Source organism: Acidovorax sp. 35-64-16 (assembly GCF_002281195.1).
In the GTDB taxonomy this organism is placed as follows: domain Bacteria; phylum Pseudomonadota; class Gammaproteobacteria; order Burkholderiales; family Burkholderiaceae_C; genus Acidovorax; species Acidovorax defluvii.
Map to the genome: position 1 here is coordinate 1 of NZ_NCFM01000018.1, position 52,659 is coordinate 52,659.

Annotated in this window: 51 protein-coding genes and 1 tRNA gene; 36 read left to right on the forward strand and 16 right to left on the reverse strand. The window is 63.0% G+C overall.

The window, feature by feature from the left end; all coding sequences use genetic code 11:
- Positions 1–86: 86 nt before the first annotated feature.
- A complete protein-coding gene (locus tag B7Y64_RS12420; protein ID WP_291329035.1) occupies positions 87–818 on the reverse strand; it encodes a methyltransferase domain-containing protein in 732 nt (243 codons plus the stop codon).
- A 233-nt stretch (positions 819–1,051) separates the two neighbouring features.
- On the opposite strand from B7Y64_RS12420, the gene B7Y64_RS12425 reads away from it, so the two are divergent.
- The 4 genes from B7Y64_RS12425 (at position 1,052) to egtB (ending at position 5,334) form a co-directional block, all read left to right on the forward strand.
- The gene (locus B7Y64_RS12425; RefSeq protein ID WP_291325402.1) at positions 1,052–2,041 is read left to right on the forward strand and encodes a DUF808 domain-containing protein; all 990 of its coding nucleotides are present in this window, start codon (positions 1,052–1,054) and stop codon (positions 2,039–2,041) included.
- A 143-nt stretch (positions 2,042–2,184) separates the two neighbouring features.
- Positions 2,185–2,781, forward strand: coding sequence for an OmpW family outer membrane protein (locus tag B7Y64_RS12430; protein ID WP_291325403.1), 597 nt, complete (start codon positions 2,185–2,187; stop codon positions 2,779–2,781).
- 367 nt (positions 2,782–3,148) lie between these two features.
- Entirely contained in the window at positions 3,149–4,066 is a 918-nt protein-coding gene (egtD, locus tag B7Y64_RS12435; protein ID WP_291325404.1) for an L-histidine N(alpha)-methyltransferase, read from the forward strand.
- Between the two features lie 26 nt (positions 4,067–4,092).
- Positions 4,093–5,334, forward strand: a complete 1,242-nt coding sequence (egtB, locus tag B7Y64_RS12440) for an ergothioneine biosynthesis protein EgtB (protein ID WP_291325464.1) — start codon at positions 4,093–4,095, stop codon at positions 5,332–5,334.
- Positions 5,335–5,408: 74 nt separating this feature from the next.
- On the opposite strand, the gene B7Y64_RS12445 is transcribed toward egtB, so the two are convergent.
- Positions 5,409–6,965 (reverse strand): NYN domain-containing protein, encoded by a 1,557-nt coding sequence (locus B7Y64_RS12445; protein WP_291325462.1) that lies wholly within the window; start codon positions 6,963–6,965, stop codon positions 5,409–5,411.
- Positions 6,966–7,150: 185 nt separating this feature from the next.
- Here B7Y64_RS12445 and B7Y64_RS12450 point away from each other — a divergent pair, with 185 nt between their 5' ends.
- Positions 7,151–7,684: an anti-sigma factor gene (locus tag B7Y64_RS12450; RefSeq protein ID WP_291329037.1), complete on the forward strand. Its 534-nt coding sequence runs from the start codon at positions 7,151–7,153 to the stop codon at positions 7,682–7,684.
- Positions 7,685–7,946: 262 nt separating this feature from the next.
- Here the strand turns inward: B7Y64_RS12450 and B7Y64_RS12455 are convergent, their stop codons facing one another.
- Positions 7,947–8,861, reverse strand: coding sequence for a folate-binding protein (locus tag B7Y64_RS12455; RefSeq protein ID WP_291329039.1), 915 nt, complete (start codon positions 8,859–8,861; stop codon positions 7,947–7,949).
- A 9-nt stretch (positions 8,862–8,870) separates the two neighbouring features.
- Between B7Y64_RS12455 and mltG the strand changes: the two genes are divergently transcribed.
- The 6 genes from mltG (at position 8,871) to B7Y64_RS12485 (ending at position 13,559) form a co-directional block, all read left to right on the forward strand.
- Positions 8,871–9,899 carry an endolytic transglycosylase MltG gene (mltG, locus tag B7Y64_RS12460; protein ID WP_291327270.1) on the forward strand — a complete coding sequence of 343 codons (1,029 nt, stop codon included), beginning with the start codon at positions 8,871–8,873 and terminating at the stop codon, positions 9,897–9,899.
- A gap of 65 nt (positions 9,900–9,964) precedes the next feature.
- The gene (gene tmk / locus B7Y64_RS12465) at positions 9,965–10,642 is read left to right on the forward strand and encodes a dTMP kinase (protein ID WP_291327268.1); all 678 of its coding nucleotides are present in this window, start codon (positions 9,965–9,967) and stop codon (positions 10,640–10,642) included.
- Entirely contained in the window at positions 10,639–11,646 is a 1,008-nt protein-coding gene (locus tag B7Y64_RS12470; RefSeq protein ID WP_291327266.1) for a DNA polymerase III subunit delta', read from the forward strand. Before tmk ends, B7Y64_RS12470 begins: the two co-directional genes overlap by 4 nt.
- Positions 11,647–11,662: 16 nt before the next feature.
- Entirely contained in the window at positions 11,663–12,022 is a 360-nt protein-coding gene (locus B7Y64_RS12475) for a PilZ domain-containing protein (RefSeq protein ID WP_024814905.1), read from the forward strand.
- Positions 12,023–12,084: 62 nt separating this feature from the next.
- Positions 12,085–12,891, forward strand: coding sequence for a TatD family hydrolase (locus tag B7Y64_RS12480; RefSeq protein WP_114654845.1), 807 nt, complete (start codon positions 12,085–12,087; stop codon positions 12,889–12,891).
- A complete protein-coding gene (locus B7Y64_RS12485; RefSeq protein ID WP_291327264.1) occupies positions 12,888–13,559 on the forward strand; it encodes an ankyrin repeat domain-containing protein in 672 nt (223 codons plus the stop codon). Before B7Y64_RS12480 ends, B7Y64_RS12485 begins: the two co-directional genes overlap by 4 nt.
- Positions 13,560–13,602: 43 nt before the next feature.
- Here the strand turns inward: B7Y64_RS12485 and msbA are convergent, their stop codons facing one another.
- Entirely contained in the window at positions 13,603–15,390 is a 1,788-nt protein-coding gene (gene msbA / locus B7Y64_RS12490) for a lipid A export permease/ATP-binding protein MsbA (protein WP_291329041.1), read from the reverse strand.
- 119 nt (positions 15,391–15,509) lie between these two features.
- Here msbA and tolB point away from each other — a divergent pair, with 119 nt between their 5' ends.
- The 5 genes from tolB to B7Y64_RS12515 all read left to right on the forward strand — a co-directional run bounded on the left by tolB (position 15,510) and on the right by B7Y64_RS12515 (position 19,135).
- Positions 15,510–16,829, forward strand: coding sequence for a Tol-Pal system beta propeller repeat protein TolB (gene tolB / locus B7Y64_RS12495; RefSeq protein ID WP_024814909.1), 1,320 nt, complete (start codon positions 15,510–15,512; stop codon positions 16,827–16,829).
- Between the two features lie 47 nt (positions 16,830–16,876).
- Positions 16,877–17,416: a peptidoglycan-associated lipoprotein Pal gene (gene pal / locus B7Y64_RS12500; RefSeq protein ID WP_024814910.1), complete on the forward strand. Its 540-nt coding sequence runs from the start codon at positions 16,877–16,879 to the stop codon at positions 17,414–17,416.
- 20 nt (positions 17,417–17,436) lie between these two features.
- Positions 17,437–18,186: a tol-pal system protein YbgF gene (ybgF, locus tag B7Y64_RS12505; RefSeq protein ID WP_291326660.1), complete on the forward strand. Its 750-nt coding sequence runs from the start codon at positions 17,437–17,439 to the stop codon at positions 18,184–18,186.
- Entirely contained in the window at positions 18,183–19,016 is an 834-nt protein-coding gene (locus B7Y64_RS12510; RefSeq protein ID WP_024814912.1) for a ThiF family adenylyltransferase, read from the forward strand. The genes ybgF and B7Y64_RS12510 overlap by 4 nt, the downstream gene beginning before the upstream one ends.
- Positions 19,017–19,059: 43 nt before the next feature.
- A tRNA-Lys gene (locus B7Y64_RS12515) sits at positions 19,060–19,135 on the forward strand.
- Positions 19,136–19,266: 131 nt separating this feature from the next.
- Here B7Y64_RS12515 and B7Y64_RS12520 read toward each other — a convergent pair.
- Positions 19,267–19,524 (reverse strand): helix-turn-helix transcriptional regulator, encoded by a 258-nt coding sequence (locus tag B7Y64_RS12520; RefSeq protein WP_291326662.1) that lies wholly within the window; start codon positions 19,522–19,524, stop codon positions 19,267–19,269.
- Between the two features lie 101 nt (positions 19,525–19,625).
- Here B7Y64_RS12520 and B7Y64_RS12525 point away from each other — a divergent pair, with 101 nt between their 5' ends.
- Positions 19,626–20,096: a DUF4124 domain-containing protein gene (locus B7Y64_RS12525; RefSeq protein WP_291326664.1), complete on the forward strand. Its 471-nt coding sequence runs from the start codon at positions 19,626–19,628 to the stop codon at positions 20,094–20,096.
- 21 nt (positions 20,097–20,117) lie between these two features.
- Here B7Y64_RS12525 and B7Y64_RS12530 read toward each other — a convergent pair whose 3' ends face one another.
- The 6 genes from B7Y64_RS12530 to B7Y64_RS12555 all read right to left on the reverse strand — a co-directional run bounded on the left by B7Y64_RS12530 (position 20,118) and on the right by B7Y64_RS12555 (position 25,351).
- On the reverse strand, positions 20,118–20,705 hold the full coding sequence (locus tag B7Y64_RS12530) for a hypothetical protein (RefSeq protein WP_291326666.1): 588 nt from the start codon (positions 20,703–20,705) through the stop codon (positions 20,118–20,120).
- Positions 20,683–21,099 (reverse strand): hypothetical protein, encoded by a 417-nt coding sequence (locus B7Y64_RS12535; protein WP_291326668.1) that lies wholly within the window; start codon positions 21,097–21,099, stop codon positions 20,683–20,685. Before B7Y64_RS12535 ends, B7Y64_RS12530 begins: the two co-directional genes overlap by 23 nt.
- 76 nt (positions 21,100–21,175) lie before the next feature.
- Positions 21,176–21,844 carry a hypothetical protein gene (locus B7Y64_RS12540; RefSeq protein WP_291329044.1) on the reverse strand — a complete coding sequence of 223 codons (669 nt, stop codon included), beginning with the start codon at positions 21,842–21,844 and terminating at the stop codon, positions 21,176–21,178.
- A gap of 148 nt (positions 21,845–21,992) precedes the next feature.
- A complete protein-coding gene (locus tag B7Y64_RS12545; RefSeq protein ID WP_291326442.1) occupies positions 21,993–22,871 on the reverse strand; it encodes a hypothetical protein in 879 nt (292 codons plus the stop codon).
- Between the two features lie 235 nt (positions 22,872–23,106).
- The gene (locus tag B7Y64_RS12550) at positions 23,107–23,358 is read right to left on the reverse strand and encodes a hypothetical protein (protein ID WP_291326440.1); all 252 of its coding nucleotides are present in this window, start codon (positions 23,356–23,358) and stop codon (positions 23,107–23,109) included.
- A 553-nt stretch (positions 23,359–23,911) separates the two neighbouring features.
- A complete protein-coding gene (locus tag B7Y64_RS12555) occupies positions 23,912–25,351 on the reverse strand; it encodes an integrase (RefSeq protein ID WP_291326438.1) in 1,440 nt (479 codons plus the stop codon).
- 225 nt (positions 25,352–25,576) lie between these two features.
- Here B7Y64_RS12555 and B7Y64_RS12560 point away from each other — a divergent pair, with 225 nt between their 5' ends.
- The 9 genes from B7Y64_RS12560 (at position 25,577) to B7Y64_RS12600 (ending at position 32,941) form a co-directional block, all read left to right on the forward strand.
- A complete protein-coding gene (locus tag B7Y64_RS12560; RefSeq protein WP_291326436.1) occupies positions 25,577–25,792 on the forward strand; it encodes a hypothetical protein in 216 nt (71 codons plus the stop codon).
- Between the two features lie 111 nt (positions 25,793–25,903).
- Positions 25,904–26,233, forward strand: a complete 330-nt coding sequence (locus B7Y64_RS12565) for a hypothetical protein (RefSeq protein ID WP_291326434.1) — start codon at positions 25,904–25,906, stop codon at positions 26,231–26,233.
- 130 nt (positions 26,234–26,363) lie between these two features.
- A complete protein-coding gene (locus B7Y64_RS12570) occupies positions 26,364–27,410 on the forward strand; it encodes a methionine ABC transporter ATP-binding protein (protein ID WP_291326432.1) in 1,047 nt (348 codons plus the stop codon).
- 3 nt (positions 27,411–27,413) lie between these two features.
- Positions 27,414–28,079 carry a methionine ABC transporter permease gene (locus B7Y64_RS12575; protein ID WP_291329046.1) on the forward strand — a complete coding sequence of 222 codons (666 nt, stop codon included), beginning with the start codon at positions 27,414–27,416 and terminating at the stop codon, positions 28,077–28,079.
- A 155-nt stretch (positions 28,080–28,234) separates the two neighbouring features.
- Positions 28,235–29,005, forward strand: a complete 771-nt coding sequence (gene modA, locus B7Y64_RS12580) for a molybdate ABC transporter substrate-binding protein (RefSeq protein WP_291329048.1) — start codon at positions 28,235–28,237, stop codon at positions 29,003–29,005.
- Between the two features lie 101 nt (positions 29,006–29,106).
- A complete protein-coding gene (gene modB, locus B7Y64_RS12585; protein WP_024814916.1) occupies positions 29,107–29,784 on the forward strand; it encodes a molybdate ABC transporter permease subunit in 678 nt (225 codons plus the stop codon).
- Between the two features lies 1 nt (position 29,785).
- Positions 29,786–30,853: a molybdenum ABC transporter ATP-binding protein gene (gene modC / locus B7Y64_RS12590; protein ID WP_291329051.1), complete on the forward strand. Its 1,068-nt coding sequence runs from the start codon at positions 29,786–29,788 to the stop codon at positions 30,851–30,853.
- Positions 30,854–30,949: 96 nt separating this feature from the next.
- The gene (locus B7Y64_RS12595) at positions 30,950–32,035 is read left to right on the forward strand and encodes a DUF6817 domain-containing protein (protein WP_291329053.1); all 1,086 of its coding nucleotides are present in this window, start codon (positions 30,950–30,952) and stop codon (positions 32,033–32,035) included.
- A gap of 108 nt (positions 32,036–32,143) precedes the next feature.
- Positions 32,144–32,941, forward strand: a complete 798-nt coding sequence (locus B7Y64_RS12600) for a MetQ/NlpA family ABC transporter substrate-binding protein (protein WP_291327281.1) — start codon at positions 32,144–32,146, stop codon at positions 32,939–32,941.
- Between the two features lie 140 nt (positions 32,942–33,081).
- On the opposite strand, the gene B7Y64_RS12605 is transcribed toward B7Y64_RS12600, so the two are convergent.
- Positions 33,082–33,723, reverse strand: a complete 642-nt coding sequence (locus tag B7Y64_RS12605) for an FMN-dependent NADH-azoreductase (protein WP_291327279.1) — start codon at positions 33,721–33,723, stop codon at positions 33,082–33,084.
- Between the two features lie 128 nt (positions 33,724–33,851).
- On the opposite strand from B7Y64_RS12605, the gene B7Y64_RS12610 reads away from it, so the two are divergent.
- Positions 33,852–34,799, forward strand: a complete 948-nt coding sequence (locus B7Y64_RS12610) for a LysR family transcriptional regulator (protein ID WP_291327287.1) — start codon at positions 33,852–33,854, stop codon at positions 34,797–34,799.
- Positions 34,800–34,891: 92 nt separating this feature from the next.
- On the opposite strand, the gene B7Y64_RS12615 is transcribed toward B7Y64_RS12610, so the two are convergent.
- A complete protein-coding gene (locus B7Y64_RS12615; RefSeq protein ID WP_291327277.1) occupies positions 34,892–36,547 on the reverse strand; it encodes a methyl-accepting chemotaxis protein in 1,656 nt (551 codons plus the stop codon).
- A 273-nt stretch (positions 36,548–36,820) separates the two neighbouring features.
- Between B7Y64_RS12615 and B7Y64_RS12620 the strand changes: the two genes are divergently transcribed.
- From B7Y64_RS12620 to B7Y64_RS12645, 6 genes are all read left to right on the forward strand, one after another.
- Positions 36,821–37,432 (forward strand): alpha/beta hydrolase, encoded by a 612-nt coding sequence (locus tag B7Y64_RS12620; protein WP_291327275.1) that lies wholly within the window; start codon positions 36,821–36,823, stop codon positions 37,430–37,432.
- Between the two features lie 212 nt (positions 37,433–37,644).
- Positions 37,645–38,643, forward strand: coding sequence for a sulfate ABC transporter substrate-binding protein (locus B7Y64_RS12625; RefSeq protein WP_111864194.1), 999 nt, complete (start codon positions 37,645–37,647; stop codon positions 38,641–38,643).
- Between the two features lie 3 nt (positions 38,644–38,646).
- Complete coding sequence (gene cysT / locus B7Y64_RS12630; protein WP_291329055.1) at positions 38,647–39,537, forward strand: sulfate ABC transporter permease subunit CysT; 891 nt, start codon at positions 38,647–38,649, stop codon at positions 39,535–39,537.
- Complete coding sequence (cysW, locus tag B7Y64_RS12635; protein ID WP_291329057.1) at positions 39,534–40,448, forward strand: sulfate ABC transporter permease subunit CysW; 915 nt, start codon at positions 39,534–39,536, stop codon at positions 40,446–40,448. The genes cysT and cysW overlap by 4 nt, the downstream gene beginning before the upstream one ends.
- Positions 40,449–40,463: 15 nt before the next feature.
- Positions 40,464–41,588, forward strand: a complete 1,125-nt coding sequence (locus B7Y64_RS12640; RefSeq protein ID WP_291326797.1) for a sulfate ABC transporter ATP-binding protein — start codon at positions 40,464–40,466, stop codon at positions 41,586–41,588.
- A gap of 112 nt (positions 41,589–41,700) precedes the next feature.
- Complete coding sequence (locus tag B7Y64_RS12645) at positions 41,701–42,231, forward strand: disulfide bond formation protein B (protein ID WP_291326795.1); 531 nt, start codon at positions 41,701–41,703, stop codon at positions 42,229–42,231.
- A 205-nt stretch (positions 42,232–42,436) separates the two neighbouring features.
- On the opposite strand, the gene B7Y64_RS12650 is transcribed toward B7Y64_RS12645, so the two are convergent.
- Both B7Y64_RS12650 and B7Y64_RS12655 read right to left on the reverse strand, forming a co-directional pair.
- A complete protein-coding gene (locus B7Y64_RS12650; protein ID WP_024814927.1) occupies positions 42,437–43,132 on the reverse strand; it encodes a glutathione S-transferase in 696 nt (231 codons plus the stop codon).
- Positions 43,129–44,127, reverse strand: a complete 999-nt coding sequence (locus tag B7Y64_RS12655; protein WP_024814928.1) for a rhodanese-related sulfurtransferase — start codon at positions 44,125–44,127, stop codon at positions 43,129–43,131. The genes B7Y64_RS12650 and B7Y64_RS12655 overlap by 4 nt, the downstream gene beginning before the upstream one ends.
- Positions 44,128–44,310: 183 nt before the next feature.
- Between B7Y64_RS12655 and bla the strand changes: the two genes are divergently transcribed.
- Entirely contained in the window at positions 44,311–45,240 is a 930-nt protein-coding gene (gene bla, locus B7Y64_RS12660; protein ID WP_291326793.1) for a class A beta-lactamase, read from the forward strand.
- Here bla and argA read toward each other — a convergent pair.
- Positions 45,227–46,573 (reverse strand): amino-acid N-acetyltransferase, encoded by a 1,347-nt coding sequence (gene argA, locus B7Y64_RS12665; protein WP_114654861.1) that lies wholly within the window; start codon positions 46,571–46,573, stop codon positions 45,227–45,229. The two genes, bla and argA, sit on opposite strands and share 14 nt — an antisense overlap.
- 77 nt (positions 46,574–46,650) lie before the next feature.
- Between argA and hrpA the strand changes: the two genes are divergently transcribed.
- Positions 46,651–50,823 (forward strand): ATP-dependent RNA helicase HrpA, encoded by a 4,173-nt coding sequence (hrpA, locus tag B7Y64_RS12670; RefSeq protein WP_291329059.1) that lies wholly within the window; start codon positions 46,651–46,653, stop codon positions 50,821–50,823.
- A 106-nt stretch (positions 50,824–50,929) separates the two neighbouring features.
- Positions 50,930–52,636, forward strand: a complete 1,707-nt coding sequence (locus B7Y64_RS12675; protein ID WP_291326791.1) for a long-chain fatty acid--CoA ligase — start codon at positions 50,930–50,932, stop codon at positions 52,634–52,636.
- The last annotated feature ends 23 nt before the right edge of the window (positions 52,637–52,659 follow it).

Sequence of the window (52,659 nt, forward strand, 5' to 3'; positions counted from 1 at the left end):
GCAAGCTGCTGACCATGCTCAACGCCATGGTCAGAACCGGCAAACCTTGGGACGCATCGCTTCATAGTGCTTGACTTTGAAGACGGTTACTCAGGGGGTGCATCACAACCATTTCGCTGGTACACCAGCAAGCGCCCCTTGTAGGCGGGCAGATCGCCGCGCACCGGGTGGTCCAGCCGTTCCTCGGTCACTTCAAAGCCGTGGGCCGCCATCTGCTTGTTGAATGCCGAGCGGTTGCCGCGGTTGGGGTCCACGATCCAGATCTGTGCACCCGCGCCCGCATGGCGGTCGATGAAACTGGCCAGCGTGGCGCGCACATCGCGCTCATACAGCACATCGCTGCCCATGATCAGATCAAACTGCCCCTGCACCGCGCTTGCCAGTAAGGGGGCGTTGTGCGGGTGTTCCCGTTGTGCGACCAAAGGCGTGCTTCCCCATTGTCCGGTGCGGTATTTCATCGGGGGCAGGGCGTTGAGCCGCAGGTTCTCCAGCAAAAACGGGTTGGCCAGCGGGTGGCAATCACTGGCCGTGACATCCACGCCGCGCCGGTGGCACACCAGGCTGGCCAGCCCCAGGCCGCAGCCAATTTCCAGCACCCGCTCGTCTTTGCGCAAGGGGCGCAGGGCCATCCGTGCCGCCAGTTGGGCGCCCGAGGGCCACAGCAGGCCGAACAATGGCCAGGTTGCAGACGAGATGCCCAGGCGCTCTGCAACGCCCAGAGGGTCAGAAAACTGCTGGCGATCGAGAAGCGAGCGGATGAGCAGGTTGTCCACGCCCGCAATCGGGACGCTTTCCTGTTTGGTGAGATAGCCTGGCATGGCGGGGGCGCGAAGCCATGTCAGGGACCCCGAAGTGGTGGGTGAGCCTGCGAGTATGCGCCCCTTGTCGATGGCCTTTGCGTCCACGGCATTCCGTGGCGCTGCAGGGGGCAGGGGCGGCGTGACGCCTTGGCTGCCACGGTGCGTTGCTATAGTGCACGCCACGCAGCGCGCAGGACGCATGCTTTTCTCCCGACCCTTCCTGTTTTCACCTGCTTCTTCAAGGAATTTACATGGCCGCTGGCAGCCTTCTCGCATTGTTGGACGACATTGCAACCATCCTCGACGACGTGGCCCTCATGACCAAGGTCGCTGCCAAGAAGAGCGTTGCCATGGCCGATGACGTGTCGGTCATGACCAAGGTGGCAGCGCAAAAGACCGCGGGTGTGCTTGGTGACGATCTGGCGCTCAATGCCCAGCAGGTCACGGGCGTGCGCGCAGAGCGCGAGATTCCGGTGGTCTGGGCCGTGGCCAAGGGTTCGCTGGTGAATAAGGCGATTCTGGTGCCGGCCGCGCTGCTTATCAGCACCTTTGCGCCCTGGGCGGTGACGCCGCTGCTCATGGTGGGTGGCGCATTTTTGTGCTTTGAGGGGTTTGAGAAGCTGGCCCACAAGTATTTGCACAGCCCGCACCAAAAAGAGGCCGAGCACGAAAGCCATGTGAAGGCCAACGCCAACCCGGCTGTGGACCTGGTGGCTTTCGAAAAAGACAAGATCAAGGGCGCCGTTCGCACCGATTTCATCCTGTCGGCGGAAATCATCGCCATTACCCTGGGCACGGTGGCGGGTGCGCCGTTTGTGCAGCAGGTGACGGTGCTCGTGGGCATTGCGCTGGCCATGACGGTGGGTGTTTACGGCCTGGTGGCGGGCATCGTCAAGCTTGACGACCTGGGGCTGTGGCTCAACCAGAAGCCGGGCGCAGCAGCCCGCGCTGTGGGCGCAGGCATTGTGCGCGCGGCGCCCTGGCTGATGAAGACGCTGTCGGTGGCGGGCACGGCGGCCATGTTTCTGGTGGGCGGCGGGATTCTGGTGCATGGGGTTCCAGCGCTGCACCATGCCGTGGAGGGCGTGGGTGCAGCGGCTGCCCTTTGGCCGGTGGGTGGTCTGTGGGCGGTGGTGGTTCCCAACCTGCTGAACGCGGTTGTCGGCATCGTGGCCGGTGGCCTGGTGGTGGCGGTAGTGACCGTGGTGGCCCGGCTGCGCAAGGGCGCCAAGGCGCACTGAGGACCCTGAAGTGACCCGGAAGGCCCGGGTGCTCCGTCTTCGGGTAACTACCAAGAGTTTGATCTGAGGCAAGGTTGACCATTTTGCTAACAGGCTCAATTGCGGTACGGGGGCCGTCCCCGTTTAACCGCATTGGGTTCTGTATGAAAAAAAATCTGCTGGCTGTAGCCGTTTTGTGCGCATTGACCTCCGGCGCTGCTTTTGCGCAGCAAGCCGAGAGCCCTTGGCTTGTGCGCGTGCGCGCCGTCCATCTGGACAGCGCCAACAAGGACAGCACGGGCCTGGGCCTGTCGGTCAACAACAAGACGATTCCTGAAGTTGACATCTCGTATTTCTTCAACAAGAACGTGGCTGCCGAGTTGATCCTCACGGTGCCGCAAAAGCACGACCTGAGCTCCAGCGTTCTGGGTGGCCGCATCGGCTCGCTCAAGCACCTGCCGCCTTCGCTGCTGTTGCAATACCACTTTGACGCCCCTGGCTTCAAGCCCTATGTGGGCGCCGGTGTCAACTACACGCGCTTTTCCAACGTGAACCTGCCCGCCGGTGTGGACATCGACCGCAACAGCTGGGGCGGTGCCCTGCAGGTCGGCGTGGACGTTCCACTGTCCAAAAACCTGTATCTGAACTTCGACGTGAAGAAGGTTTACATCAAGACCGACGTGTTCGCTGGCGGTGCCAAGCAGGGCACGTTCAAGGTGGACCCCGTGCTGGTGGGCGTGGGCCTCGGCTGGCGCTTCTGATGCAACGGCGCTGCGCGAGCAGCGCCTTGCCATCAGACTCCAAGGTCAAAAGGGCTGGCGCGTGCGCCGGCCTTTTTTTTGGTGGTTTCCACCGGTGGGCCGTGACGCGGCGGTCTGTCGGCGCTGGGTATTGATTGAAAAAACGCTATATAAATAATAGCTATTAGCGCTTGATAGTATTGGTCTAGAGCCTGAAAATGCTTGAGATCGTATCGAACTCTCCCGGATGAAAAGTGGGCCAGCGCGATTCCGTGTCGGCGCAATCCTGCGCGCCCCGTGGTTGCAGGCTGTCACCCGGGGTGAACGCAGTGGGGGTAGCCTGTGGCATCGTTCACCACCCCATGCCCAACACCCGACGCACACCGCCATGCCCCTGAACCGCCCCAGCGACATCACCGACGGCCTGAGCCAGCGTCCCGCGCGCATCTCACCCAAATACTTCTACGACCAGCGGGGCTCGCAATTGTTCGAAGCCATCACCCGCCTGCCCGAGTACTACCCCACGCGCACCGAGACGGCCCTGATGCAGCGGCATGCGGCCGACATGGCCCGGCATCTGGGCGCCGTGCGCACCGTGATCGAGCTGGGCGCCGGCAGCTGCGAGAAGGCCCGCGCGTTGTGCGCCTGGGTGCGGCCCGCCTGTTTTGTGGGGGTGGATATCTCGGTCGATTTTTTGCAAGAGGCCGTGCTGCGCCTGCGTGCTGACATGCCAGGGCTGGATGCGCGAGCGGTGGGTGGCGACATGACCCAGGGCGTCGTGCTGCCCTCCGACATTCCACGGGCCGCGCGCCTGGTGTTTTATCCGGGCTCCTCCATCGGCAACTTTGACCCGACCCAGGCGCTGGAGTTGTTGCGGCACATGCGCGCCCTGGTGGATGGCGATGGTGGCCTGCTGATCGGCATCGATCTGCCCAAGGATGTGGCGGTGCTGGAGGCCGCCTACGACGATGCAGCGGGCGTGACGGCGGCTTTCAATCGCAACGTGCTCACGCACCTCAACCGCCTGATCGGCAGTGATTTTGTGGAAGACCAGTGGGGCCACCGGGCGTTCTTCAACCAGCAAGCATCGCGCATCGAGATGCATCTGGAGGCGCTCGCACCAATTTGCGTGCGCTGGCCGGGTGGCGAGCGCCGGTTTGCCATGGGCGAGCGCATCCACACCGAAAACAGCTACAAATACCCCCTTGCCGTGTTCACCGACATGCTGGCCCAGGCGGGTTTCTCCCATGCGCAGGCATGGACCGACGAGCGGGGCTGGTTTGCCGTGGTGCACGCCCGCCCCTGAACCCTCTGCTGAAGCGCTGCCTGGCCATGAATTCGTTGATTTCCCGCTACACCGAAGTGCGCCGCCACACCACCGGGCTGGTGCAGCCCCTGTCGCCCGAAGACTGCACCGCCCAGTCCATGCCCGACGCCAGCCCGGCCAAATGGCATCTGGCCCACGCCACCTGGTTTTTTGAAACCTTTGTGCTGGAGGCGCACGAGCCTGGTTTTGCACCGTTCGAGCCCTCCTTCAGGGTCTTGTTCAACTCGTATTACAACGGTGTCGGCGCCCGCTACCCGCGGGCGCAGCGCGGTCTGATCACGCGCCCCTCGCTGGCCGAGGTGCTGGTGTACCGGGCCGATGTGGATGCGCGCATGCTGCACCTTTTGTCCACGCCGGGGCAGGATGCGGCACTGTGCGCACTGGTAGAGCTGGGCTTGCAGCACGAGCAGCAGCACCAGGAGTTGCTGGTGACCGACATCCAGCATTTGCTGTCGAGCAACCCGATGCATCCGGCCTACCGTTCGCCGCAGTCAGTGGCCGCCGATGCAGAAGCCGCACCGCCGCTGGTCTGGCATGCGTTTGCCGGCGGGCTTACCGAAATAGGCCATGTGGGCGACAGCTTTGCGTTTGACAACGAGAGTCCCCGCCACACGGTGTATCTGCATCCGTATGCACTGGCATCACGCCTTGTCACCAATGCCGAGTTTGCTGCCTTTGTGGACGATGGCGGTTACCGCAATCCTGCCCATTGGCTGGCCGAAGGCTGGGACTGGCGCGTTGCCCACGGGCTGGAGGCGCCTTTGTATTGGCAGCGTGTCGGTGCCGGATGGCACCAGTTCTCCCTGGCAGGGCTGGGCCCGTTGCGCCATGGGCAGCCCGTGGTGCACCTTTCGTATTTCGAGGCGGACGCCTACGCGCGCTGGGCAGGTGCGCGCCTGCCCACCGAGGCCGAGTGGGAGCACGCCGCGGCACCGCTGGCTTCAGGCACCACCCGTGCTCCCCACACAGACGCGCTGCACCCCAGTGCGGCACGGGGCCTCGGCCTGGAGCAGCTGTTTGGTGAGGCGTGGCAGTGGACGCAATCGAGCTACGCGCCATACCCCGGTTTCAGAGCCGCAGAAGGCGCCGTGGGCGAATACAACGGCAAGTTCATGGTGAACCAGTATGTGCTGCGGGGCAGCTCGTGCGCCACGCCGGCCGGCCATGCACGCGCCAGCTACCGCAATTTTTTCCCGGCCACGGCGCGCTGGCAGTTTTCGGGGGTGCGGCTGGCCAGAGACGCCTGACGCTTCTGAAACGTCCCCACGTCGCCCCACGGTCCGAGACCGTGGCGCCCGCTGGGGGTTGCGTTGGCTGTGGGTCAGTCGGCCCCGGTGTCCTGCGCAGGCTTGCGCGGCCGGCGTGGCCGGGCAGGGGCTTTTTTGGGTGACTCGGATTCGCTTTCTGCTGAAGCCTTCGGCGCTGCACTGGAGGCACGGGCCGAGCTGGAGGGCGCATCGTGCGGACCCTGTGCCGCCGTGGCCGCCACAGGCGCAACCGCCTCGACCGGTTGCGTCACCGGCTTGCGGCTGCGCGCACGGCCGCGCGCGGGTTCGGCGGACGTGGCGGATGTGGCGGGCGCCAGGGGTTTGGGCGCTTCGGTGGGCTGCTCATGGGCTGGGCGCTCCAGTGTGCGCGGTTCCATGGCGGGCGGTTCCGTCGTGCGCGGCTGCTGCCGAAAATAACCGCCCACTGGCCTTTCTTGCGGCACATCCAGCTGCGCACGGACCGGTGCACTGACCGGCGCATTCATTGGTGAACCCATCGGTGCATCGCCTAGCGCATGAAGCGCCGCAGTGCCGTCGTTGTCGCGCGGCATCGCGCTGAACGATGGGTCTTCACCTGCCAATCCGTCGTCGCTGGCGTGAAGCATGGGGGGCAATTCGCGCGGGTCGGATGATGCTGCGTGCCCGGATCGGCCGCCACGTCCGCGCTGGCGTGGCCCGTGGCTGTCAGCGCCGGGCTCTCTCGGGGGCTGGGGGGCGTTCTGGCGGAAATAGCCCGTCATCGGGTTTTCACCTGCCGTGTCGGGCCGGGCGCGGGGGGCGCCGCTGCTGCCATGGCTGCGAAACACGTAGGCGCCCGATTTTTCGTCCCGGCCAAACTCCAGCAAGCCGCGCTCCTGGGCTTCTTCCAGCAGGTTGCCAAAGGCCCGAAAACCGTAATAGGTTTCGCTGAAGTCGGGTTTGCGGCGTTTGATGGCTTCCTTGAGCACCGAAGCCCAGATCTTGCCGCTGTCGCCGCGCTCGGAGACCAGTGCATCAAACGTCTCCACGGCCAGTTCGATGCCCTGGGTACGGCGCGACTCTTGTGCTTCCTTGCGGTTGCGCTCTTCCTCGGGCGAGCGCCGGGCCTGGGGTGCCGCATCGGAAGGCTGGCGCCGGGCTTGCGCGCGCTGGCTTTCACGCACCAGATCGTCGTAGAAAATGAACTCGTCGCAATTGGCAATCAGCAGGTCCGAGGTGGACTGCTTGACGCCCACACCGATCACCTGCTTGGCGTTTTCGCGCAGCTTGGAGACGAGCGGGGAGAAGTCGGAATCGCCGCTGATGATCACAAAGGTGTTGACGTGCGACTTGGTGTAGCACAGGTCCAGCGCGTCCACCACCAGGCGGATGTCGGCCGAGTTTTTGCCCGACTGTCGGACATGGGGAATCTCGATCAGCTCGAAGTTGGCTTCATGCATCGTGGCCTTGAAGCCCTTGTAGCGATCCCAGTCGCAATAGGCCTTTTTGACGACGATGGAGCCCTTGAGCAGCAGGCGTTCGAGCACCGGCTTGATGTCGAACTTGTCGTATTTGGCGTCACGCACTCCAAGGGCGACGTTTTCAAAGTCGCAGAACAGTGCCATGCTGATGCTGTCGGTGGGGGAGGCCATGTTGTATCCATTCACGTTGCTGGCGGGATCATCACACGGAAACGCGGCGGCATGGAAACGCATTGCCGGTTTCAGGGCTGGCTGGCGGGTGGGCTGGTGGCCGCTCTGGGGCTGTCCGGCGATGTCCGAGCCACCGGTGGGCGCGGGCATACTCACGGTTCCTTGCTGCTCCAACGGATTTCGACATGCCCGACACCCCGTCCATCGCCCCAACGCCACCTGCATCGGCCCGCCGTGGGGTCAGCGCCTGGTGGCGTGCCCTGGCGATTTTTCTGCTGGTGACTTTGTTCATTGCCTGGGCAACCAGCGCGAGCATGGCCGAACAACTCAAGGCGCAAATCGCGCACCTGCAGACCAAGGTGGCGGCGGTGGCCCAGGTGCAATACCTTTCGGTGCTGCTGGACGACCGGCACCTGCCGGCTTTGCTGGTAACTGCCGACACGCAGGGCAGTGTGTTGCAGCTGCAGCGCCTGAACGACGTGCGCGAGGGGCGGGAAGACAGCATGCAGCTGTGGGCGCTCGATGGTGACAAACCCCCACGCTCGCTGGGCGTGATTGCCAGCCCCTACAAGACCCTGCAGTTGCCTGCCGCCGCCACTGCGTTGGCGGGCGTGCAAGAGCTGGCCATCAGCGTGGAAGACAAGGGTGGCTCCGCCGAGGGGCGCGGGCCACGGCTTCCTTACCTGTTCAAGGGCGGGCTGGTCAAAAAGGCCCTCTGAGCGCCAGCACTGGGCAGGTTTGCGGGCGGCAAGAGTACGCAGCCTGTTGGTCGCAAACGTGTCTGTTGGATCCTGTGGGACTGGTCCCGAGATGGCGTGCGTGGTCAGCTGCTGCACCATGGGTGAAAACGCTCGGATTGTTGCTATATAAAAAATAGCTGCCAGCGCTTGTCTGGTTTGATTTTCAATCGGTTTATCACTTAAAAGCAATGAAGAGCAAGCGCAATAAGCTATTTAATTCATAGCAAATTGCCCAAGATCGTCAAATATCGTCGAGCAGCGGGTAGGGCAATGCGGCCAGCGTGAGGGGCACGCCACCCACTGCCCCCACTTGCAGCGCTTCTTGCGCGGCGGCAATTTGCAGCGACACAATGGCATCCACACCGCCATCGGGCGCCGGTGCCACCTGCACCACGGTGCCGCAAGGCTGCTCCAGGTCGCTGGCCGCAAAAACCTCGGCACCTGCCACCACATCGGCCGGGGCGTGCGCAATGAAGGCGCGGCGCTTGAGCGTGCCGCGGAACTGGCTGCGCGCCACGACTTCCTGGCCCGGGTAGCAGCCCTTCTTGAAGTTCACGCCCCCCACCGATTCGTAATTGAGCATCTGCGGCACAAAGGCTTCGACCAACGGCGCCGCGAGCGTGGCAACGCCGCTTTGCACTTCGCTCCACATCCACAGGGCCACATCCAGCGCCGGGCCAGCGGGGGCTGGCTCGGCAGCGGGGACCACCCACAAGGCACGGGGCTGGCCGAGGGCAGGATACAGGTGCACTACCGTTGACAAGCCAAAATCGGCTTTTGTCCATGCGGGTTGTGCGCCACCAGCTACTGAATTGATAGCTTCTCCGGCCACTCCGTACAGCGCGTAGTCGGCTGTGGCATCGCTCAGCCGGGCCTTGGCGCGCATCACAAACATCGACAGGCGCTTGAGCGTGGGCGCCAGCAGGTCGCGGCTGCAAACCAGCAGCACCTCGGTCTCGCTGCGCTTGAAGCCGATGAAACTGGCCTGCATGCGGCCTTTGGCTGACAAAAAAGCGGCCAGGCGGGCGTGCTGCAGGTCGAGCAAGGCGAAATCCTGGGTGAGCTGGCCGTGCAGAAACTTGGCGGCGTCTTCGCCTTCCACGCGAATCACGCCGAGATGGGACAGGGGGGCAATGCCATTCAGTGGGTAAGTCATCGCTGAATTATGATGCGCTGCTTCATACATACAGACGGCAGGGTTGTGCGACGTTTACTGGCTTTCATCGTGGTGGTTGGGATCGCACTGGGTGGCGTTGCCTACTGGTGGCTGCACCAGCCGCTGCCCATGGCGGGTGCAGGCACGCAGGCGCTGGAGCTTGCCATCGAGCCCGGCACCACGGCGCGCGGTGTGGCCCGCGATGTGGTGGCTGCGGGCGTCAACACCGATGCGCGCCTGCTGTATGCCTGGTTCCGCCTTTCGGGGCAAGACCGTGCCATCAAGGCTGGCAATTACGAAATCCCGCCGGGCACCACCCCCGTCACCCTGCTGCAAAAGCTGGCTCGCGGCGAAGAGGCGCTGCGCGCCTTCACGCTGGTGGAAGGCTTGAACTGGCGCCAGGTGCGGCAGGCCCTGGCCAGGGAGGACCAGCTCCAGCCCGACTCCGCCCGGCTTACCGATGCAGAACTGATGGCGCAGCTTGGGCGCCCGGGTATGCATCCCGAGGGGCGGTTTTTCCCCGACACCTATGCCTATGCCAAGGGGTCGAGCGACATTGCCCTGTTGCGCCGCGCCCTGCACGCCATGGACCGCCGCCTTGAAGCCGCCTGGGCGCAGCGCGCTGCCGACACGCCCCTGAAATCGGCGGAGCAAGCGCTTATTTTGGCCAGCATTGTCGAAAAGGAAACCGGCCGGGCCAGTGACCGTGGGCAGATTGCCGGCGTGTTCACCAACCGCCTGCGGGTGGGCATGCTGCTGCAGACCGACCCGACGGTAATCTACGGGCTGGGCGAGAAGTTTGACGGCAACCTGCGCCGCCGCGATCTTCAGACCGACACGCCCTGGAACACCTACACCCGCGCGGGCCTGCCGCCCACGCCGATTGCCATGCCCGGCAAGGCATCGCTGCTGGCGGCGGTGCAGCCCGAGCCCACGCGCGCACTGTACTTTGTGGCCAAGGGCGATGGCACCAGCCATTTCAGCGCCTCGCTGGACGAGCACAACCGCGCGGTCAACCGCTATCAGCGGGGGCAGTGAGCGGCACGCGGGATTTTCCGCGCGCCTCACACCAGCCGGCCCGCAACGATTCAACCAAGGTTTTCATGTCACGACCCGGTCTGTTCATCACCTTTGAAGGCATCGACGGCGCAGGCAAGTCCTCGCACATCGGGGGGCTGGCCGAAGCCTTTCGCGCACAGGGCCGCACCGTGACCGTCAGCCGCGAGCCCGGTGGCACGCCGCTGGCCGAGAAGCTGCGCGACATGGTGCTGAACGACCCCATGGATGCGCTGACCGAATCGCTGCTGATTTTTGCCGCCCGCCGCGATCACCTGCGCAACGTCATCGAGCCCGCGCTCGCGCGTGGCGATGTGGTGTTATGCGACCGTTTCACCGACGCGACCTTTGCCTACCAGGGGGCAGGGCGGGGCTTCGATCTTGGGGTGCTATCAATCTTGGAGCGCTTTGCGCAGACGGGGCTTGGGCCAGAGGTCGATTTGATGCGTGAACCCGATCTGACGGTGTGGTTTGATCTGGCCCCCGAGGTGGCCGCCGAGCGCCTTGCCGGTGCCCGTGTTCCCGACCGTTTTGAAGCCCAGCCCGTGGAGTTCTTCCGCCGCGTGGCCCAGGGCTACGCAGACCGGGCTGCCGCCGCGCCCCAGCGCTTCGTGCGCCTGGATGCTGCACAGGAGCGCCATCGCGTGTGGCAGCAGCTCACCAGCGTATTTGTGCGCAAGGGGTGGCTGGCGATCATGGTGGCCAGCCAGGGAGGCCCGCAATGACCGAGAGTGCCGTGGCCCTCGAACCCTGGATTGCCGCACAGCGCGCCAGCCTGCTGGCGCAGCGTGGCCATGCCTGGCTGCTGCAAGGCCCTTCGGGGCTGGGCCAGTACGCCCTGGGCATGGAGTTGGTGCGTGCTTGGCTGTGCGATGCCCCCACGGCCCAGGGCGCTTGCGGCCGGTGCGGCAGTTGCCATGCCATCGATGTACGCACCCATGCCGACCTGTGCGTGCTGATGCCCGAGGTGCACATGCTGGCGCTGGGCTGGCCCCTGTCGGAGAAAGCCCAGGCCGACATTGACGATAAAAAGCGCAAGCCCAGCCGCGAAATCCGCGTGGAGGCCATGCGCGATGCGGTGGAGTTTTCGCAGCGCACGTCGGCCCGCGGGCGGGGCAAGGCGGTACTGGTGTATCCGGCCGAGCAGATGAACCACATCACGGCCAATGCGCTCCTCAAGACCCTGGAGGAGCCGCCGGGCGACGTGCGTTTTGTTCTGGCCAGTGAGGCCGCGCACCAGCTGCTTCCCACCATCCGCAGCCGCTGCCTGGGCCACGCCATGGTCTGGCCCGCCGAGGCCGAGATGCTGCAGTGGCTGGCGGCGCAGGGGGTCGAGCCTGCGGCCGCAGCGGCGCATCTGCGCGCTGCGGGCGGCCGGCCGGACGACGCCCTGGCACTGGCCCGTTCGGGGCGCAGTCCGCAGTCGTGGGCCGCTTTGCCCCAGGCCATTGCGCGCGGCGACGTGGCGGCGCTGGGCGATTGGGCACCGGCCCAGGTGATTGATGCCCTTCAAAAGCTGTGCCACGACCTGCTGGCTGCCAGTGTGGGCGCTGCTCCGCGCTATTTCGCGTCCGGCGACCTGCCCAAGCCGCCGCCGTTGGGGGCTCTCACGCGCTGGTCGCGCGCCCTGGCCAAGGCCGCACGCACGGCCGACCATCCGTTCAATGCCGGCCTGATGCTGGAGGCGCTTGTAGCCCAGGCGCGAAACACCCTACACTCAAGGCACTGAAGCCGACCCCATCACCATGAGCAGTCCATCCACAGCGCCCCGTCCCAGTGTCATGCAGCTGGCCATCAAGGAAAAGGCGGCCTTGTACGCGGCCTACATTCCTTTTTTTGTGGAAGGGGGCATTTTTGTTCCCACGCCGCGCGACTACAAGCTGGGTGACGATGTGTATGTGCTGCTGACCCTGCCCGACGACACCCAGCGCTATCCCGTGGCTGGCCGCGTGGCGTGGGTCACTCCCCCTCGCGCAGCGGGCAACCGCACACAGGGAGTTGGCATCCAGTTCCCCAAAGATGAAAAATCGCGGCAGCTCAAGGCCAAGATCGAGGAGCTGCTGGGCACGGCCCTGGGGTCGGAACGTCCCACGCAAACCATTTGATTGCATGGTCTGATCTTGTGCCGACCCGCGCTGGCGGGTCGGCTTTTTTGTTTTGAAACCGCATGTTTACCGATTCGCACTGCCACCTCACCTTTACAGAACTGCTCAGCCAGCTGCCCGCCATTCGCCAGGCCATGCAGGAGGCGCAGGTCGAGCGCGCCCTGTGCATCTGCACCACCATGGAAGAATTCGACGATGTGCATGCACTCGCGCTGGCCCATGACAACTTCTGGAGCACGGTGGGTGTGCACCCCGACAACGAGGGCGTGACCGAGCCATCGGTGCAAGACCTGCTGGACCGCGCCGCGCTGCCCCGCGTGGTGGCGATTGGCGAAACGGGCCTGGACTACTACGGCATGGAAGACCGCAAGGGCGGGCGCAGCATTGCCGATATGGAATGGCAGCGTGAGCGCTTTCGCACCCATATCCGTGCAGCACGGGCCTGCGGCAAACCGCTGGTGATCCACACCCGCAGCGCCTCGGATGACACCCTGGCCATCCTGCGCGAAGAGGGCGAAGATGGCGCGGGCAATCGTGCCGGTGGCGTGTTCCACTGCTTTACCGAGTCGATGCAGGTGGCGCGGGCCGCGCTGGACCTGGGGTACTACATTTCGTTCTCGGGCATCGTCACCTTCAAGAGTGCGCAGGATCTGCGCGACGTGGCCGCCTTTGTGCCCATGGATCGCATGTTGATCGAAACCGACAGCCCTTACCTCGCGCCCGTGCCCTACCGGGGCAAGACCAACAACCCGTCCTATGTGCCCCTGGTGGCCCGCCAGATTGCACAAACCCGTGGTATCCCGCTGGAGGCGGTGGCGCAGGCCACCAGCCGCAATTTCGAGACATTGTTCAAAGGAGTGGTGGCATGAGTCTGCAACGCCGTTCCGTTTTGGCCCTGGTGCTGGTGGCGGTCACTGCCACGGCGCAAGCGGGCTCTTACGAAGACTTTTTCACGGCCATCCGGCGCGATGACGGGGCCGCCATTTCCGCGTTGCTGCGGCGGGGCTTTGACCCCAACACGCGCGACCCCAAGGGGCAGGTAGGTTTGTCGATGGCGTTGCAGCTGGAATCCCACAATGCCTTCATGGCGCTGATGGGCGCGCGGCAGCTAAATGTGGAAGCCCGCAATGCGCAGGACGAAAGCCCGCTGATGCTGGCCGCCATCAAGGGCAACATCGAGGCCGTCAAGGCGCTGATTGCGCGCGACGCCGATATCAACAAACCGGGCTGGACGGCGCTGCACTATGCCGCGTCGGGCACCACGCCCGAGCACACGCGCATCTTGGCCTTGTTGCTGGAGAACCATGCCTACATCGATGCGGCATCGCCCAATGGCTCTACGCCTTTGATGATGGCGGCGCAATACGGCACAAGGGAAGCCTTGCAGTTGTTGCTGGACGAGGGGGCCGATCCGGCGCTGAAAAACCAGCTGGGGCTGACTGCCACCGATTTTGCGCTGCGCGTCAGTCGCAGCGAGGCGGCACAGGCCATCGCCACAGCGATTCGCCGCCGCCAGCCCAACCGCGGCAAATGGTAAGTGGCAACCCGGGCAACCGGGTGCGCAGGCCCTCGGGTCTTTTTTAGCCGGCTGCGGGGCGGTTTTGCAGGCGGGCATAGATCCCGCCGCTGGCCAGCAAAGCGCTGTGTGTGCCTTGCTCTGCAATGCGGCCTCGCTCCATCACCACCACGCGGTCGGCGTGTTCGATGGTGGACAGGCGGTGGGCGATGACCAGTGTGGTGCGGCCGCGCATGAGCCGCTGCAGGGCGTCCTGCACCAGGCGTTCAGACTCGGTGTCCAGCGCGGAGGTTGCCTCATCGAGGATGAGGATGGGCGCATCCTTGTAAAGCGCCCGTGCAATCGCCAGACGCTGGCGTTGTCCGCCCGAAAGCTGGGCGGCGTTGTGGCCCACCACGGTGTGGACGCCCTGGGGCAGGGCTGCAATATGTTCTGCAAGGTTCGCGGCGGCAAGGCAGTCGTGCACCCGTTGTTCGATGATGGGGCTGCCCAGGGCCACGTTGGCGGCAATGCTGTCGTTGAACATCACCACATCCTGGCTGACCATCGCAAATTGCGAGCGCAGGGCATCAAGGCGCCAGTCGCTCAAGGGGTGGCCGTCCAGCAGGATCTGGCCCGACGAGGGACTCACGAAACGCGGCAGCAGGTTCACCAGGGTGGTCTTGCCTGCGCCTGACGGGCCCACCAGCGCCACGATCTCGCCCGGTTGCACCGTCAGGCTCACACGGTCCAGGGCGGGCGCATGCTCTGGGCCAAAGCTCACCGTCACATCCTGCAGGGTGAGTGCGCCTTTGGCCCGCTCTACGGTGTAAAGGCCGCCCGTTTCCGCCTCGGCATCGCTCAGCAGCGCCAGGCCCCGCTCCAGTGCCGCCAGGCCGCGTGTGATCGGGTTGGCCACGTCGGCCAGCCGGCGGATGGGTGCAATCAGCATGAGCATTGCCGTGATGAACGCGACAAAGCCGCCCACCGTCACCTCCCGTGTGTCCACCGCTCCCCGGTTTTGCCACAGGGCGATGCAGATCACCGTCGAGAGTGCGGCGGCGGCCAGCAACTGGGTGAGCGGCGTCATGGACGACGATGCAATGGTCGATTTGATGGCCAGCCGACGCAGGCTTCGGCTCAGGCGGCCAAAGCGTTCGGCCTGACCCGCTTGCGCCCCGTGCAGGCGCACCATGCGATGCGCCAGAACGTTTTCTTCCACCACATAGGCCAGTTCGTCGGTCGCCTGCTGGCTGCTTTTGGTCAGGCTATACAGGCGACGGGACAGCGTCTTCATGATCCAGGCGACGCCGGGCACCACCACGGCCACAATCAGCGTGAGCTGCCAGTTCAGGTAAAGCAGATAGCCCAGCAATGCGATGAGCGTGAAGCCGTCGCGCGACAGGCCCAGCAACGCCTGCACCAGCAGGGTGGAGCCCGTCTGTACCTCGTACACCACCGTGTTCGAGAGCGCACTGGCCGACTGGCGGCTGAAAAGGGCCATTTCTGCTGCCAGCACGCGGTCAAACAACGCTTGCCGCAGCGCGAGCATGCCTTCGTTGGCAATGCGCGCCAGTGCGTATTGGGCAACGAACTGTGCAATTCCCCGCACCAGAAAAACGCCCAGAATGGCAACTGGCACCATCCACAACTGCAGCGTGCCCTGGGTGAAACCGCGGTCGAGCAGCGGTTGCAGCAAGGCAGGAATGAGCGGCTCGGTCGCTGCGCCCACCAGGGTTGCCACAACGGCAACCACCCAGGCGAGGCGCTGGTGCCCAAAATAGGTCGAGAGCCGCGCCAGCCGGGCGCGCAGGTTGGGGGGCGAAGCAGGCTGGGTGGCAGCGGCCTGGGCGTTCGTATCGGTGGCGTGCATGTGGCCCGGATTCTACGATTCGCTGCGGGCCCATCGCACAGTTTGTCACAGGGGTGCCCCGATGGTGTGTAACATTGGCGGCTGTCCACCGGCTTTCGCTCGGTTTCCGCTGGCTGCCAATGACCACTGATCGAACTCCTCACCCCACACTCTCCGCGGCATTGCCGCAACCCTTGCGCCGCCGTCTGATGGCCGCGTTGATTTCCACCCCCGCCTTGCCCGCCCTGGCGCAATTTCGCGTCGAGGTCACAGGCGTCGGGCTGACCCAGCTGCCGGTGGCCATCGCCCCGTTTCGCGGCGAGGCCCAGTCCCCCCAGAAAATCGCCGCCATTGTGCAGGCCGACCTGGAGCGCAGCGGGCAATTTCGCGCGGTGGATGCGTCGGGCTCCGCGCTTGACGAAACCTCGCGTCCCGATGTGGCGCTGTGGCGGCAAAAAAGCGCTGATTCACTTGCCACCGGAAGCGTGACACGCCTGGCGGACGGCCGTTTTGACGTGCGCTTTCGCCTGTGGGATGTGGTGCGCGGGCAGGACCTGGGTGGGCAGAGCTTTGTGGTCACCCAAGGGGACCTGCGTTTGGTGGCGCACCGCATTTCCGACTTCATCTACGAAAAGCTGACCGGCGAGCGTGGTGTTTTTTCGACCCGCATCGTTTATGTCACCAAGGCGGGTACGCGTTACAGCCTGTGGGTGGCAGATGCCGATGGCGAGAACGCGCAGTCTGCCTTGTCCAGCCCCGAGCCCATTATTTCGCCCGCCTGGTCGCCCAATGGCGGGCAAATTGCCTACGTTTCGTTTGAGTCGCGCAAGCCCGTGGTGTATGTGCACGACGTGGCAACGGGTCGGCGTCGGCTCATCGCTAATTTCCGCGGCTCCAACAGCGCACCCGCCTGGGCGCCGGATGGCCGCACGCTGGCGGTCACCCTGAGCCGGGACGGCTCTTCGCAGCTCTACACCATTGATGCCAATGGCGGCGAGCCGCGTCGATTGATGCAAAGCGCTGGCATTGACACGGAACCCTCGTTCTCCAGCGATGGCAAAAGCATTTACTTTGTCAGTGACCGCGGCGGCGCCCCCCAGATTTACAAGGTGCCTGCCTCTGGCGGCAATGCGGAGCGAGTGACCTTTACCGGCACTTACAACATCTCGCCCAGCATCAGTCCCGACGGCCGCTGGCTGGCCTACATATCAAGGGTCGGCGGTGCATTCAAGCTGCATGTGATGGATCTGACGTCGGGCGCTGTTTCGGCCATTACCGACACCAGCGCCGATGAAAACCCCAGTTTCGCCCCGAATAGCCGCCTGATCGTTTATGCAACGCAGCAGCAGGGCCGGGAATCGCTCATGACCAGCACCCTGGACGGAAAAATCAAGGCACGGCTTGCCGGGCAGGGCGGTGACATTCGCGAACCCGATTGGGGTCCGTTTCAGAAACAGTGAACCTTTCGACTTTTTTGTATATCAAGCTCTCAGGAGAATTTTGGATGATGATCAAACGCATTTCCCTCGCCATTGCCGTCGCAGCCCTCATGGCCGGTTGCAGTTCCGGTGTGAAGCTGGACGATGTTCCAGTCGAAGACAGGTCCGCAATCCCCACCACGGGTGCCAATGGTGGTGCCAATTCCGGCGCCGCCGGGCAAAGCGGCGTGGCGGGCCTCAATATGGGGCAATCTGCACAAGATGCGGCCGGTCCGGTGGGCGTCAGCCGTCTGGTCTATTTTGATTACGACAGCTACGTTATCAAGCCCGAGTTCCAGTCATTGATCGAAGCGCACGCGCGGTTCATCAAATCCAGTGCCAACCGCAAGGTCATGGTGGAAGGTCACACCGACGAGCGCGGTGGCCGTGAATACAACCTGGCCCTGGGCCAAAAGCGCGCAGAAGCCGTGCGCCGTTCGCTGGGCTTGCTGGGCGTTTCCGATAGCCAGGTGGAGGCCGTGAGTTTTGGCAAGGAAAAGCCGGCAGCTCAGGGCGGCAGCGAAGATGTGCACGCGCAAAATCGTCGCGCTGAATTGTCTTACCGTTGATGCGCGCAGCAACGTTTCCAATGACGGCCAAGGCGCTGCTTGCGCTCACGCTCTCATGCGCCTTTGTTTCCACCGGCCATGCCGCGCTGTTTGAGGACGACGAGGCACGGCGTGCCATTCTTGAATTGCGGCAGCGGGTGGACGTGCTGCAACAGGTCAACCAGCGATCGGGGGATGACAATTCGCAGGTAAGACGTTCATTGCTGGATCTGCAGACCCAGATTGAAACGTTGCGCATGGAGCATGCCAAGTTGCGTGGCCAGAACGAACAGCTGCTGCGTGACGTGGCAGACCTGCAGCGACGCCAGAAAGATATCGCTCAAGGTGTGGACGAGCGTTTGCGCCAGTTCGAGCCGGTCAAGGTGACGGTGGATGGGCTGGAGTTTCAGGCAGATGCTGATGAAAAACGCGATTTTGAGGCCGCTCTGGCGGTTTTCCGCGCGGGCAAATTTGCAGACGCCAAAACGGCTTTTGCCGGTTTTGTCCGCCAGTACCCTCGCAGTGGCTATGTGCCATCGGCCCGTTTTTGGCTCGGAAACGCACAGTACGCTGCGCGCGAGTACAAGGAGGCCATTGGCAACTTCAAGATGTTGTTGTCTGAGGCACCGGGTCACGCGCGCGCGCCCGAGGCTGCGTTGTCGATTGCAAACTGTCAGATTGAACTGAAAGAAACCCGCACGGCCAGAAAAACCCTGGAAGATCTGTTGCGCGACTATCCCCAGTCTGAGGCTGCAGTGGCGGCGAAAGAGCGGTTGTCGCGACTTAAATGACGACAGTGATCGGGCCCGCAGTTATCGCGGTGGAGCAGCGCGAGGCGGAGTCAGTCGCAGATCAGCGACGCCGTTTTGGCGGTCTGGAGCGGTTGTATGGGGTTGCAGGGGCGCAGCGTATCCAGCAGTCCCATGTGGTGGTGGTCGGCATTGGCGGGGTAGGGTCCTGGGCGGCTGAGGCCCTTGCCCGCAGCGGCGTTGGGCACATCACCCTGATCGACCTCGACCATGTGGCCGAATCCAACATCAACCGACAGATTCATGCGCTGACCACCACTGTAGGCCAAGCCAAGGTGTTGGCCATGCAGGACCGCATTGGGCTCATCAATCCCTCTTGCAAGGTGGTGTGCGTTGACGATTTCGTCACACCGGAGAATTGGCCCGGTCTGATTACCGATCCGGTGGATGCGGTGGTGGACGCCTGTGACCAGATCAAGGCCAAGACCGCCATGGCAGCCTGGGCCCGCGAAACGGGGACACTCTTTGTGAGCGTGGGCGCAGCGGGGGGCAAGCGCCATGCGCACAAGGTCGATATCGATGATCTCAGCGCAACCACGCATGATCCCTTGCTGGCGCAGTTGCGCTATCGGCTGCGCAAGCACTACCAAGCCCCCCGTGAAGGACGCAAGATCGGCGTCACCTGCGTATTCAGCCGCGAGGCCGTGGCGGCGCCTGATGCGTCCTGTGCGGTGGAAGGTGATGGAAGTTTGAATTGCCATGGCTATGGCTCGGTGGTGGCCGTTACGGCGACCTTTGGCCAGTGTGCCGCCGGATGGGTGCTCGACAAACTGGCCACCAGCTCCCGACAAGTCAAAAAAATCACGCTATAATTCAAGGCTTTGCAGCAGTAGATAAAACTTCTTTTGCAAACTGGGGACGTTAGCTCAGTTGGTAGAGCAGCGGACTTTTAATCCGTTTGTCGTGGGTTCGACCCCCGCACGTCCCACCAAAATATTGAATTGAATCAAGCACTTACAGCGGAAACGCGGTAGGTGCTTTTTTCTTTCCCGACATCGGTAGATTTTTTGCCAGAAATTTGCCAGAAATTAAGCGGAACCCCCTTCTCGGATCGGCGCGGGTTCAATCGGCAGATGACGGGCGCACCTTTGCCTGTACGCGCATCCGGCGCTCCACGTCCTTGAGCATGTCCGATGGTGTGATGTCGAGGGCGTCACACAGTCGGAACATCAGGCGCACGCTTAGGCTGTTGCGGCCAAGCTCGATCAAAGACACGTAGTTGCGGTCAACGTCAGCCCGCAATGCTAAGTCGGTCTGAGTCCACTTCCGTTTTGTTCGCAGGCTGCGCAGTGCCTGCCCGAATGCCTGATCTGGTTCCAACTTGCTTGCTCAAAATATTGAGCAAGGTTCAGCCTTCGAGGTGCCTGTTTTGCCGTATATATGCGGCAAAATTGAAAGCGTTCAAAAATGGAGGTTCAGACGTGAACGTGAAAATCTTCTTTGTCGCTGCGGCCATGGCCTGGGGTGTTGGCTCGGCTCATGCGGACGTGTTCCGCTGCACGGGTGCCGATGGCAAAACGGTCTATCAGCAAAGCCCCTGTACCACGGGGACACAAAAGACGGTGGACGACTCCAACTCTCGTTTTGAAGCGCGACAGAGACAAATTCTTGAAGCCCAGAAGCGAGAAAGGGCGGGGGAACTTGAGAATGATGCAAAGCTTCTGCGCGGGTGTATCGAGGACAAGATATGCGCGACCGACACCTACCCTAGGCTACTGCGTGGCAAGCCTCGAAGCTTTGTCATGGACAACCTGGGTGACCCCGCAGCGGTGCAGAACATCGGCGGGCGGGAAATTGAATACTTCCATGTTCCAACTACCGACGGGCGTAAGCGTGCAAGACTGCAACTGAGCTACAAAAACTTTGCAGTGGATACCGTCAACATCCATTAGTGATCGCGGTCTGATGTCTGCTTACGCTGCCGCATCGGCAAGGAATTCTTGCATCATGGCGGGGGTTGCCTCTAGTGCCTGATCCGGCCACCACAGCAAGCAAAGCCAGTTTTTGAAAGATGGCTTGAATGGGGCTTCTACAAAGCTCTGGAACTTCCAGCGCAGTTCATTAAAGGGCGGTAGGTCATCTTCGTATGCAAGCCCCTGTATGGCGCTGCCAAAGCCGGGGGACGCCGCATTGATGATGCTAAAAACATCGCTACCCGTGGGGAGGGTCGGCGTCTGCTTTCTGAGTCCCCACAACAGGGCTACCGCCTCCCCCCATGCAAGTGATTGCAGGATTTGATCTGACACAGTGCGCAGGGTGGCGGGGTTCAGCGCATATGCCTTTTTTGCCGCTTTCCAAAGAGGCTGATCCGGCCACATTGAAAGCTGGTCTAGGCGGATGCGCGGTATGTTGGCAGTGATAAGCCATGCCATGACGGCGCGTGTGGCTGGGCTGTGACCCTTGCAATCGCCTTCCATGCGAAGCGCCTCAAAGCGTTCTCGGGGATCACTGCTGTAGGGGCTGGCGGGCTTGAGGCGGTTAGTATTTTGGGCCGATTCCATTGCTTTCTTCCTGTGCTTTGAAGTGCTTCATCACGTCTTCAAAAAGTGCGATAGGGTCTTCCGCTGGTGTGACTGCTGGGGCAGGCAATTCCAGCGCGGCCCGTGCTGCGGACAATCGCACCTGAGAGGGATTCTGTTCGTCCATGAGGTCGGACAAGGTATCCAGCGCCTTCAACCGCTGCGCCTTCAAGGCATAGAGTGAGTCGGCTTCTATGCTGTTAGTCACCTGCCCCAGAAAGGCACGGAAGGCCGGTAGCTGCCCCCAGCGTGTGAGGGTGTGAGGCTCTACCCCCAGCGCCTTTGCAGTGGCCTTCTTGCTTGTCCCTGCTGCCAGCGCATACACGGCCTGTACCTGCTTTGCAGATAGGCCGGGGACGTTGTCGGTGGCTGGCACTTGCTCCATAGGACTGAACATTTCTGAACATTGGTGAAGGTGCGGCGGTTGCTGCAATCAATTGCAGGATGGCCGGTCAACCCTTGAGGCTTGCGCCACTCACGGCACGAAAGCCGGTGTTTGTCGGCAGGCTGCTGCCTTCGCTCTTGCGTGAGCTGTCGCCCAAGATGGCAGCGGCCATACGTCCCCCCAAATTCCGAAGCGCGTGGGCGTTTCCGGTGCCGCTGCGGGTATCGGGTGCGGTTGACTTGTGGATGCGGGCGAAGGCGCTGCGCTTTTCGTTGAAGGCTTCGGCCTTGGCGTTGTCGCGTTGCTTGCCCATGGCGGTATCTATCGCAGCCTGCAAGCTGGCGTAGGTCACGGGGTCGTGCTTACTGGGCACCTTGGGTGTGTTGTGCGTTTGGGGAAGGGGTTTGCCCACACTCGCGGCTGTACTCTCGGGGATCGCAAATGGTTTTGCTACCGGGGTGGGGGCAATCTTCACGGGTGGGGGTGGCGTGCCAATATCGCGGGCAACGGACGCCCCCAGAATCTGCGCAAAATTAGGCGAATATGCCTTCTTTGCAGATTCTTGGATTTTCTCGCCCTTCAGGACAGGGCGAAGCGTGGTCAAGTCGATCATTTGATTTTCTCCCTTATCTGCTTTGAGAATACGAAACGGAATGCGGTTTGCACCGCGTTTAACCAAAGAAATGAATCGCACATCAGCGTTTTTCAATTCTTTTGCTGTAGCTTTGATTTTCATGACTTGGACTCCACGGGTACATTAAGATGGTTTAATTATAAGCCTTGGAGGGTGAATATTCAATTCGTGGGTGACTTGGGTTTTGCAATGATTGCAGGGTTATCCCATATCATTTATTGACTAACCCATTTAATTGGGTGGTGTAGGGTTAGTTATCGAAGTCGTCAAATATCGGCGGTTGCGATAGTTGAAACTGCATTGAGTCACGCTCCCATTCTGGTAATTCGCCATGAACGAAGGGGCCGGAATCAGGGGAGCCATGTACATCTTGCCAAAACTTGATGCGTGCGTCGGTTTGTAGCGCTGCCCATTTTCTGAACGCCAGGGCGTGACGCATAACCCTAAAAACGATGTCGTGTTCCTCACGCAGTTGATGATTACGAGGATCATCCTCCAACGCTTCCGAAAGACGGCGTAGCTCTTCGGTGGTGAAGTCAATTACCCATTGCAGCTTTATCAGCCCACGGACATCCGTAGCGTATTCAGCTTCAAGCTCTTCAGCAAAAGGGGCTGGAAACTGATATTGAAGCGACGGGGACACGCTATCCAGTCGTTTAACCAGTTCATCGGGGTTTCTGCTGAAAATCTTTTGAACGGTGTGATAGGAATCCCCAAGAATATCAGCAACGGTCTGTAATGGTCGCTCAATTCCATGATATGGCAATCGGAGCGTGTTTGTTCGATTTCGAGTCTGTCCAAGTGGACTAGCCCAGCGGATATTGTCTGGTGCATATTTTCCTTTTGGGTTAATCCGGTCAAGTGACCATTTCCCATCGTCTGGCATTGGGCCGTGAACACGGATGAAGTCCTCGAATTTGGCTATTGAGGGATGTAGCACTTTCTCGCGCTGTTGCGCGTTGTGCCAACTGTTGTACTCTCGCGCCAGCGGCGCACCGGAAGCCCGTAGCTGTCTCACGGTACGGGTCTCAACGAGGTTGACAGCCCTCAGATAACGGGGGCGGTGTTCAGGGGTGGTGTTCAGCAAATCACGTAGTCCTACGGACAGTTTTGAAATGGAAACTTGCATGAAATGCCTCTATGCTCAGTAAGTAGGAACGATTTGAAGGCAAGGAGCATTGTTGTTTTTCTGTACTGGTGTTCTGGTGTTCACCTATATGGTGCTTAGGACACGCCAAGTGAACACCGCTCTTGCTGGGTATTTAATCCAACGGGATAATAACCTTGTCGGTCTTGCTCCCGACTGCCTTTCTCAGGTAGGAACGCTTCCCCCCGGTCAGAAATGATCGGGGGGATTTTTTTGCCTATGTATTCTGATGTTCTAGTGCATATTTCTGGTTCATTTCAGCGTGGAACGCTTCAAGGTCTGGTAGTAAATCCCAATCGGGATCATCCCCGATGGTTTCGAGAAAATAGCGCTTATGCTTTGGTGGTGGATTGATTTCATTCCTGCCCCAATCCACTACCTGTAAGCCATCGGGCTTTAGCCATTCGTTCAATTCACGAATCAGGGTTTTAGGAAAGCGCTTGCCCGCCCTTGGGGCATGATTCGCCATGTCACTTCACCCCGAAAAACGGTGCAATAGTGCTGGTGAACCAGATTGGCCGGTGGTGCTCGGTTAAATCGGGCTTGGGAATTAGACCCGCTTCACGTCGTTTATATAACGTGGAATGACTGATGCCATACAAGTGCATCAGGTGCCCCGGTCGCAATCTTCCGGGCTTCAGTAAAGCCAATTTATCAATCGGAATGGGCTTTGCGTGTCCCTGTTTGCCCTTGGGCTTCTTGGTCTCGGCTGAAACGGGTTTGCATACGATATTGATAGGCATTGGGAGAATCTCCGGCGCGACAAATGAAAAAGCCGTGGTGTGGTGCGCCAAAAAGCCAGCACGGCTAGATTTGACGCAACACATTCACAGCTTGCCGGATGCCCAATGCACTATGGGTCTGTTGCTGTTCGCCCAATGGTGCAGGACGAATAAGATAATTTTGGCCTGCATTCAGGCCGGGGTCAATATGCTTGGCGGAGGTGTCTGTGCAGCTTCATTTCTGCAATCGGCGTTTGCAATTGACCGTGGGCATTAAATGCTGTATTTGAAACGGGCCGGTTATGCACTTTTCACCAGTTGGAGTACCTGCCCGGACTCTTGCGGCGAAAGCATCGGCAGAATTTTGGCGCTGCCGTCCGTGGTCAAGATTTGGTAGAAGGTCTGCATGGCGTCGTACTTCTCTTGCAAGTAGTCGTAGGCGTCATAGTGACCAGCTTGCACCCCACTGATACCGTGGCTTTGGAGTCTGCCCCGGATTTCCTTGGACACTCCCATGCTCTTAGGGGCTAGAACAGTCTCTACGGTGGAGCGGATGCGCTTCGGTGTGAAGCCCACTATGCCGACTGCCTGCGCTGCGGCCTTGCTCCATGCTCCATAGGTGCTACCTGCGGTGATGTGAGTTCTGCCGCCATCGGTCGATAGCGCGAACTCCCCTTGAGGTTTCAAGGCTTCCAGCGTCTCTACCGCTGCCGGGATTAGTGGCAGCGCATGAATACGGGCGGGCTTACCCGGCCTACCTTTGGGATCAAAGATGGTGACCATGGGCGGTGTGCTGGTGAGGTCAATATCTTTGGTCTTGAGGCGGAATACTTGTTCCGGGCGGTTGCCAGCGGTCAGCAAGACGAAGCGCAAAACCGCTGCGCGGTGTCCGGGCGCGTCCTTGATCTGCTTCCAGTAGTTGCGCAGTTCTTGGAGGGTGAGGGGGTTTTTATCAGCCTTGTTTGCTGATTCGTCCGGGCTTGTCTCTGCCGCTGGGTTGTGCGTGATCCCGTAGGCTTTGAAGTGGACGGGAATCGAGGGCTTGGACTTTGCGGCCTTGGCTGTCTGATACGCGGCTCGGGTGTAGCTGCGCAGCTTGTTGGCGGTGCGGCCTTTGCCTGCCTCATGTAGGCGGCGCATCATGTCGGCCACCTGTTCCTCGGTGATGGACTTGGCTGGTGCTACTGCCAGTTGCGGCCATGCATCTATGACGTGCAGATTGAAGATGCTGCGGGCGTCCTTGTGGCTTGTTCTGCCAAGGCTTTGCAGGTGGTCACAGTAGGCGAGTATCAGCGCCTTCAGCGTGTACTTGGCTGCGGCTTCCGTGGCATCGGCTGCGGCTTTTACCGCAAGGGCTGCGGCCTCTTGCTGGGCTTTGGCTTCGGCCTTCGCTTGCTTCTGCTGTTCCAAGATTTCACCCATGCCGCCCCCTGCGGCCTTTGCTGTGGTGTGCTGTACGGCCATCGCCTCAGCGGCTTTGATGGCTGCGGCTATCGAGTAGCCCGCAACGGTGGGGGTGTGCTTGTTGACGTGCCCCGGTGTCGCGTCATAGGGGCCGATGGACAGGCGCTTGCTTGTGGTGCCTTGGCTGTACCGCCAGAAAAAGAGGATGCCTTTCTTACCGTTGCGGGCCTGTAGCGCCCCCGCTGGCGCGACCTTGCACACGGTGATGGTGTCCCCGTCGGCCATCGCCTTGAGGGCTGCTGAAGGGCTGGTAACTGGCTTGGTAGGTGTGGGCATGATCTGGCCTCTTTAAGAATTTGCCAGAATTTTGCCAGAAAAATGCAGGATGGGTACAAATGACTAACGGACTCTAGTAGGATATATTTTCTTTATTTATCAGCTACTTAGTCTTGCAATCGAGTGCATGACTATCCAGTTTTTGCCAGAATTTAACCAGTAGTGTAGGACTTTTAATCCGTTTGTCGTGGGTTCGACCCCCGCACGTCCCACCAGATAAGCCCCATGGGCATTGAAAAGCCTGCTACCCAATCAGTAGCAGGCTTTTTTTATGTCTGGGCTGGTGACAGTTTGATGACCACTGTGCTGCTGATGCGCCACGCCATCCTGCGCGTCTACGCCTGGAAGCCAATCACCTGCCGCCCAAGCCTTGTGATGCTTAGTACGTCTGCCGCAGCCCTTGAAGTTGCTGCCACGGCGGAAATTTTTGCCTCTATGTAGCCACGGGACCATAGCCACTGAACCAGCGCGAGTTGGAAGGGATGGGTTACGCGCACGGCGTTTCTGCTGCGTTCCAGCGCAAGGGCGAGTTGTCTGAGATATGCGATGGGCATGGCCAATCCTTTGATTTCGCAGATTTCACAGTTGCTCCATTACACGCCGTTCCTGTCGGTACCGGGTTACCAGGTGTCGCAAGTTGTCAGCTTGTCGACCCGCCGTAAGGGCGGACGACTGATCGGTTATGCCCTGGCAAGTTTTTTTACATTTTGGCAACGCCCTTTCGGTGGCCGGGGGCAGTCCGACGGACTGGCATCGAAATTTGCGGGGGGCGGCGTCGGCATTGGGGTTGCTGGTTTTGGGGGACTGTCGACCCTGACGCGACACAACGGCGGCCGGGATGCGTCTGCGGCCGATGCGGGCCCACCGCCGCAAGATTTCTAAATAACCAGATGGTCTTATTACTTTATTTTTCGATATTTTGATTAGTTATGCTTTTTGATTACAGTTCGGGCCTCATTCAACTTCTTGCGCTGCGGCGGCCTTTGGGGCTTCGCGGCGCAATTTCATTTTCATGATCGACTTACGGGGCATCACCCAGATTTATCCTGGCCCACAAGGCCCGGTCGAGGCCCTGCGCGGCATCGACCTGCACATCACGCCGGGCGAAGTGTTTGGCATCATCGGGCGCAGCGGCGCGGGCAAGAGTTCGCTGGTGCGGGTGATCAACCTGCTCAACCGGCCCACCAAGGGCGAGGTGATCGTTGCGGGGCGCGATCTCACGCTGCTCAATGACGCCCAGCTGCGTGCCGCGCGCCGCGATATTGGCATGGTGTTTCAGCACTTCAATCTGCTGTCCTCGCGCACGGTGTTCGACAACGCCGCGCTGCCATTGGAGCTGGCCGGCATGGACAAGGCCGCCATTCGCGAGCGTGTGAACCCGCTGCTGGAGCTGGTGGGCCTGTCGGCGCTGGCCGACCGTTACCCGTCGCAGATTTCGGGCGGACAAAAGCAGCGTGTGGGCATTGCGCGCGCGCTGGCCAGCCGGCCCAAGGTGCTGCTGAGCGACGAGGCCACGTCGGCACTCGACCCTGAAACCACGCGATCCATCCTGGCACTGCTGCGACAGGTGAACAAGGAGCTGGGCCTGACGGTGGTGCTGATCACGCACCAGATGCAGGTCATCAAGCAGGTGGCCGACCGGGTGGCCGTGATCGACGCGGGCCGCATCGTCGAGCAGGGCGCGGTGATCGATGTGTTCACGCGCCCGCAACAGGCCATCACCAAGAGCCTGATTGATGAGATCGTGCCGCAGGAGCTGCCCGCCAGCGTGCTGGACCATGTGCGCCATCTGTCGCGCCAGTTGCAGGGTGGCGGCGTGGGCCAGCTGCTGCGCCTGTCGTACTCGGGCGAGCGGGCTTATCAGCCCATCTTGTCGCGCCTGATTCGCGAGCATGGGCTGGACCTGTCCATCCTGCACGGCCAGATCGACGAGATCCAGGACCAGACCTTTGGCTCGCTGGCCGTGTATGCCAGCGGCGAGGGCGCCCGGCTGCAAACCGCCATTGCGCAGTTGCGCGGTGAAGGCGTAGTGGTGGAAGAAGTGACAACGGAAGGCTGAGCGATGTTCGAGAATTTTTCAGAAATGATGCTGGAGCTGTTTGCCACCTCGCTGTGGGAAACCATCGTGATGGTGGGCATCTCGGGCGTGGTGGGTGGCCTGATCGGGATTCCGCTGGGTGTGTTTTTGCGCCTGACCGACCGGGGCGGCGTGCTGGAAAACAGCCCGCTCAACAAGACCGTGGGTTGGCTCGTGAACGCCGTGCGCTCCACGCCGTTCATCATCTTGCTGGTGGCCATCATTCCGTTCACGCGGTTGATTACGGGCTCGTCCATCGGCACGGCCGCTGCCGTGGTGCCGCTCACGCTGGCCGCTGCGCCCTTCATTGCGCGGCTGGTGGAAACCGCGCTGCGCGAAGTGGACAACGGCCTGGTCGAGGCCGCCCAGGCGATGGGGGCCACTACCAGCCAGATTGTCTGGAAGGTGCTGCTGCCCGAGGCGCTGCCCGGCATCGTGGCGGGCCTGACCATCAGCTTCGTCAGCCTCACCGGCTACTCGGCCATGGCTGGCGCCATTGGGGGCGGCGGCCTGGGCGACCTGGGCATTCGCTATGGCTACCAGCGATTTTTGCCCGACATCATGCTGGCCGTGGTGGTGGTGCTGATCTTCTTTGTGCAGGCCATCCAGAGCCTGGGCGACTGGGCCGTGCGGCGCTTGAGTCACCGCTGATTGCTAGCTAATTGATAGCTACTGGCGCTTTCTGCATAAGCGCTAGAGGCTGTTTTTGCTTGAAACGTGCCTGGTCGGGTCGACAGGCCCGTTTCTATTGGGGGGTGATGGCCTGTGCATGGGTGGGCCCGTGTGCGTGCCGTATGCTTGCGGCCATGCCTTTTTTTCGCACTTTGTTGCTGGCCGGCGCCATCCTTTTTGCGGCCTCCGCCCATGCCGGAAAGATCACCATTGCGGCCGCTGCCGATCTGAAGTTCGCCATGGACGAGATCGTCTCCACCTTTCAGCGCTCGAACAGCGCCGACCGGGTGGACGTCATTTATGGCTCGTCGGGCAAGTTTCACGCGCAGATCCAGCGGGGCGCGCCCTACGACCTGTACTTTTCTGCCGACATCGCTTTTCCGCGTGCGCTGGCCAAGGCCGGGTTTGCTGCTTCTGAGGTCAGGCCTTACGCTGTGGGCCGCATCGTGCTGTGGAGTGCCGCCATGGACGCCCGCCAGATGACGCTGGCCAGCCTGACCGATGCAAGAGTAGCCCGCGTCGCCATCGCCAACCCCCGGCACGCGCCCTATGGCAAGCGCGCCGAGGAAGCCCTGCGCGCCTCCGGTCTGTGGGACACGGTCGAGCCCAAGCTGGTCTATGGCGAGAACATTGCCCACGCTGCGCAGTTTGTGCAGTCGGGCAACGCGCAGGTCGGCGTCATCGCGCTGGCCCTGGCGGTCAGCCCCGAATTGGCCAGCAAGGGCGGTTACTGGCTGATCCCGGACCACCTGCATGCGCCGCTGGAGCAGGGGTTCATCATCACCCGGCGGGCTCAAGGCAACGCACTCGCCCAACGGTTTGCCGATTACATGGGCAGCCAGGCCGCCCGTGCCGTGATGACCCGTTATGGCTTTGTCCTGCCCGGCGAAGCCGCAGGCAAGTAGGGCGCTGGCGTGCGTGCGTGTATGGGTGGGGGCAGCGGCAGCGGCAGCGGCAACGACAACGGCCAGGAGTGCGTTGCGGTTTGGTTATGGGAGCAAACGCCATGTTGACGGACGGCGACCTGCAAGCCATCTGGCTGACTGTGCGCCTGGCAGGCCTGGTAACCCTGATCCTGCTGCTGGTGGGAACGCCGATTGCCTGGTGGCTGGCGCGCACCCCGTCACGCTGGAAGGGGCCCATTGGTGCGGTGGTGGCCTTGCCCCTGGTGTTGCCGCCTTCGGTGCTGGGCTTTTATCTGTTGCTGGCGATGGGGCCCAGTGGCCCGGTGGGGCAGCTCACCCAGGCGCTGAACATGGCGCCGCTGCCTTTCACTTTTGGCGGTCTGGTCATTGCGTCGGTGTTCTATTCGTTGCCCTTCATGGTGCAGCCGCTGCAAACGGCTTTCGAGGCGGTGGGCGACCGGCCAATGGAAGTGGCGGCCACGTTGCGCGCCTCGCCGCTGGATGCTTTTTTTACGGTGGCGGTGCCGCTGGCCGCGCCGGGTTTTGTGACGGCCTCCATTTTGACCTTCGCCCACACCGTGGGCGAGTTCGGTGTGGTGCTGATGATTGGCGGCAACCTGCCCGGCATCACCCGCGTGGCCTCGGTGCAAATTTACGACCATGTGGAGGCGCTCGAATATTTGCAGGCACACCGGCTTTCGGCGGTGATGCTGGGTTTCTCTTTTGTGGTGCTGTTGGCCCTGTATGCCTGGCGCCCGCAGCCCCGGAAAGGCGGCTGACATGGGCAGCATCGAAGCACGTTTTCGGCTCGACTGGCCCAACTTTTCCCTCGATGTGGATCTGAACCTGCCCGTGCGTGGCGTGACCGCGCTGTTTGGGCATTCCGGCTCGGGCAAGACAACGCTGCTGCGCTGCATCGCCGGCCTGGAGTGTGCACCGCAAGGGCGCCTGGTGGTGGGTGATGAAGTGTGGCAAGACACCGGCCGCTGGGTGCCAACGCACCAGCGCCCCATTGGCTATGTGTTCCAGGAGGCCAGCCTGTTTGCGCATCTTTCGGTGATGGGCAACCTGCGCTATGGCCTGCGGCGCACCACGGGTGCACAGCAGGCGGGCCTTGATCAGGCGATCGCGCTGCTGGGAATTGGCCATCTGCTGGACCGCAAACCGGGCACCTTGTCGGGTGGCGAGCGCCAGCGGGTCGGCATTGCGCGGGCACTGGCCGTGAACCCGCGCCTGCTGCTGATGGACGAGCCGCTGGCCGCGCTCGACCTGCAGCGCAAACAGGAAATCCTGCCCTACCTGGAGCGCCTGCGCAGCGAGCTGGACATTCCTGTGCTGTATGTCAGCCACTCTCCCAATGAAGTGGCGCGTCTGGCCGATACCCTGGTGGTGATGGACAACGGCCGGGTGGTGGCCAGCGGGCCCCTGGCGCAAACGCTGGCCCGCATCGATCTGCCCATCACGCTGGGGGAAGACGCGGGTGCCGTGCTCGATGGCACGGTGGGCGAGGTGGACCACGGCTGGCACCTCGCGCGGGTGGATTTTTCGGGCGGCAGCCTGTGGGTGCGCGACCAGGGCTTGCCTGTTGGCCGCCGCGTGCGGGTGCGGGTGCTGGCGCGGGACGTGAGCCTGGCCGAAGAGCCCGGAACCAGCAGCATCCAGAACGTGCTGCGCGGCTGCGTCGATGCCGTGGCAGATGATGGGCACCCGGGCCTTGCGCTCGTGCGCGTGCGCGTAGGCGACGCCATGCTGCTGGCCCGCCTCACCAAGCGGTCGGCCGCATTGCTGGGGGTGGTGCCGGGGCGCACGCTGTGGGTGCAGATGAAATCGGTCGCTTTGATGGAATGATGCGGGCGCAATAGGGCACACCAGCTCCCGCCCGCTGCGGCCAGCCACGATACTGTGCGCTTCACGGATGGACCCAACCGACGGAGACAACACGCCATGACCCTGCCATTGCACCCCCTGGATCAGCAACTTTTCACCCGCGCACAGGCGCTGCTGGATGACGAGTGGATCGCCCGCGACGCCGACCTGGCCCCGGTGTTGCCCACCGTGCTGGCGCGCAACGTGGGGCAGGATTGGCACAAGGCGGGCACCTTTCGCCACCACCTGGTAGGCGTGGCGCGCTCGCTCACGCTGTGGCAGCAGCCGCGGGATGTGCGCCTGCTGGGGCTGCTGCACAGCGTATATGGCAACGCCTTTGTGGACCTGGTCAAGTTTGACCCGGCCAGCGAGCGTGCCCGCCTGCGCGAGCTGGTGGGCGAATCGGCCGAGCATCTGGTGTATCTGTTTTGCACCCAGTCGCGCACGCAGTTTGTGCAGCGCGTGCTGGGCGGCGGGCTGGAGGCCGATGGCAGCCTGGTGCTTGACAAGGACGGCCAGCGCCATCTGCTCACGCCCTACGAGGTGGCGGCCTTCATCATCGTCAGCATGGCCGACACCATCGAGCAGTGGTTCAGCTGGCAGGACGACATTTACTCGCGCTTTCCCAACGTGCAGCACCGCCCGCAGGCCGTGCACTGGGCCGCATCGCTGTGGCCAGGGCCCATGCGGCCCACGGGGCGCATGTTGCACCAGATTGCCGGGCTGGGGCAGGCGCTGCAGCACCCGGGCCTGCAAGGGCTGCTGCCCGTGCCCCCGGTGTTTGCCCATTGCACCAAACACCTGTCGGTGGCGGCCGAGGCAGCGGCCACATCGCTTTATTGGTCGGTGATTCAGCAAGACCAGCCGCTGGTAGAGCTGGACGTGGCCACCGCCGTGCTGGAGCAGGCCGTGCGCCACAACCCCTGGGTGGGCGAGCCGCAGATGGTGCTGGCGCAGCTGTATCTGGCGGCCGGCCGGCGCGACGACGCCAAGCATGCCGCCCAGAGTGCGCTGCAGTGCTTCAGCGCCTGGGGCAACGCATGGGACAAGCGGGTGCAGTGGGACGCCTGGGTGGCCTGGACGCGCATTCTGCTGCAGTCCGCCACCGAGGGCGGCTGGCCCGAGCGGCTGGACAAGCTCAACAACGTGGCCTTGCGCGGGTAATTGGCGGTTCTTTATTCGGTATCGCGCTAAGGAAATAGGAAAACGGTTGTTTGTGTTTTATAGGGCTAACCCTAAGATGCGAGGTATCTCCATACGAAAGGTGTCTCCGTGAACAAGCGCTCCCTGCTGCAATCTGCCCTCACCCTGGCCCTGGCCGCCGGTTTTGCCCCCGGCGCGCTGGCGCAAGACAAGCCCCTGAAGATTGGTGTGACGGCTGGCCCGCACGCCCAGATTTTTGAGCAGGTCAAAAAAGTGGCCGAAAAAGACGGCCTGAAGATCCAGGTGATCGAGTTCAGCGACTACGTTCAGCCCAATGCGGCCCTGTCGGCGGGCGATCTGGATGCCAACGCCTACCAGCACAAGCCCTACCTTGATGCCCAGGTGAAAGACCGGGGCTACAAGATCGTGTCGGTGGGCTACACCGTCAACTTCCCCATGGGCCTGTATTCCAATAAGGTCAAGAGCCTGAACGAGCTCAAGCAAGGTGCCCGCTTTGGCCTGCCCAACGACCCCACCAATGGCGGCCGTGCATTGCTGCTGCTGCAAGACAATGGCCTGATCAAGCTGAAAGACGGCGCCGGCCTCAAGGCCACGCCGCTGGATGTGGTGAGCAACCCCAAGAAGCTCAAGTTTGTGGAACTGGATGCAGCCCAGCTGCCGCGCTCGCTGGACGATCTGGACGCATCGGCCGTCAACACCAACTTTGCCCTGTCGGCCGGCCTGAACCCCAAGAAGGACGCCATCGCCCTTGAAAGCACCAAAAGCCCCTATGTCAACCTGATCGCCGTGCGTGAGGCAGACAAAAACCAGCCCTGGGTGGCCAAGCTGCTCAAGGCCTACCAGTCCGAAGAAATCCGCAAGTTCATCGAGGTGGAGTTCAAGGGCTCGGTGCTGCCAGGCTTTTGATATATGCTATTGAAATAATAGCTGTTAGCGCTTTACCCATAAGGGCTAAGGCCTGTTTTTATTCATAAAACAAAAAACCCGGCTCAATGCCGGGTTTTTTGCTTTGCACGGGACAGGGCGCGCCAACCGCGCCCTGTGCTTCAGGCAGCTTGCGTTGCCTGAGGCTGGTTGGCAGCGGCCTGGCTGCGAATGGCCTGGGCAGCATCTGCCATGGCCTGGGCTTTGGCTGCGTCGCCCATGGCCACGCCTTCAGCGCGCACAAAGCGCACATCGGTCACGCCAAAGAAGCCCAGCACGGTCTGCAGGTAGCTTTCCTGGTGTTCCATGGCACGGCCGCCTTCGCTGGTCGAATACACGCCGCCACGGGTGGAGGCAATGATCACGGTCTTGCCCTTGGCCAGGCCTTCGGGGCCGTTGGCGGTGTACTGGAAGGTGCGACCGGGCTGGGCGATGCGGTCAATCCAGGCCTTCAGCTGGGTGGGAATGCTGAAGTTGTAGAACGGGGCGCCAATCACCACCACGTCGGCCGCCAAAAACTGGCTGACCAGTCGCTCGGACACGGCGTTCTCGCGCTTTTGCACTTCGCTCAGGCCGTCGGTCTGACCGGTGCGGGGTGCCATCGCGTCCATGGTGAAGTGGGCTGGGGCATCGGCCACCAGGTCGAGATAGCTCACCTGCGTGCCAGGGTGGTTGGCCTGATAGGTGGCCACGATTTGCGCGGTGAGCTGGCGCGAAACGGAATGGGCACCGGTGATGGCGGAATCAATGTGAAGCAGTTGCATGAGGATCTCCGGAAGTTTGTAAGAGAGCCACCACATGTGGCCATGGGTTCAATTGTCGATAGATATCGTTTTGTTGATAAGCCAGCAAAATTGCGATAGATTGTTCCATCCATAGAACAATGACTGCCATGCAAGACCTGAACGACATGGTGTATTTCGCTGAGGTGGTGGAGCGCGGCGGCTTTGCTGCGGCCGGGCGCGCCCTGGGCGTTCCCAAATCGCGCCTGTCACGGCGTGTTTCCGAGCTGGAGGCGCAGCTGGGCGTGCGGTTGTTGCAGCGCACCACGCGCAAGCTTGCGCTCACCGAGGTGGGCGAAGCCTACCTGCGCCACTGCCAGGCCATGCGCGAATCGGCCCAGGCCGCTGCCGACACCGTGGCCCAGGTGCAGACGGCGCCGCGCGGCACCATCCGCGTGAGCTGCCCCGTGACCCTGGCGCAGACGGTGCTGGCGGAGCTGATGCCGCAGTTTCTGGCCAGTTTCCCCGAGGTGCGGGTCGAGATGCAGGTGAGCAACCGCGCGGTGAACCTGGTGGAGGAGGGCATTGATGTGGCGCTGCGCGTGCGGCCATCGGTGGATGACAGCGGCAGCATGGTGGTCAAGCGGCTGGACCACGCCACCCAGATTCTGGTGGCCAGCCCCGAGCAACTGATGCGCCAGGGCACCCCAAAGACGCTGGAAGACCTGGCCCGCATGGACAGCATTGCCATGTCGGCGCCCGATGGCCGTTCTACCTGGAACCTCATTGGCCCTGGCGGTGCGCACCAGACAGTGCAGCACCAGCCGCGCTACGTGGCCGATGACCTGCTCACCCTCAAGATCGCCGCCATGGCGGGCACCGGCATCTGCTGGATGCCCGACTACATGTGCCAGGACGAAATGCGCGCGCGCAAGCTGGTGCGTGTGCTGCCCGACTGGGCGCCTGCGCCTTCCATCGTGCATGCGGTCTTCCCGTCGCGCCGAGGCTTGTCACCCGCCGTGCGGAGTTTTCTGGATTACCTGGGCGAGGCCATGCCTGGCCGCAGCAGCCAGGCAACCCGGCAGGCGATGCAAGGCACGGACGGTTCGGGCATTTGATCGGCTGCGTGGGCATCGACCTGCCTGCGCCGACTACAGGCGATGGCCCCGCGCAGGGGATGGATCACCCCGCGTACCCGCGCATCCAAATTTCAGTGGGCAAGGCGGCGCACAGCAGGCGAGGGCATGGACGTGCTGTGGTTGCGAGGGGCAGAGCGGGTGGCTGTGCTTCCCAGGCCCGCACCGCCGCTCACCTGGAACACCGCCACCAGCTCGGCCAGGCGCTGGGCCTGTTCGCGCAGGTTCTCGGCGGCGGTGGTGCTTTCGCCCACCAGTGCGCCGTTTTGCTGTGTCATCTGGTCCAGCTGCGTGACGGCCACGTTGACTTGCGAGATGCCGTCGCTTTGCTCTGCGGCAGCGGTGCTGATTTCGCCAATCATGCCGTTCACGCGCTGCACGCCTTGGACGATCTCATTCATGGTCATGCCTGCGTTGGCCACCAGCTGCGTGCCCGAGTCCACCTTGTCCACACTGGTCTGGATCAGTGACTTGATCTCTTTGGCCGCTTCCGCGCTGCGCTGTGCCAGGCTGCGCACTTCGGTTGCCACCACCGCAAAGCCGCGCCCCTGCTCGCCTGCGCGGGCCGCCTCGACTGCCGCGTTCAGCGCCAGGATATTGGTCTGAAACGCAATGCCGTCAATTACGCCGATGATGTCGGCAATCTTCTGGCTGCTGTGGTGGATGTCCTGCATGGTGCTCACCACCTGCTGCATCACCTCGCCACCCTTGGTGGCGGTGCTGGCCGCGGTGGTGGCCAGCTGGTTGGCCTGACGGGCCGAGTCGGCACTTTGGCGCACGGTGGCGGTCAGCTCTTCCATGCTGGCGGCGGTTTGCTCCAGGCTGCTGGCGGCCTGCTCGGTGCGGTGGCCCAGGTTCTGGTTGCCACTGCTGATGTCATCGCTGGTGGCGCGCAGTTGGCCAATGTTGTCGCGCACGGCGGACACCAGTTCATGAAACCGCTGCTGCATGTCGCGCACGGCCACCATCACGCTGCCGGTGTCGCCCGCCTTGACGTGCACGGGCACCGTCAGGTCGCCCTGCTGTATGGCCTGCACCACGGCGCGCACTTCGCTGGGCTCTGCGCCCAACTCGCGGCCAATGCTGCGCGACACAATGACCGTGGCGGCCACGCTGATCAGCATTGCCAGCAAGGTGATGGCGAGCATCACGCCCGTGAACTGGCTGGCGTCCTGGTTGGCTGTCGCGCTGTTCTTGATGATGCGGGCTTCTTCGTAGTCGATGAGCTTGTTGGCCGCTGCCAGCCACTGCTCGTATTGCGGCTTGGCTTCGGCCCAGAGCAGGGCTTCTGCGCCTGTGCGATCACCGGACTGCACCAGTGCCACCACCTTGGCGGTGGTGGCCACGGTGCGTGCTTCGATGTCTTTGAGCGCTTGCACCATGGGCCCTACTTCCGGGGGCACCTGGGTGGCGGTCTGGAGCACTGCGTCCAGTTGCGTGGCCGACTTGGCATAGAAATCTGCCAGCCGCGCGATAGATTCGACTTCTTTCTTGCGAGCGTCTTCGCTGGGCGCCAGCACCACATCGCGCACCGCAATGGAGCGGTCGTGTGCTGAGCCCCGGAAATTGATGGCCGCACGCTGAATGACTGCGTTCTGGGTGGCGTTGGCCGTGAGCGCGCCGTCGATGCCCCGCGCAATCAGCATGCTGTAGATCGACATGCCCAGCAAAGCCACGATGACCAGGCCGAAGCCCGCCATCAGGCGCTGGCTGATTTTCCATGTGTGCATTGAAATGTGCCTCGTAAAGATGTGTTGTAACGGAGATGCCAATCCAGGTCCTACGGCGCTGACGTGAGCGGTCTGTCGCCAGGACTTTTTTGCATTTGGTTACCATTGTACTAGTTGGTACCTTGTCAAGCCGTTTGGTATAAATTATTTACTTGATAGTTTTTGTCTTGTGAAGCTTGGGCCCAGTGAAGCTTCTTTCAGATCATTTGGCGATTAAGTAACAAGAATTCAGTCGTTTGGGTTTTAAAGCGAGGCTCGCAGAATGCCCACTCTGTGACCAACACTTCCATCGTCATCGTTGCGGGCTGGCGCGACTCCGGCCCCGGCCACTGGCAAAGCCTGTGGGCCGAGCGCCTGCCCAACGCCCGCCGCGTGGTGCAGGACGACTGGATTTCGCCCACGTGGCTGGCCTGGGTTGGGCAACTCGAAAAAACCGTGCTGCCCGCGCCGAACCCCGTGGTCATCGTGGCGCACAGCCTGGGCTGCATTGCCACCACCCACATGGGCTGCGAAGCGGCGGCCCGCGTGTGTGGTGCGTTGCTGGTGGCCCCGGCCGACCCGGAGCGCCGCGCGATCCTGAGCGACTTTGCACCCGTGCCTTACGCCGCGCTGCCTTACCGCAGCATCGTGGTGGCCAGCAGCAACGACCCCTTCTGTCCCATCCGCCTGGCAGGCGCCTATGCGCGAGCCTGGGGCAGCGAGTTCGTGCACATGCAGAACGCCGGGCACATCAACATCGACTCGGGTCACGGCGAGTGGCCACTGGGCTGGGCGCTGCTGCAGTCGCTGCAAGGCGATGCGGCCCGTGGTGTGGCGCATTCCTCCGTCACCGTGCAGGTGTCTGCCGCAGCGGCACAGCAGGCCGTCGGGCTGGAGTGCTCATAAAATAATAGCTGCTAGCGCTTGCTGCATAAGCGCTAGATGGCATTTTGGCTTGATATTTTGATGGGCTCGGCGCATTGCCAGTCGCAAGCAGGGCTGCGGGTTGAAATTTCTATATACCCAATTTCGATTAATTAACAAGAATATATTCTTTTGAGTTTTAAGCAGGGCTCAGCACAATGCCCCATCAACCGTTTTTGATCAGGCGCGCAACCATGACTTCTTTGAAACTCAAGACCCTCCTGGCCACGTTGGCCCTGGCCGCGAGCGGCGCATCCATGGCGCAGCAGAGCTTGCTGAACGTGTCGTACGACGTGGCACGCGAGTTCTACAAGGACTACAACGCCGCCTTTGCCGCGCACTACAAAAAGACCACCGGCCAGGACGTCAAGATCGACCAGTCGCACGCCGGCTCCAGCGCCCAGGCGCGCGCTGTGAACGATGGCCTGGCCGCCGACGTGGTGACCATGAACACCACCACCGACGTGCAGTTTCTGGCCGACAGCGGCGTGGTCGCGAAAGACTGGGCCAAGAAGTTTCCGCACGACGCATCGCCCACCACATCGACCATGCTGTTTTTGGTGCGCAACGGCAACCCCAAGGGCATCAAGGACTGGGACGACCTCATCAAGCCCGGTGTGCAGGTGATCGTGGTCAACCCCAAGACCGGCGGCAATGGCCGCTACGCGTATCTGGCCGCCTGGGGCGCCGTGCGCGAAAAGGGTGGCACCGAGGCGCAGGCCGCCGAATTTGTGGCCAAGCTCTACAAGAATGTGCCCGTGCTGGCCAAGGGCGGGCGCGATGCCACGGCCACCTTTTTGCAGCGCAACATTGGCGACGTGCTGATCACGTTTGAATCCGAAGTGGTGTCGATCGACCGCGAATTCGGCGTGGGCAAGGTCGATTCCGTGTACCCGTCGGTCAGCGTGGTGGCCGAGAACCCCGTGGCCGTGGTGGAGCGCACGGTTGCCAAGAAGGGCACGGCGCAGCTTGCCAAGGCTTACCTCGACTACCTGTATTCCGATGAAGCGCAGGAAATCGCGGCCAAGCACGCAATTCGCCCCCGCTCGGAAGCCGTGCTCAAAAAGCACGCTGCCACGTTCAAACCACTCAAGCAGTTCACGGTGGCCAAGTACTTTGGTTCGTTGACCGAAGCGCAGAAGGTGCACTTCAATGACGGCGGCCAGTTCGACAAAATTTACAGCACCAAATAAGCCATGACCGCTGCGACCTCTGCGGCCGCGCAGTCGGCGTTGCTGACTTCTGCGCAGGCTGGTCGGCGTGCGCCCAAGCGGGTGCTGCCCGGCTTTGGCCTGACGCTGGGCTACACGCTGTTTTATCTGAGCATCATCGTGCTGATCCCCCTGTCGGCACTGATCTTCAAGACCTTCACGCTCACCTGGGACCAGTTCTGGGCGGCTATCAGCTCACCGCGCGTGGTGGCGTCGTACCAGTTGACTTTTGGTGCCTCGTTCTTCGCGGCGATGGTCAACCTGGTGTTCGGCCTGCTGATCGCCTGGGTGCTGGTGCGCTACAAGTTTCCGGGCAAAAAGCTGGTGGATGCGCTGGTGGATCTGCCGTTTGCACTGCCCACCGCAGTGGCCGGCATCTCGCTGACGGCGCTGCTGGCGGGCAATGGATGGATCGGCCAGATCCTGGAGCCCATGGGCATCCAGCTGGCGTTCAAGCCCGCGGGCATCGTGATCGCGCTGATCTTTATCGGCCTGCCATTTGTGGTGCGCACGGTGCAGCCGGTGCTGGAAGACGCTGAAAAAGAACTCGAAGAAGCCGCCACCTGCCTGGGCGCCACGCGTTTTCAGACCTTCACCAAGGTCATCCTGCCCTCCATCACTCCCGCGTTGCTCACCGGCTTTGCCATGGCATTTGCGCGGGCGGTGGGCGAATACGGCTCGGTCATCTTCATTGCAGGCAACGTCCCCATGGTGTCTGAAATCACGCCGCTCATCATCATCGGCAAGCTGGAGCAGTACGACTACGCCGGCGCCACCGCCGTGGCGGTGGTGATGCTGGTGATCTCGTTCATCCTGCTGCTCATCATCAATGCACTGCAAGCCTGGCAGCGACGCCACGCGGGGGCTCCGGCATGAGTGGAAACAATACTCGCACGGTGCGCCGTGCCCGCGCCGGCACCACAGAGGCGCCCTGGGTGCGTTTCATGCTGATCGCGCTGGCGCTGGGCTTCATGCTGCTGTTCCTGGTGCTGCCGCTGGCCGCCGTGTTTGCCGAGGCGCTGCGCAAGGGTTTCGGCGCGTATCTGGAAGGCCTGCGCGAGCCCGATGCCTGGTCGGCCATCCAGCTCACGCTGATTACCGCCTTGATTGCGGTGCCACTGAACCTGGTGTTTGGTGTGGCGGCTGCGTGGTGCATTGCCAAGTACGAGTTCAAGGGCAAGGCGTTTTTGACAACGCTGGTGGACTTGCCGTTCTCGGTGTCTCCTGTCGTAGCTGGCCTGGTCTACGTGCTGATGTTTGGCGCGCAGGGCTGGTTTGGCCCGTGGCTGCAAGAGCACGACATCAAGATCATCTTTGCCGTGCCGGGCATTGTGCTGGCCACCGTGTTCGTGACCTTTCCGTTCATCGCGCGCGAGCTGATCCCGCTGATGCAGGCGCAGGGCAACGACGAGGAACAGGCCGCCATCGTGCTGGGCGCCACCGGCTGGCAGACGTTTTGGTATGTCACCCTGCCCAACATCAAGTGGGGCCTGCTGTATGGCGTGATTTTGTGCAACGCACGGGCGATGGGCGAATTTGGTGCGGTGTCGGTGGTGTCGGGCCACATCCGTGGTCAGACCAACACCATCCCGCTGCATGTGGAAATCCTCTACAACGAGTACCAGTCGGTGGCTGCGTTTGCCGCAGCCTCACTGCTGGCCTTGCTGGCCCTGGTCACCCTGGTCATCAAGACGATCGCCGAACACCGCAACGAGCAGGCTTTGAAAGCCGCTGCCGAGTTGCCACCCGAGCGCCCTGCGCCCGCCGCTGCAACCGCTGCGCGCTGAAGGAACAAGAACATCATGAGCATTGAAATCCGTAACGTCAGCAAGCAGTTTGGCGACTTCCATGCGCTGCGCGACGTCAGCCTCGACATCGCATCGGGTGAACTCATCGCGCTCCTCGGCCCCTCGGGCTGCGGCAAGACCACGCTTTTGCGCATCATCGCGGGGCTGGAGACGGCCGACGTGGGCAGCATCCATTTCAGCGGCGAAGACACCACCGACGTGCATGTGCGCGAGCGCAACGTGGGCTTTGTGTTCCAGCACTACGCGCTGTTCCGCCACATGACCGTGTTCGAGAACGTAGCCTTTGGTCTGCGCGTGAAACCCCGCAGCGAGCGCCCGAGCGATGCGCAGATCAAGAAAAAGGTGATGGACCTGCTCAAGCTGGTGCAGCTCGATTGGCTGGCCGAGCGCTACCCGTCACAGCTTTCGGGCGGCCAGCGCCAGCGCATTGCCCTGGCCCGCGCCCTGGCGGTGGAGCCCAAGGTGCTGCTGCTCGACGAGCCTTTTGGCGCGCTCGATGCCAAGGTGCGCAAGGAGTTGCGCCGCTGGCTGCGCCGCCTGCACGACGAGCTGCATGTCACTTCCATCTTCGTGACGCACGACCAGGAAGAAGCACTGGAAGTGGCCGACCGCGTGGTGGTGATCAACCAGGGGCGTATCGAGCAAAGCGGCTCGCCCCAGCAGGTGTGGGACCAGCCCGCCAGCCCGTTTGTGTATGGTTTCCTGGGCGATGTGAACCTGTTCCATGGCCGTGCGCACGAAGGGCTGGTGCATATGGACGGCATCGAGCTCGATTCGCCCGAGCACAGCCAGGCACAGAACGCCAAGGCCTTTGCCTATGTGCGCCCGCACGATCTGGATGTGGAGCGCTACGCACCCGGCGCCGGGCTGGACGCCGAGGGCCGCCCCCGCGGCATCGTCGCGCAGCTGAGCCGCGCCATTGTGGTGGGCCCGATTGCTCGGCTGGAACTTATTCCCTCCGATGACCACAAACCAGCGGACAATGCGTCCCCAGACCACTTGATCGAAGCGCAGATCCCTGCGCAGCAGTTCAAGGAAATGGGTTTCAAAGAGGGTGAAACGCTGGTGGTGACACCGCGCCGCGCCCGGGTTTTTCTGGACCACGCCGCTGGAATCTGATTCCCCCTGAGCCGCTGCGCGTCTTCCCCCTGAGGGGGACGCACCCGGTAGACTGGCGGAGCCAGATCCACCGATGCACTGTTGGCAGCAGCTATTGAATGAGGGAGAAGGAATGAATTGGTTGACCGCGAACCCGCGCCGCGTGCTGGCACTGATCAGCGCAGCGTGCGTAGGGATGCTGGCATTTGGCATGTACCTGCAGCACGTGGTGGGGCTTGAGCCGTGCCCGATGTGCATCGTGCAGCGCTATGCGTTGATCGCCGTGGCTGTGTTCACCGGCCTGGCCGCTGCCCGCAACTCGCGCGGCTGGTGGATGTCGCTGGCAAGCGTCGCTGTCGTCGCTGCCGGCTTCGGCGCCTTCGTGGCGGCGCGCCAAAGCTGGCTGCAGTGGTACCCGCCCGAAGTGGCCACCTGTGGGCGCGACTTTTACGGAATGATCGAAAACTACCCCATCAGCCGTTCCATCCCCATGATCTTCCGTGGCTCGGGCGACTGCACGGCGATCGACTGGACGTTCCTGGGCGGCTCGATTGCCAACTGGTCGTTCATCTGCTTCGCGGGCTTTGGGCTGATGTTGCTCGTGCTGCTGGTGCGGGCTTTGAAGGTTGGCGGTCGCGGAGGCTCGGGATACTCGATGGTTTGATGCCCTTGGCTCGCCATGGATCTTGCGAAAGGCGCTCTTCTGAGTGCCTTTTGTTTTTTGGGTGCATCGGAGCCGAAGGCTTCTCGCGCTGGCCGGGTGAAGAACGGCCGCTGTCTGGTAACTCTGACCGATGGCAGCGGGCCCTCAGCAGAAGTCTTGTCCCCCCGCCACGCCCGGTTCTGGTTCAAAACGAAGGCGCCGCAGTTCAGAGCGGGTTACAAGCGCTACCACCGGCGGCCGAAGTCGCTGCAGGGTGCGGAAACAGGACCCCCTCCGTGCCATCCACCCACGCAGGCAGCTTGTGCATCACGCTCTCGAACAAGCGGCTCGCCTGCCACTGCGCCAGCCACGCCTGCAGATGCGGCCAGGGCTGGGCATCCCACCAGGGGGCGTTGATGCCCGCAAACTGCCGCACGAAAGGCGCGATGGCCATGTCGGACAGTGTGGCGTGACGGCCAAACAAAAAGTCATGCTCTCCCAGCCGCTCGTCCAGCCCTTGCAGCCATTGCGCGGCCTGTGTGCTGGCCAGGGCGGTATCGGCTTCGGGATAGCGGCTCGGGTATTTGCAGCGGTCCAGCGCATGTTTGAAAGGGCCGTCGCATTCGGCAATCAGCGCCAGCATGTCGGCCAATGCGCCATGGCTCGGGTGTAGCCAGCGGCCGGGGTCATGCCGCTCCAGCGCCCAACGCATGATGGCAAGGCTTTGGTCCAGCACCTGGCCGCCGGGCAACACCAGCACGGGCACGGTGGCCTTGGGCGATGCCTGCAGCAGACCTTGTGGCTTGTTTCGCAGCACCACCTCGCGTAACTCGCAAACCTGACCGCTTACGGCCAGGGCCAGTCGGGCGCGCATGGCGTACGGGCAGCGGCGAAAGGAATACAGGACGGGCAGGGCGCTCACGCGGACTCGTCCTTGCTTACACCCCCATCTGTGTGGGAGCGGTGCGCCGGGTTGCCCGGTTGCCGTGCGCCCAGGTGCGCCTGTCCCCGTTGGTCTGCCAGATCCATCTGGCGTTGGCGCTCGGCCAGCGCGCGCTCTTGTTCGGGCGTGCGCGTGCCATGGCAATAGGGGCAGCTCACGCCCCGCACATAGTGGGGCGACGCAAGCTCAGCTTCGCCCAGTGGCATGCGGCACGACCGGCACAGCTGGTGGTGGCCTGGTGCCAGGCCGTGGCCCACGGACACCCGCTCGTCAAACACAAAACAGTCGCCTTGCCAGCGGCTGTCTTGCTCCGGCATGGTTTCCAGGTACTTGAGGATGCCGCCTTCGAGGTGAAATACCTCTTCAAAACCCTGCGATTTGAGGAATGCGGTGGACTTCTCGCAGCGGATGCCACCCGTGCAGAACATGGCCACACGGGGCTTGCCAGCGAGTACGCCACCGGGTTGCGATTGCGCCGCCACCCAGGCCGGAAACTCTGCAAAACTCTTGGTATGCGGGTTCACCGCGCGCTCGAACGTGCCAATGCCCACTTCGTAGTCGTTGCGGGTGTCCACCACCACCACATCCGGGTCGTCGATGAGCGCGTTCCAGTCCTCGGGCTTCACATAGGTGCCCGCGTTGCGCGCGGGGTTGAGGCCCGGCACGCCCAGCGTGACGATCTCGCGCTTGAGGCGCACGCGCATGCGGTAGAACGGCTGGCGTTCGGTGGGCGCCTCCTTGTGCTGCAGGGCCGCAAAGCGGGCGTCGCTGCGCAGCCAGGTGAGCACCGCGTGCACGGCGTCCGGTTTGCCTGCGATGGTGCCGTTGATGCCCTCCGGCGCCAGCAGCAGCATGCCGCGCACGCCCTGTTCGTCGCACAGCGCCTGCAGTGGCGCGCGCAAGGTGGCGCAGTCGGGCAGGTCGACAAACTGGTACAGGGCAACGGTGAGATAGCGGGGGGTGACCGGGTCCACGAAAGGCGCGCCATTGAAGAGGAGGAGGGATGATAGCGGTCGCTTTTCGCCTCGGCGAGTCGCGCAGTTGTGTGCATTGCCCGCACTATCCGATCCACCCCCGGTCGCAGCGCCTGCGCTCGTCCTGTCGGGGCTCAAGCACCTTGTCTTTCAGGCTATCTTTCAACTTTTCAACATTTCCTCATGCAAAGACGAACGATTTCTTTGGGCTTGGTGGCTGTTGCTGCGCTGCCCCTCTGGGGTTGTGCCGCTGCAGGCATCGCCAATGGGCCGGGTGGCGCAGCCCATGGCAAGACGGCCCGCCAATGGAGCGACGCGCTGGCCGGGATCGAGCGCGCCGCCCAGGGCCGCCTGGGCGTGGCCATGCTGGACACGGGCTCGGGCCTGGCGCTGGGCTGGCGGCAGGACGAACGTTTTGCCATGGCCAGCACCTTCAAGCTGGTGCTGGCGGGCTGGATGCTGGCCCTGGTGGATCAGGGCAAGGAGCGTCTGGACGCCCGCGTGCACTACCCGGTGGCCGATGTGGTGGCGTATTCGCCCGTCAGCGGCCCGCGTGCGGGCGACGGCGGTGGCCTCACCGTGGGCGAGCTGTGCGCTGCCACCGTGAGTCTGAGCGACAACACCGCCGCCAATTTGCTGCTGGCGCGCCACGGTGGCCCGGCCGGGTTCACGGCCTTCGTGCGCTCGCTGGGCGATGGCGCCACGCGGCTGGACCGCACCGAGCCCACGCTCAATGAGGCCGCCGGGGGCGACCCGCGCGACACCACCACACCACTGGCCATGCTGCAGACGATGCGCAAGCTGGTGTTGGGCGGTGCGCTCACGCCCGCTTCGCGCGCCTGGCTGCAGCGCTGGATGGTGGAAACCACCACGGGCGACAAGCGCTTGCGCGCGGGTGTGCCGGGCTGGAAGGTGGGTGACAAGACGGGTACGGCCAGTGACAGCGGCACGGCCAATGATGTGGCGGTTTTGTGGCCCCCCGCCAGTGGTGCGCCGGTGCTCGTGACCTGCTACCTCACTCGGTCAACCGCCCAGCCAGAGCAGCGCGACGCGGCCATTGCCCAGGTGGCGCGCGCTGTCGTCGCTGCGCGCGAGACGTTCAGAGCTTCTTGACCAGCACCTGGCTGCGCCGGTCCCAGTTGTATTTGCGCTTGCGCGCATCGGGCAGCCAGTCGGGGTCTACCACCACGAAGCCGCGCTTGATGAACCAGTGCATGGTGCGCGTGGTCAGCACAAAGATGCTGTCCAGCCCCATGGCGCGGGCGCGCTGCTCTATGCGTTTGAGCAGCTTTTCGCCATCGCCCGTGCCCTGGCTTTGCGGCGACACGGTGACGGCGGCCATTTCGGCCGTTTTGGCCTCGGGGTAGGGGTAGAGCGCGGCGCAACCAAAGATCACGCCGTCGTGCTCGATGATGGTGTAGCTGGCGATGTCACGTTCGATCTCGGTGCGGTCGCGCTTGACCAGAGTGCCGTCCTTCTCGAACGGCTCGATCAGTTGCAGGATGCCGCCCACGTCGTCCACGGTGGCTTCACGCAGTTCTTCGAGTTTTTCGTCGATCACCATGGTGCCGATGCCATCGTGCACATACACCTCCAGCAGCAGCGAGCCGTCCAGCGCAAACGGAATGATGTGGCTGCGCTCCACGCCGCCCTTGCAGGCCTTCACGCAGTGCTGCAGGTAAAAGCCCACATCGGTGGGCTGCTGCGCGGTGGGCAGCGTGGCCAGCAGGGCCTGCGCGGCGGCCAGGGGCAGCTCGGTGTCGATGGGGTTGTCGTCGCCTGCGGGCTCGCCGGGCTGCATGCGGATGCCGGACACCTCGGTCAGAAAAATCAGCTTGTCGGCGCGCAACTCGATGGCCACGCTGGTGGCCACTTCTTCCATGGCCAGGTTGAAAGCTTCGCCCGTGGGCGAGAAGCCAAACGGCGACAGCAGCACCAGTGCTCCCATGTCCAGCGTGCGCTGGATACCCGCCACGTCCACCTTGCGCACCAGGCCCGAGTGCTGAAAATCCACCCCGTCCACAATGCCCACGGGCCGCGCGGTCAAGAAGTTGCCCGAAATCACGCGCACCGTGGCCCCCGCCATGGGCGTGTTGGGCAGGCCCTGGCTGAAGGCAGCCTCGATTTCATAGCGCAGCTGGCCCGCAGCCTCTTGCGCGCAATCGAGCGCCACCGAATCGGTGATGCGGATGCCGTGCGAATACTTGGCAGCGTGCCCCTTGGCTGCCAGCTGCTCATTCACCTGCGGGCGAAAGCCGTGCACCAGCACAATGCGCACGCCCATCGCCTGGATCAGCGCCAGGTCTTGCGCAATGTTGTGCAGCTTGCCCGCTGCAATGCCCTCGCCGGGCAGGCCGATCACAAACGTCTGGTTGCGAAATTTGTGGATATACGGCGCCACCGAGCGGAACCAGGGGACGAAGGTGAAGTTGAAAACGGCAGACATGTGCGGGCGGGGCGGTCGGGAAGGGTGGAAAACAGCAAGGGCTGGGATAATTCGCGATTCTCTACGAAGTTTCTGCCTTGACCGCGTCCACCGCTTCCTCTCCCCTGCACATCGAGTTTCCGGAATCCCTGCCCGTCTCTGCCCGGCGCGACGAGATCATGGAGGCCATGCGCCAGCACCAGGTCATCATCGTGTGCGGCGAAACCGGCTCGGGCAAGACCACGCAGTTGCCCAAGATTGCGCTGGCGCTGGGCCGGGGCAAGTGCAACGCGCCTGCAGGGCAAAAGGGCCAGCTCATCGGCCACACCCAGCCGCGCCGCATTGCGGCCAGCAGCGTGGCCAAGCGCATTGCCGAAGAACTGAAAACCACACTGGGCGACGTGGTGGGCTTCAAGGTGCGGTTTCAGGACCGCCTCTCGCGCGATGCTTCGGTCAAGCTCATGACCGACGGCATCTTGCTGGCCGAGACGCAGACCGACCCGCTGCTCAAGGCCTACGACACCATCATCATCGACGAGGCGCACGAGCGCAGCCTCAACATCGATTTTTTGCTGGGCTACATCCGCCAGATATTGCCGCGCCGGCCAGATTTGAAGGTGGTGGTGACCTCGGCCACCATCGATGCAGACCGGTTTGCCAAGCACTTTGCAAGCGCCCGCCCGGCGCCGGGCCGCCCCAAGGCGGGCGGGGCCCCCTCAGGGGGCAGCGTCCCACATGCAGTGGGTGAGCGTGGGGGCGAATTGGTGCCCGCGCCCATCATCATGGTGTCGGGCCGCACCTTCCCGGTCGAGCAACGCTACCGCCCATTTGAAGAAAGCCGCGACTATGGCCTGAACGAAGCCATTGCCGATGGTGTGGACGAACTGTGGCAAGGCAATGCGGCCGGCGACATATTGGTCTTTCTGCCCGGCGAGCGCGAGATTCGCGAGGCGGCCGACCACCTGCGCAAGCACCTGTCGCACCAGCCCGTGATGCGCAATGCCGAGGTGCTGCCGCTGTTTGCGCGTTTGTCGCAGGCCGAGCAGGACCGCATTTTTGACGGCCACACGGGCCGCCGCATCGTGCTGGCCACCAACGTGGCCGAAACCTCGCTCACGGTGCCAGGCGTTCGATACGTGCTTGACGCAGGCACCGCGCGCGTCAAGCGCTACAGTTTTAGAAGCAAGGTAGAGCAGCTGATGGTCGAGCCCATCAGCCAGGCCGCCGCCAACCAGCGCGCCGGGCGCTGCGGGCGCGTGGCCAACGGCATCTGCATTCGCCTGTACGACGAGGCCAGCTTCAACAGCCGCCCGCGCTTTACCGACCCCGAAATTTTGCGCAGCTCGCTGGCGGGCGTCATCCTGCGCATGAAGTCGCTGCACCTGGGCGATGTGACGCAGTTCCCGTTCATCGAGGCGCCCTCGGGCCGAGCGATTGCCGACGGCTATCAGCTGCTGTCCGAGCTGGGCGCGGTGGACGACGCCAACGAGCTCACGCCCATGGGCACAGAGCTGTCACGCCTGCCGCTGGACCCGCGCGTGGGCCGCATGATCATCGAGGCGCGCGACCGCAAGGCGCTCGACGAGGTGCTGGTCATCGCCAGTGCACTCAGCGTGCAAGACGTGCGCGACCGCCCCATGGAGGCGCAGCAGCAGGCCGACCAGGCGCACGCCAAGTTCGACGACGACAAGAGCGAGTTCAGCGGGTATCTGAAGCTGTGGAAGTGGATCAACGAGGCCCGGGGCGGGGCGCCTAGCCTGCCATCGGCCCGCGCGCAGAAGGCCATGGCGAATCAGCGTGCGCCATCGCAGGCCTTTTTGCCCGTGGCCCAGCGCACGGTGGCTGCCGTGCACGCCGCGCAAGCCGTTCCTGCGCCCGCCGTGGCCGCGCCCACCCACAAGCTCAGCAACCGCCAATACGAGCAGTTGCTGCGCCAGAACTTCATCAGCATCCGCCGCCTGCGCGAGTGGCGTGACATCCACACGCAACTGCTCACGGTGGTGACCGAGCACAAGTGGCAGATCAACACCCAGCCCGCCAGCTACGAGCAATTGCACCTGTCCATGCTGGCGGGCCTGCTGGGCAACGTGGGTGCCAAGGGTGACGAGGAAGACTGGTACCTGGGCGCGCGGGGCATCAAGTTCTACAAACACCCCGGCGCACACCTTTCCAAAAAACCAGGCCGCTGGATCATTGCGTCGGAACTGGTGGAAACCACGCGCCTGTTTGGCCGGGGCATAGCCGCCATTGAGCCGCAGTGGCTGGAGCAGATGGGCGGGCACTTGCTGAAGAAGCAACTGCTCGACCCGCACTGGGAGAAAAAGTCTGCCGAGGTGGTGGCGCTGGAGCGCGCCACGCTGTATGGCATCGTGGTCTACAACAACCGCCGCGTGAACTTCGGCAAAGTAGACCCGTATGCCGCGCGCGAGATCTTCATCCGCGAGGCGCTGGTGGGCGGCAACTGGGAGACCAAGCTGCCGTTTCTGGCCGCCAACCAGAAGCTCATCGCCAAGGTCGAAGAGCTGGAACACAAGTCGCGCCGCCAGGACGTGCTGGTAGACGACGAACTCATCTACGCCTTTTATGACCAGCAACTGCCGCCCGAGGTGTGCAGCGGCCACAGCTTTGAGGCGTGGTACCGCGAGGAGAGCCGCAAGCGCCAGCTTGCCTCCCCATCCGGGCAGCCCGATCTGCTCAAGCTCACCCGCGAAGAGCTGATGCGCCACGAGGCCGCAGGCATCACCACCAACGCCTTCCCCAAGACGGTGCGGCTGGGTGGCGTGGACTGCGCCGCGAGCTACCTCCACGAGCCAGGCGATGCGCGCGACGGCATCACCGTGACCGTTCCGCTCTTCGTGCTCAACCAGGTGAGTGACGAGCGCTGCGAGTGGCTGGTGCCCGGCATGCTCAAGGACAAGATCCAGGCCCTGCTCAAAAGCCTGCCCCAGCGCCCGCGCAGCCGCTTTGTACCGCTGCCCGACAGCGCCACGCGCCTGGCCGAACTGCTGGGCGCGCCCGAGCGCTTTGGCACCGGCAGCCTGACCGATGTGCTGCTCAAGCAGGTGCGCGACGAGACGTCGCTCGACGTGAAGCGCGCCGACTTCAAGCTCGACATGCTCAGCCCCCACCTGTTCATGAACTTCCGCGTGGTCGATGAACACGGCCGCCAGCTGGGCCACGGCCGCAACCTGGGTGCGCTCAAGGCCGAGTGGGGCGCCAAGGCGCGCGGGGCGTTCCAGGCGCTGGCGGGGCTCAAGCTCGGAGGTGCAGCAGCAGAGGGCGCAAAATCTGAGTCAAATATGCCTCCAGCGCTTGATGGTAAAGCGCAAGCAGCTATTAAATCAGGAGTGAAAGGTGGCACTCAGCCTGCCCAGCACGCCAAACCAGCCAGCACCACGCCATCGGCCCCCTCAACCCCGGCTGGCCAGCGCTACACCACCTGGACGTTCGGCGAGCTGCCTGAGCTCATGGAAATCAAAAAGGCCGGCCAGACGCTGATTGGCTTTCCGGCGCTCATCGACGGCGGCGACGCCGTCACCATTGAGGTTTTCGACGAGCCCGAGGTGGCCGCCGCCAAACACCGCGCGGGCCTGCGCCGCCTGTTTGCGCTGCAGATCAAGGACGCGCTCAAATACCTCGAAAAGAACATCCCCGACCTGCAGAAAATGGCCGTGGCCTATATGCCGCTGGGTACGCAAGAAGAACTGCGCACCCAGATCATCGACGTGGCGCTTGACCGCGCCTTCTTGCTCGACCCGCTGCCCACCGACGAGTTCGCCTTCAAGCGCCGCGTCGAAGAAGGTCGGGGCCGCCTCACGCTGATCGCCAACGAAGTGGCGCGCCTGGCCGCCACCATCCTCACCGAATACGCCGCCGCCGCCCGCAAGATCAAGGACACCAAAAACGCCCCCGAGGCCACGGCGGACGCGCAGCAGCAACTGCAACGCCTGGTGCCCAAGAACTTCATCGCGGCCGCCCCCTGGGCGCAGCTGGCGCACTACGCGCGCTACCTCAAGGCCATCACCCTGCGGCTGGAAAAATACCGCGCCGACCCCGCCCGCGACGCCGCCAAACTGGCCGAGCTGCGCCCACAAGAGCAGCGCTACTGGCGCCTGGTGGCTGAGCGCAAGGGTGCGGTGGACGCCCGCATGCAAGAGCTGCGCTGGCTGCTGGAAGAGCTGCGCGTGAGCTTCTTCGCGCAAGAGCTGCGCACGCCCCAGCCGGTGAGTGTGAAACGGCTGGACAAGCTGTGGGCGCAGGTCAATAGCTGACGGGGGAGGGGGCCGCGCTGGCGTCACCTGCGCGACGCGGCATCAGTGGCATCCCCAATGCCACCGCGCCGCAGGCGCCCTAGGCTCCGGGGCAAAGGAACATTTCATGCGCCCCCACTTCAAGTTCTGGCCCCGCCGGCTGCCCCATTCCATCACCTTGCCCGCCACCTCGCTGTGGGACAACCTGGCCATCAACGCCCGCCGCTACCCCGACAAGGCGGCGGTGGTGTTCTTTGGCCGTGCGCTGAGCTACCGTGCGCTGGCCGAGGGCGCCGAGCGCCTGGCCGCCCGGCTGGCGCAGCTGGGCGTGCAGCGCGGCGACCGCGTGGTGCTGTGCATGCAGAACTGCCCGCAACTGGTGATGGCGCACTTTGCCATCTTGCGCGCCAACGCGGTGGTGGTGCCGGTCAACCCGATGAACCGGGCCGAAGAGCTCAAGCACTACATCACCGACCCCGACACCAAGGTGGCCATCACCACCGGCGACCTGGCCCCCGAGCTGGCCAAGGCCAGCAACGCGCTGGCACCCGGCGAGCGGCTGGCGCACCTGGTGGTGACGCAGTTCACCGATGCCTTTGATGCCGACATTGCGGGCCCCGACGCACCGCCCGACACCTGGCGTGAGTGGCTTTGCACCCCCCACGCCTTGCCTGCCCTTGAAGGTGGTCAGGCGCATGCCTGGGCCGATGCGCTGGCCTGCACCGCCGCACCGCCCGCATTGCTGGTGGGCCTGAACGATCTGGCGGTGTTGCCCTACACCAGCGGCACCACAGGCCTGCCCAAGGGCTGCATGCACCTGCACAAAAGCATCATGCACAACGCGGTGGCCAGCAGCCTGTGGGGCAACGGAGCGGCCGACAACGTGACGCTGGCCGTGGTGCCCATGTTCCACATCACGGGCATGGTGAGCGTGATGCACGCGGCCATCTATATGGGCGCCACGCTGCTGGTGATGCCCCGGTGGGACCGCGACTTGGCCGGGCGACTGATCTCACGCTACAAGGTCACGACGTGGACCAACATTCCCACCATGGTCATCGACCTGCTGGCCAGCCCCAATTTTGCGCAGTACGACCTCTCCAGCCTGGCCTACATTGGCGGCGGCGGCGCCGCCATGCCCCAGGCCGTGGCCCAGCGCCTGCTGGAGCACTATGGCCTGCGCTATGCCGAGGGCTATGGCCTTACCGAGACAGCGGCGCCATCGCACACCAACCCGCCCGACAACCCCAAGCAGCAATGCCTGGGCATCCCTTTCATTGGCACCGATGCGCGCGTGATCGACCCCGACACCCTGCAGGAAATGCCGGTGGGCGAGCAGGGCGAGATCATCATCCACGGCCCCGAGGTGTTCGAGGGCTACTGGAAACGGCCCGAGGCCACCGAAGCGGCGTTCATCGAGTTCGAGGGCAAGCGCTTTTTCCGCTCGGGCGACCTGGGGCGCATGGACGAAGACGGCTATTTTTTCCTGACCGACCGCCTCAAACGCATGATCAACGCCAGCGGCTTCAAGGTGTGGCCTGCCGAGGTCGAGGCGCTGATGTTTCGCCACCCCGCTGTACAAGAGGCCTGCATCATCGCCGCCAAAGACAGCTACCGCGGCGAAACCGTGAAGGCCGTGGTGGTGCTGCGCCCCACGCACCAGCACACGACCGAGCAGGAAATCATCGACTGGTGCCGCGAGAACATGGCGGTGTACAAGGTGCCACGCATCGTGCAGTTCGTATCGGCGCTTCCCAAAAGCGGCAGCGGCAAGGTGATGTGGCGCTTGTTGCAGGAAAAGGAAGCGCCAGACGTCGCAGCTTCCGGGGGCTGATTGCCTGGCGCCAGCCCGGCGGG

Coding starts and splice junctions, on each gene's coding strand:
- B7Y64_RS12420 (WP_291329035.1), bottom strand. CDS start 818: ATGCCAGGCTATCTCACCAAACAGGAAAGCGTCCCGATTGCGGGCGTG.
- B7Y64_RS12425 (WP_291325402.1), top strand. CDS start 1,052: ATGGCCGCTGGCAGCCTTCTCGCATTGTTGGACGACATTGCAACCATC.
- B7Y64_RS12430 (WP_291325403.1), top strand. CDS start 2,185: ATGAAAAAAAATCTGCTGGCTGTAGCCGTTTTGTGCGCATTGACCTCC.
- egtD (WP_291325404.1), top strand. CDS start 3,149: ATGCCCCTGAACCGCCCCAGCGACATCACCGACGGCCTGAGCCAGCGT.
- egtB (WP_291325464.1), top strand. CDS start 4,093: ATGAATTCGTTGATTTCCCGCTACACCGAAGTGCGCCGCCACACCACC.
- B7Y64_RS12445 (WP_291325462.1), bottom strand. CDS start 6,965: ATGGCCTCCCCCACCGACAGCATCAGCATGGCACTGTTCTGCGACTTT.
- B7Y64_RS12450 (WP_291329037.1), top strand. CDS start 7,151: ATGCCCGACACCCCGTCCATCGCCCCAACGCCACCTGCATCGGCCCGC.
- B7Y64_RS12455 (WP_291329039.1), bottom strand. CDS start 8,861: ATGACTTACCCACTGAATGGCATTGCCCCCCTGTCCCATCTCGGCGTG.
- mltG (WP_291327270.1), top strand. CDS start 8,871: ATGATGCGCTGCTTCATACATACAGACGGCAGGGTTGTGCGACGTTTA.
- tmk (WP_291327268.1), top strand. CDS start 9,965: ATGTCACGACCCGGTCTGTTCATCACCTTTGAAGGCATCGACGGCGCA.
- B7Y64_RS12470 (WP_291327266.1), top strand. CDS start 10,639: ATGACCGAGAGTGCCGTGGCCCTCGAACCCTGGATTGCCGCACAGCGC.
- B7Y64_RS12475 (WP_024814905.1), top strand. CDS start 11,663: ATGAGCAGTCCATCCACAGCGCCCCGTCCCAGTGTCATGCAGCTGGCC.
- B7Y64_RS12480 (WP_114654845.1), top strand. CDS start 12,085: ATGTTTACCGATTCGCACTGCCACCTCACCTTTACAGAACTGCTCAGC.
- B7Y64_RS12485 (WP_291327264.1), top strand. CDS start 12,888: ATGAGTCTGCAACGCCGTTCCGTTTTGGCCCTGGTGCTGGTGGCGGTC.
- msbA (WP_291329041.1), bottom strand. CDS start 15,390: ATGCACGCCACCGATACGAACGCCCAGGCCGCTGCCACCCAGCCTGCT.
- tolB (WP_024814909.1), top strand. CDS start 15,510: ATGACCACTGATCGAACTCCTCACCCCACACTCTCCGCGGCATTGCCG.
- pal (WP_024814910.1), top strand. CDS start 16,877: ATGATCAAACGCATTTCCCTCGCCATTGCCGTCGCAGCCCTCATGGCC.
- ybgF (WP_291326660.1), top strand. CDS start 17,437: ATGACGGCCAAGGCGCTGCTTGCGCTCACGCTCTCATGCGCCTTTGTT.
- B7Y64_RS12510 (WP_024814912.1), top strand. CDS start 18,183: ATGACGACAGTGATCGGGCCCGCAGTTATCGCGGTGGAGCAGCGCGAG.
- B7Y64_RS12530 (WP_291326666.1), bottom strand. CDS start 20,705: ATGGAATCGGCCCAAAATACTAACCGCCTCAAGCCCGCCAGCCCCTAC.
- B7Y64_RS12540 (WP_291329044.1), bottom strand. CDS start 21,844: ATGAAAATCAAAGCTACAGCAAAAGAATTGAAAAACGCTGATGTGCGA.
- B7Y64_RS12545 (WP_291326442.1), bottom strand. CDS start 22,871: ATGCAAGTTTCCATTTCAAAACTGTCCGTAGGACTACGTGATTTGCTG.
- B7Y64_RS12550 (WP_291326440.1), bottom strand. CDS start 23,358: ATGGCGAATCATGCCCCAAGGGCGGGCAAGCGCTTTCCTAAAACCCTG.
- B7Y64_RS12555 (WP_291326438.1), bottom strand. CDS start 25,351: ATGCCCACACCTACCAAGCCAGTTACCAGCCCTTCAGCAGCCCTCAAG.
- B7Y64_RS12560 (WP_291326436.1), top strand. CDS start 25,577: ATGGGCATTGAAAAGCCTGCTACCCAATCAGTAGCAGGCTTTTTTTAT.
- B7Y64_RS12565 (WP_291326434.1), top strand. CDS start 25,904: ATGGCCAATCCTTTGATTTCGCAGATTTCACAGTTGCTCCATTACACG.
- B7Y64_RS12570 (WP_291326432.1), top strand. CDS start 26,364: ATGATCGACTTACGGGGCATCACCCAGATTTATCCTGGCCCACAAGGC.
- B7Y64_RS12575 (WP_291329046.1), top strand. CDS start 27,414: ATGTTCGAGAATTTTTCAGAAATGATGCTGGAGCTGTTTGCCACCTCG.
- modA (WP_291329048.1), top strand. CDS start 28,235: ATGCCTTTTTTTCGCACTTTGTTGCTGGCCGGCGCCATCCTTTTTGCG.
- modB (WP_024814916.1), top strand. CDS start 29,107: ATGTTGACGGACGGCGACCTGCAAGCCATCTGGCTGACTGTGCGCCTG.
- modC (WP_291329051.1), top strand. CDS start 29,786: ATGGGCAGCATCGAAGCACGTTTTCGGCTCGACTGGCCCAACTTTTCC.
- B7Y64_RS12595 (WP_291329053.1), top strand. CDS start 30,950: ATGACCCTGCCATTGCACCCCCTGGATCAGCAACTTTTCACCCGCGCA.
- B7Y64_RS12605 (WP_291327279.1), bottom strand. CDS start 33,723: ATGCAACTGCTTCACATTGATTCCGCCATCACCGGTGCCCATTCCGTT.
- B7Y64_RS12610 (WP_291327287.1), top strand. CDS start 33,852: ATGCAAGACCTGAACGACATGGTGTATTTCGCTGAGGTGGTGGAGCGC.
- B7Y64_RS12615 (WP_291327277.1), bottom strand. CDS start 36,547: ATGCACACATGGAAAATCAGCCAGCGCCTGATGGCGGGCTTCGGCCTG.
- B7Y64_RS12625 (WP_111864194.1), top strand. CDS start 37,645: ATGACTTCTTTGAAACTCAAGACCCTCCTGGCCACGTTGGCCCTGGCC.
- cysT (WP_291329055.1), top strand. CDS start 38,647: ATGACCGCTGCGACCTCTGCGGCCGCGCAGTCGGCGTTGCTGACTTCT.
- cysW (WP_291329057.1), top strand. CDS start 39,534: ATGAGTGGAAACAATACTCGCACGGTGCGCCGTGCCCGCGCCGGCACC.
- B7Y64_RS12640 (WP_291326797.1), top strand. CDS start 40,464: ATGAGCATTGAAATCCGTAACGTCAGCAAGCAGTTTGGCGACTTCCAT.
- B7Y64_RS12645 (WP_291326795.1), top strand. CDS start 41,701: ATGAATTGGTTGACCGCGAACCCGCGCCGCGTGCTGGCACTGATCAGC.
- bla (WP_291326793.1), top strand. CDS start 44,311: ATGCAAAGACGAACGATTTCTTTGGGCTTGGTGGCTGTTGCTGCGCTG.
- argA (WP_114654861.1), bottom strand. CDS start 46,573: ATGTCTGCCGTTTTCAACTTCACCTTCGTCCCCTGGTTCCGCTCGGTG.
- B7Y64_RS12675 (WP_291326791.1), top strand. CDS start 50,930: ATGCGCCCCCACTTCAAGTTCTGGCCCCGCCGGCTGCCCCATTCCATC.